Annotated in this window: 58 protein-coding genes, 1 tRNA gene, 1 pseudogene and 1 riboswitch (2 of these 61 only partly in view); of the genes and pseudogenes, 28 read left to right on the forward strand and 32 right to left on the reverse strand. The window is 58.3% G+C overall.

Annotated features, from left to right (window positions below):
• Window positions 1-145 carry the start of a bifunctional DNA-formamidopyrimidine glycosylase/DNA-(apurinic or apyrimidinic site) lyase gene (gene mutM / locus ABIE63_RS09255; RefSeq protein WP_354504155.1) on the reverse strand. It extends 710 nt beyond the left edge of the window, so 145 of the gene's 855 nt are visible here — the first part of the coding sequence; it begins with the start codon at window positions 143-145; its stop codon lies off the left edge, out of view.
• Window positions 146-228: 83 nt separating this feature from the next.
• Here mutM and ABIE63_RS09260 point away from each other — a divergent pair, with 83 nt between their 5' ends.
• The 7 genes from ABIE63_RS09260 (at window position 229) to ABIE63_RS09290 (ending at window position 6422) form a co-directional block, all read left to right on the forward strand.
• Window positions 229-996, forward strand: a complete 768-nt coding sequence (locus tag ABIE63_RS09260; protein WP_354504156.1) for a class I SAM-dependent methyltransferase — start codon at window positions 229-231, stop codon at window positions 994-996.
• 16 nt (window positions 997-1012) lie between these two features.
• Window positions 1013-2536, forward strand: a complete 1524-nt coding sequence (gene ubiB / locus ABIE63_RS09265; protein WP_354504157.1) for a 2-polyprenylphenol 6-hydroxylase — start codon at window positions 1013-1015, stop codon at window positions 2534-2536.
• A 139-nt stretch (window positions 2537-2675) separates the two neighbouring features.
• Window positions 2676-3890, forward strand: a complete 1215-nt coding sequence (gene coaBC, locus ABIE63_RS09270; RefSeq protein WP_354504158.1) for a bifunctional phosphopantothenoylcysteine decarboxylase/phosphopantothenate--cysteine ligase CoaBC — start codon at window positions 2676-2678, stop codon at window positions 3888-3890.
• Entirely contained in the window at window positions 3887-4345 is a 459-nt protein-coding gene (gene dut, locus ABIE63_RS09275) for a dUTP diphosphatase (RefSeq protein WP_354504159.1), read from the forward strand. The genes coaBC and dut overlap by 4 nt, the downstream gene beginning before the upstream one ends.
• A 19-nt stretch (window positions 4346-4364) precedes the next feature.
• On the forward strand, window positions 4365-4820 hold the full coding sequence (locus tag ABIE63_RS09280) for an Rrf2 family transcriptional regulator (RefSeq protein WP_354504160.1): 456 nt from the start codon (window positions 4365-4367) through the stop codon (window positions 4818-4820).
• 29 nt (window positions 4821-4849) lie between these two features.
• The gene (gene cysK / locus ABIE63_RS09285; RefSeq protein ID WP_354504161.1) at window positions 4850-5824 is read left to right on the forward strand and encodes a cysteine synthase A; all 975 of its coding nucleotides are present in this window, start codon (window positions 4850-4852) and stop codon (window positions 5822-5824) included.
• Window positions 5825-5828: 4 nt separating this feature from the next.
• On the forward strand, window positions 5829-6422 hold the full coding sequence (locus ABIE63_RS09290; protein WP_354504162.1) for a uracil-DNA glycosylase family protein: 594 nt from the start codon (window positions 5829-5831) through the stop codon (window positions 6420-6422).
• Between the two features lie 149 nt (window positions 6423-6571).
• Here ABIE63_RS09290 and ABIE63_RS09295 read toward each other — a convergent pair whose 3' ends face one another.
• The gene (locus tag ABIE63_RS09295) at window positions 6572-7381 is read right to left on the reverse strand and encodes a methyltransferase domain-containing protein (protein ID WP_354504163.1); all 810 of its coding nucleotides are present in this window, start codon (window positions 7379-7381) and stop codon (window positions 6572-6574) included.
• 124 nt (window positions 7382-7505) lie between these two features.
• Between ABIE63_RS09295 and ABIE63_RS09300 the strand changes: the two genes are divergently transcribed.
• A complete protein-coding gene (locus ABIE63_RS09300; RefSeq protein ID WP_354504164.1) occupies window positions 7506-8540 on the forward strand; it encodes a helix-turn-helix domain-containing protein in 1035 nt (344 codons plus the stop codon).
• 172 nt (window positions 8541-8712) lie between these two features.
• Here ABIE63_RS09300 and ABIE63_RS09305 read toward each other — a convergent pair whose 3' ends face one another.
• On the reverse strand, window positions 8713-9126 hold the full coding sequence (locus tag ABIE63_RS09305) for a metallopeptidase family protein (RefSeq protein WP_183416088.1): 414 nt from the start codon (window positions 9124-9126) through the stop codon (window positions 8713-8715).
• A gap of 77 nt (window positions 9127-9203) precedes the next feature.
• Between ABIE63_RS09305 and ABIE63_RS09310 the strand changes: the two are divergent.
• Window positions 9204-9509, forward strand: a pseudogene (locus ABIE63_RS09310) (4a-hydroxytetrahydrobiopterin dehydratase); the annotation flags it as partial.
• Window positions 9510-9540: 31 nt separating this feature from the next.
• Here ABIE63_RS09310 and ABIE63_RS09315 read toward each other — a convergent pair.
• Complete coding sequence (locus tag ABIE63_RS09315) at window positions 9541-10299, reverse strand: SDR family NAD(P)-dependent oxidoreductase (protein WP_354504165.1); 759 nt, start codon at window positions 10297-10299, stop codon at window positions 9541-9543.
• A gap of 116 nt (window positions 10300-10415) precedes the next feature.
• Between ABIE63_RS09315 and ABIE63_RS09320 the strand changes: the two genes are divergently transcribed.
• Together ABIE63_RS09320 and ABIE63_RS09325 are read left to right on the forward strand one after the other, a co-directional pair.
• A complete protein-coding gene (locus tag ABIE63_RS09320) occupies window positions 10416-10793 on the forward strand; it encodes a YkvA family protein (RefSeq protein ID WP_354504167.1) in 378 nt (125 codons plus the stop codon).
• A gap of 60 nt (window positions 10794-10853) precedes the next feature.
• The gene (locus ABIE63_RS09325; RefSeq protein ID WP_354504168.1) at window positions 10854-11309 is read left to right on the forward strand and encodes a DUF3429 domain-containing protein; all 456 of its coding nucleotides are present in this window, start codon (window positions 10854-10856) and stop codon (window positions 11307-11309) included.
• Here ABIE63_RS09325 and ABIE63_RS09330 read toward each other — a convergent pair.
• The gene (locus ABIE63_RS09330; protein ID WP_354504169.1) at window positions 11293-12228 is read right to left on the reverse strand and encodes a DMT family transporter; all 936 of its coding nucleotides are present in this window, start codon (window positions 12226-12228) and stop codon (window positions 11293-11295) included. The genes ABIE63_RS09325 and ABIE63_RS09330 overlap by 17 nt on opposite strands.
• A gap of 36 nt (window positions 12229-12264) precedes the next feature.
• Window positions 12265-13206, reverse strand: a complete 942-nt coding sequence (locus tag ABIE63_RS09335; RefSeq protein WP_354504170.1) for a DMT family transporter — start codon at window positions 13204-13206, stop codon at window positions 12265-12267.
• Window positions 13207-13378: 172 nt separating this feature from the next.
• Between ABIE63_RS09335 and ABIE63_RS09340 the strand changes: the two genes are divergently transcribed.
• Window positions 13379-15331, forward strand: coding sequence for an acetoacetate--CoA ligase (locus ABIE63_RS09340; protein WP_354504171.1), 1953 nt, complete (start codon window positions 13379-13381; stop codon window positions 15329-15331).
• A gap of 9 nt (window positions 15332-15340) precedes the next feature.
• Here the strand turns inward: ABIE63_RS09340 and ABIE63_RS09345 are convergent, their stop codons facing one another.
• The 3 genes from ABIE63_RS09345 to ABIE63_RS09355 form a co-directional block, all read right to left on the reverse strand.
• Window positions 15341-16252 carry a transglutaminase family protein gene (locus tag ABIE63_RS09345; RefSeq protein WP_183416096.1) on the reverse strand — a complete coding sequence of 304 codons (912 nt, stop codon included), beginning with the start codon at window positions 16250-16252 and terminating at the stop codon, window positions 15341-15343.
• 88 nt (window positions 16253-16340) lie between these two features.
• Window positions 16341-17291, reverse strand: a complete 951-nt coding sequence (locus tag ABIE63_RS09350) for an alpha-E domain-containing protein (RefSeq protein WP_354504172.1) — start codon at window positions 17289-17291, stop codon at window positions 16341-16343.
• Complete coding sequence (locus ABIE63_RS09355) at window positions 17284-18729, reverse strand: circularly permuted type 2 ATP-grasp protein (RefSeq protein ID WP_354504173.1); 1446 nt, start codon at window positions 18727-18729, stop codon at window positions 17284-17286. Before ABIE63_RS09355 ends, ABIE63_RS09350 begins: the two co-directional genes overlap by 8 nt.
• 283 nt (window positions 18730-19012) lie before the next feature.
• Between ABIE63_RS09355 and ABIE63_RS09360 the strand changes: the two genes are divergently transcribed.
• Entirely contained in the window at window positions 19013-19927 is a 915-nt protein-coding gene (locus ABIE63_RS09360; protein WP_354504174.1) for a CoA ester lyase, read from the forward strand.
• 5 nt (window positions 19928-19932) lie between these two features.
• Complete coding sequence (gene speB, locus ABIE63_RS09365; protein WP_354504175.1) at window positions 19933-20907, forward strand: agmatinase; 975 nt, start codon at window positions 19933-19935, stop codon at window positions 20905-20907.
• Here speB and ABIE63_RS09370 read toward each other — a convergent pair.
• From ABIE63_RS09370 to ABIE63_RS09395, 6 genes are all read right to left on the reverse strand, one after another.
• Complete coding sequence (locus ABIE63_RS09370) at window positions 20904-21317, reverse strand: thioesterase family protein (RefSeq protein ID WP_354504176.1); 414 nt, start codon at window positions 21315-21317, stop codon at window positions 20904-20906. The two genes, speB and ABIE63_RS09370, sit on opposite strands and share 4 nt — an antisense overlap.
• Before the next feature lie 41 nt (window positions 21318-21358).
• On the reverse strand, window positions 21359-21868 hold the full coding sequence (locus tag ABIE63_RS09375) for a GDYXXLXY domain-containing protein (RefSeq protein WP_183416102.1): 510 nt from the start codon (window positions 21866-21868) through the stop codon (window positions 21359-21361).
• Entirely contained in the window at window positions 21865-22932 is a 1068-nt protein-coding gene (locus ABIE63_RS09380) for a DUF4401 domain-containing protein (protein ID WP_354504177.1), read from the reverse strand. The genes ABIE63_RS09375 and ABIE63_RS09380 overlap by 4 nt, the downstream gene beginning before the upstream one ends.
• Window positions 22929-23951 carry a DUF2157 domain-containing protein gene (locus ABIE63_RS09385; RefSeq protein WP_354504178.1) on the reverse strand — a complete coding sequence of 341 codons (1023 nt, stop codon included), beginning with the start codon at window positions 23949-23951 and terminating at the stop codon, window positions 22929-22931. The genes ABIE63_RS09380 and ABIE63_RS09385 overlap by 4 nt, the downstream gene beginning before the upstream one ends.
• Before the next feature lie 279 nt (window positions 23952-24230).
• Entirely contained in the window at window positions 24231-25172 is a 942-nt protein-coding gene (locus tag ABIE63_RS09390; RefSeq protein ID WP_354504179.1) for an NAD(P)-dependent oxidoreductase, read from the reverse strand.
• A gap of 15 nt (window positions 25173-25187) precedes the next feature.
• Window positions 25188-26390 (reverse strand): mandelate racemase/muconate lactonizing enzyme family protein, encoded by a 1203-nt coding sequence (locus tag ABIE63_RS09395; RefSeq protein ID WP_183416106.1) that lies wholly within the window; start codon window positions 26388-26390, stop codon window positions 25188-25190.
• Window positions 26391-26566: 176 nt separating this feature from the next.
• On the opposite strand from ABIE63_RS09395, the gene ABIE63_RS09400 reads away from it, so the two are divergent.
• Window positions 26567-26935, forward strand: a complete 369-nt coding sequence (locus ABIE63_RS09400) for a VOC family protein (RefSeq protein WP_354504180.1) — start codon at window positions 26567-26569, stop codon at window positions 26933-26935.
• Window positions 26932-27564: a lipocalin family protein gene (locus tag ABIE63_RS09405; protein ID WP_354504182.1), complete on the forward strand. Its 633-nt coding sequence runs from the start codon at window positions 26932-26934 to the stop codon at window positions 27562-27564. Before ABIE63_RS09400 ends, ABIE63_RS09405 begins: the two co-directional genes overlap by 4 nt.
• A 7-nt stretch (window positions 27565-27571) precedes the next feature.
• On the opposite strand, the gene ABIE63_RS09410 is transcribed toward ABIE63_RS09405, so the two are convergent.
• Window positions 27572-28183, reverse strand: a complete 612-nt coding sequence (locus tag ABIE63_RS09410; protein ID WP_354504183.1) for a cell cycle transcriptional regulator TrcR — start codon at window positions 28181-28183, stop codon at window positions 27572-27574.
• Window positions 28184-28313: 130 nt separating this feature from the next.
• The gene (locus ABIE63_RS09415) at window positions 28314-29330 is read right to left on the reverse strand and encodes an NAD(P)H-quinone oxidoreductase (RefSeq protein ID WP_354504184.1); all 1017 of its coding nucleotides are present in this window, start codon (window positions 29328-29330) and stop codon (window positions 28314-28316) included.
• 118 nt (window positions 29331-29448) lie between these two features.
• Here ABIE63_RS09415 and ABIE63_RS09420 point away from each other — a divergent pair, with 118 nt between their 5' ends.
• Window positions 29449-29631, forward strand: a complete 183-nt coding sequence (locus ABIE63_RS09420) for a DUF1192 domain-containing protein (protein WP_183416109.1) — start codon at window positions 29449-29451, stop codon at window positions 29629-29631.
• Here ABIE63_RS09420 and ABIE63_RS09425 read toward each other — a convergent pair.
• Window positions 29628-29882, reverse strand: a complete 255-nt coding sequence (locus tag ABIE63_RS09425) for a hypothetical protein (RefSeq protein ID WP_354504185.1) — start codon at window positions 29880-29882, stop codon at window positions 29628-29630. The genes ABIE63_RS09420 and ABIE63_RS09425 overlap by 4 nt on opposite strands.
• Window positions 29883-30023: 141 nt before the next feature.
• On the opposite strand from ABIE63_RS09425, the gene ABIE63_RS09430 reads away from it, so the two are divergent.
• From ABIE63_RS09430 to ABIE63_RS09450, 5 genes are all read left to right on the forward strand, one after another.
• A complete protein-coding gene (locus tag ABIE63_RS09430) occupies window positions 30024-30806 on the forward strand; it encodes a 3-hydroxybutyrate dehydrogenase (RefSeq protein WP_354504187.1) in 783 nt (260 codons plus the stop codon).
• Window positions 30807-31267: 461 nt separating this feature from the next.
• Window positions 31268-32569 carry an O-acetylhomoserine aminocarboxypropyltransferase gene (locus ABIE63_RS09435; RefSeq protein WP_354504188.1) on the forward strand — a complete coding sequence of 434 codons (1302 nt, stop codon included), beginning with the start codon at window positions 31268-31270 and terminating at the stop codon, window positions 32567-32569.
• A gap of 35 nt (window positions 32570-32604) precedes the next feature.
• Window positions 32605-33417: an alpha/beta hydrolase gene (locus tag ABIE63_RS09440; protein ID WP_354504190.1), complete on the forward strand. Its 813-nt coding sequence runs from the start codon at window positions 32605-32607 to the stop codon at window positions 33415-33417.
• Between the two features lie 90 nt (window positions 33418-33507).
• Entirely contained in the window at window positions 33508-34398 is an 891-nt protein-coding gene (locus tag ABIE63_RS09445) for a LysR family transcriptional regulator (protein WP_183416113.1), read from the forward strand.
• A 377-nt stretch (window positions 34399-34775) separates the two neighbouring features.
• Complete coding sequence (locus ABIE63_RS09450; RefSeq protein ID WP_183416114.1) at window positions 34776-35096, forward strand: hypothetical protein; 321 nt, start codon at window positions 34776-34778, stop codon at window positions 35094-35096.
• A 57-nt stretch (window positions 35097-35153) separates the two neighbouring features.
• On the opposite strand, the gene ABIE63_RS09455 is transcribed toward ABIE63_RS09450, so the two are convergent.
• The 6 genes from ABIE63_RS09455 to ABIE63_RS09480 form a co-directional block, all read right to left on the reverse strand.
• On the reverse strand, window positions 35154-35444 hold the full coding sequence (locus ABIE63_RS09455; RefSeq protein ID WP_354504191.1) for a DUF1330 domain-containing protein: 291 nt from the start codon (window positions 35442-35444) through the stop codon (window positions 35154-35156).
• Window positions 35445-35499: 55 nt separating this feature from the next.
• Window positions 35500-36189 (reverse strand): pentapeptide repeat-containing protein, encoded by a 690-nt coding sequence (locus tag ABIE63_RS09460; RefSeq protein WP_354504192.1) that lies wholly within the window; start codon window positions 36187-36189, stop codon window positions 35500-35502.
• A gap of 58 nt (window positions 36190-36247) precedes the next feature.
• Window positions 36248-37240, reverse strand: a complete 993-nt coding sequence (gene msrP / locus ABIE63_RS09465) for a protein-methionine-sulfoxide reductase catalytic subunit MsrP (protein ID WP_354504193.1) — start codon at window positions 37238-37240, stop codon at window positions 36248-36250.
• A 154-nt stretch (window positions 37241-37394) separates the two neighbouring features.
• Entirely contained in the window at window positions 37395-38183 is a 789-nt protein-coding gene (locus ABIE63_RS09470) for a fumarylacetoacetate hydrolase family protein (RefSeq protein WP_354504194.1), read from the reverse strand.
• Window positions 38184-38278: 95 nt separating this feature from the next.
• On the reverse strand, window positions 38279-40321 hold the full coding sequence (locus ABIE63_RS09475) for an elongation factor G (RefSeq protein ID WP_354504195.1): 2043 nt from the start codon (window positions 40319-40321) through the stop codon (window positions 38279-38281).
• 225 nt (window positions 40322-40546) lie between these two features.
• A complete protein-coding gene (locus tag ABIE63_RS09480) occupies window positions 40547-42343 on the reverse strand; it encodes a M3 family oligoendopeptidase (protein ID WP_354504196.1) in 1797 nt (598 codons plus the stop codon).
• 151 nt (window positions 42344-42494) lie between these two features.
• Here ABIE63_RS09480 and ABIE63_RS09485 point away from each other — a divergent pair, with 151 nt between their 5' ends.
• Window positions 42495-44285 (forward strand): long-chain fatty acid--CoA ligase, encoded by a 1791-nt coding sequence (locus ABIE63_RS09485; protein ID WP_354504197.1) that lies wholly within the window; start codon window positions 42495-42497, stop codon window positions 44283-44285.
• Window positions 44286-44301: 16 nt separating this feature from the next.
• On the opposite strand, the gene ABIE63_RS09490 is transcribed toward ABIE63_RS09485, so the two are convergent.
• A complete protein-coding gene (locus ABIE63_RS09490; protein ID WP_354504198.1) occupies window positions 44302-45285 on the reverse strand; it encodes a DUF3137 domain-containing protein in 984 nt (327 codons plus the stop codon).
• Between the two features lie 4 nt (window positions 45286-45289).
• Window positions 45290-45874, reverse strand: a complete 585-nt coding sequence (locus ABIE63_RS09495; RefSeq protein ID WP_354504199.1) for a LemA family protein — start codon at window positions 45872-45874, stop codon at window positions 45290-45292.
• Between the two features lie 229 nt (window positions 45875-46103).
• Here ABIE63_RS09495 and ABIE63_RS09500 point away from each other — a divergent pair, with 229 nt between their 5' ends.
• Entirely contained in the window at window positions 46104-49613 is a 3510-nt protein-coding gene (locus ABIE63_RS09500) for an indolepyruvate ferredoxin oxidoreductase family protein (RefSeq protein ID WP_354504200.1), read from the forward strand.
• Between the two features lie 4 nt (window positions 49614-49617).
• Here ABIE63_RS09500 and ABIE63_RS09505 read toward each other — a convergent pair whose 3' ends face one another.
• Together ABIE63_RS09505 and ABIE63_RS09510 are read right to left on the reverse strand one after the other, a co-directional pair.
• Window positions 49618-50532 (reverse strand): dihydrodipicolinate synthase family protein, encoded by a 915-nt coding sequence (locus tag ABIE63_RS09505; RefSeq protein WP_354504201.1) that lies wholly within the window; start codon window positions 50530-50532, stop codon window positions 49618-49620.
• Window positions 50533-50738: 206 nt separating this feature from the next.
• On the reverse strand, window positions 50739-51212 hold the full coding sequence (locus tag ABIE63_RS09510; protein WP_354504203.1) for a MaoC family dehydratase: 474 nt from the start codon (window positions 51210-51212) through the stop codon (window positions 50739-50741).
• Window positions 51213-51493: 281 nt separating this feature from the next.
• Between ABIE63_RS09510 and ABIE63_RS09515 the strand changes: the two genes are divergently transcribed.
• On the forward strand, window positions 51494-52255 hold the full coding sequence (locus ABIE63_RS09515) for an aspartyl/asparaginyl beta-hydroxylase domain-containing protein (RefSeq protein ID WP_354504204.1): 762 nt from the start codon (window positions 51494-51496) through the stop codon (window positions 52253-52255).
• A 7-nt stretch (window positions 52256-52262) separates the two neighbouring features.
• Here ABIE63_RS09515 and ABIE63_RS09520 read toward each other — a convergent pair whose 3' ends face one another.
• From ABIE63_RS09520 to ABIE63_RS09535, 4 genes are all read right to left on the reverse strand, one after another.
• Complete coding sequence (locus tag ABIE63_RS09520) at window positions 52263-52889, reverse strand: trans-aconitate 2-methyltransferase (RefSeq protein WP_183416127.1); 627 nt, start codon at window positions 52887-52889, stop codon at window positions 52263-52265.
• Window position 52890: 1 nt separating this feature from the next.
• On the reverse strand, window positions 52891-53091 hold the full coding sequence (locus tag ABIE63_RS09525; RefSeq protein ID WP_354504205.1) for a hypothetical protein: 201 nt from the start codon (window positions 53089-53091) through the stop codon (window positions 52891-52893).
• Between the two features lie 64 nt (window positions 53092-53155).
• A tRNA-Leu gene (locus ABIE63_RS09530) sits at window positions 53156-53242 on the reverse strand.
• A gap of 131 nt (window positions 53243-53373) precedes the next feature.
• A riboswitch (SAM riboswitch) is annotated at window positions 53374-53452 on the forward strand.
• Window positions 53428-53607, reverse strand: coding sequence for a hypothetical protein (locus ABIE63_RS09535; protein WP_183416129.1), 180 nt, complete (start codon window positions 53605-53607; stop codon window positions 53428-53430). (Overlaps the previous riboswitch by 25 nt.)
• Between ABIE63_RS09535 and ABIE63_RS09540 the strand changes: the two genes are divergently transcribed.
• The 3 genes in view from ABIE63_RS09540 to ABIE63_RS09550 are tightly spaced (at most 13 nt apart) and all read left to right on the forward strand, a layout consistent with a single transcriptional unit that may run on beyond the window.
• Window positions 53597-54595: an aliphatic sulfonate ABC transporter substrate-binding protein gene (locus tag ABIE63_RS09540; RefSeq protein WP_354504206.1), complete on the forward strand. Its 999-nt coding sequence runs from the start codon at window positions 53597-53599 to the stop codon at window positions 54593-54595. The genes ABIE63_RS09535 and ABIE63_RS09540 overlap by 11 nt on opposite strands.
• 13 nt (window positions 54596-54608) lie before the next feature.
• Window positions 54609-55481, forward strand: coding sequence for an ABC transporter permease (locus ABIE63_RS09545; RefSeq protein WP_354504207.1), 873 nt, complete (start codon window positions 54609-54611; stop codon window positions 55479-55481).
• Window positions 55474-55540: the beginning of an ABC transporter ATP-binding protein gene (locus tag ABIE63_RS09550; RefSeq protein ID WP_354504208.1), read on the forward strand. 671 nt of this gene lie beyond the right edge of the window; 67 of the gene's 738 nt are visible here — the first part of the coding sequence; its start codon is at window positions 55474-55476; its stop codon lies off the right edge, out of view. The genes ABIE63_RS09545 and ABIE63_RS09550 overlap by 8 nt, the downstream gene beginning before the upstream one ends.

The following is a 55540-nucleotide window of genomic DNA, read 5'->3' on the forward strand; positions in this document are numbered from 1 at the left end:
GCCGGCCCTCTAGCCGCGCAACGAAATCGCTTGGCAGCGGGAACCGCAAATCAGGTCGGCGCTGCAGAACACGACGCAGGCGCTGGCCTTCCATCAAGGGCGCCAGACCGCGGCGTACGGTTTCGACCTCAGGGAGTTCCGGCATGACTAAAACACTACGACTCGTCTTCCAACCTCAGATGCGTTGGAGAGTAGCCTAAGCGCAGTCGGCGCGCTATCTTGCGCGCCATGAAAGAACAAGCTCCTTCCGGCGATACGGCATCCTTCGGGTTTCGCGAAGTCGCCCGTGCAGAGAAAGCACCCTTGGTCCAGGGCGTATTTCGTTCGGTTGCGGGTCGCTATGACTTGATGAACGACTTGATGTCGGGCGGCATTCACAGATTGTGGAAGCGTGAGATGGTTGCCTGGCTGGACCCGAAACCAGGCATGGCGCACCTCGACGTTGCCGGTGGCACGGGAGACATCGCATTTCGCATCCTCAAGCAGGTAGGGCTGGACAAGGCCGGTCCCATGACGATTTGCGACCTGACCCCGGAGATGCTGGAGGTGGGCCGCAACCGAGCCATCGACCATGGCATTACAGGGGGCATCCGTTGGGTATGCGGCGATGCCCAAAGACTGCCGTTTCCAGACCGCAGCATGGCCGCCTATACCATTGCCTTTGGTCTGCGCAACGTGACCGACATTGATCTTGCTCTGGCGGAAGCGCGGCGGGTACTCAAGCCCGGCGGCCGTTTCCTGTGCCTTGAGTTCAGTCACGTGGTCGTCCCGTTGCTTAGCCAGATATACGACCGCTTTTCCTTCTCGGTGCTGCCCTGGCTGGGCGAGAAAGTCGCCGATGACCGTGACTCCTATCAGTACCTTGTGGAATCGATCCGGCGTTTCCCGGACCAAGAGTCGCTTGTCGCCCGCATGGCTGCTGCCGGGCTCGGCGAATCCCGTTATCGCAATCTGACCGGTGGGATCGCAGCTTTGCATTCCGCCTGGCGTCTCTAAGTCGGGACGGGAAGCGATGCGGCGTAGCCTACGGTCCTTTTACCGGCTTTTCACCATCGCGCGCACCCTGGCGCGCCACGACGCGCTGGCTTTCGTTGAAGACCTGGGTATCGCGCCCGGCCTCTGCCGAACACTGCGGTTCTTTTCGCCGCGCCGCAAATCGGGACGTCCCGGGCAGAAACTGGCCTCGGCACTCACCGAACTAGGCCCCAGCTTCGTGAAGCTGGGTCAGTTTCTTTCCACGCGCGCCGATCTGTTGGGTGAGGAAGTCGCGCTCGACCTTGCCGAGCTACAGGACCATCTGCCGCCCTTCCCCAGCGACCAGGCCCGCCGCGTTATAGAACGGGAACTGGGGCAACCGGTTGCAACATTGTTCTCAGAGTTTTCCGAGGAGGCGGTATCCGCCGCCTCCATCGCCCAAGTGCATTTCGCCGTAACCAGCGAGGGCGAGGAAGTGGCGGTCAAAATTCTGCGCCCCCAAATTGAACGGGCTTTTCGCCGGGATCTCGACCTCTTCTACTGGTTGGCAAACTTGTCCCTGCGTGCGCAGCCGCGCCTGGCCCGCCTCAAGCCTGTGGATTTGGTAAGGCTTTTCGAGGAACAGGTGACCATGGAAATGGACCTGCGCCTGGAGGCTGCGGCAGCGTCGGAGCTAGCGGAGAACTTTGAGCATGACCCGACCTATGTTGTCCCGCATGTGGATTGGGAACGGACCGCGCGCCGGGTGTTGACCACCACCCGCCTGTCCGGCATTCCGCTCGATGACCGCGAGGCCTTGCTGGCGGCAGGGCATGATCTCGAAGAAGTCCTGACTCGTGCGGCGGCAACCTTCTTCAATCAGGTTTTCCGTGATGGCTTCTTTCATGGCGACCAGCACCCGGGGAATATGTTCGTCGATTCCGACGGCAATATCGGCGCTGTCGATTTTGGCATCATGGGGCGCTTGGACCACGAAACCCGCATGGTGCTGGCGGATATGCTGTTGGCGGTACTGGCGAAGGACTACCGCCGCCTAGCTCAAGTGCAGGTCGATGCCGGTTTCCTGCCCGCCGGACGGCCGCTGGACTCCTATGTCCAGGCCTTAAGAAGCGTTTGCGAGCCGATCTTCGGCAAGCCTTTGGCCGAGATTTCCTTCGCCAACCTTCTGACCCAGTTGTTTCAACTCACGGAATCGTTCGAGCTGGAGGTACAGCCGCAACTGACCTTGCTTCAGAAGAACATGATGATGGCCGAGGGCGTCAGCCGCGTTCTCGACCCCCGACTCAACATCTGGTCCCTGGCCGAGCCGCTGATCGCCGATTGGGTGGCCCGCAACCGCGGCGCGCCGGCACGAGCCCGCGAGGGCCTGCAAACACTGGAGGCGACCCTGCGACGCATCCCCCGTATTGTGGAAAATCTGGAGCGCGCGACCAAGGAGCTGGCGAACGACGGCCTCCGGCTCGCCCCTCAGGACAGCCATCGAATGCGCTGGAGCGAAAAGGTAGCGCTTGCCGCTGCTTTCACCGCCGCCATTCTCGCTCTCTTCGCGCTGTTGTATTAGACGGTAAATTACTATCCTTCACTGTAGAAAGCTTGCCGATACCGCATTATTAAGCGTATTTTCCTGTGAATTCTGAATTCGGCGGTTGGAATAGAACCATCGGACGATGATGTATACAGGGCAGACTCGAGGACTTTAGATGCTTCAGGGCAAGCGCATACTCTTGATCGTGGCAGGTGGCATCGCCGCCTATAAGAGCCTGGACCTGGTGCGCCGCCTGCGGGAGCGAGGCAGCTCCGTTCGCGCTGTTCTCACAAAAGCGGGTGCAGAGTTCGTCACTCCCTTGTCCCTATCGGCGCTGACGGAGGACAAAGTCTATGGTGACCTTTTCTCGCTGACCGACGAAAAAGAGATGGGCCATATTCAGCTCAGCCGCGACGCAGATCTTCTGGTGGTCGCTCCGGCAACAGCCGATCTTCTGGCCAAGCTAGCCTGCGGCCTAGCCGACGATCTCGCCTCCACAGCCTTATTGGCGACCGACAAACCCGTATTGGCCGCACCCGCCATGAACGTGCGCATGTGGGACCATCCCGCCACCCAGCATAACCTGCGAACCTTGAAAGAGCGTGGTGTGATCTTTGTGGGACCCAACGAAGGCGACATGGCCTGTGGTGAATTCGGACCGGGACGTATGGCCGAACCCCTGGAGATTGTGGCGGCCATCGACACAGCACTTGGTGGCGAAGGTCCTTTGAGTGGTCTGACGGCGATCGTGACCAGCGGCCCGACCCACGAGGCTATCGACCCGGTACGCTACATCGCCAACCGCTCCTCAGGCCGCCAAGGGCACGCCATAGCCGCAGCGCTGGCCGGTTTGGGCGCCAACACGCTGCTCGTCACCGGCCCCGTCTCCCAGCCAGACCCTGCTGGCGTTCGCGTCGCCAAGGTCGAAACGGCGGAAGAGATGCTACGGGCCTGCCAGGAAGGCCTGCCCGCCGATATTTTAGTCTGCGCGGCGGCAGTCGCGGACTGGCGCGTTGCCAAGACGGCGGGGCAGAAGATCAAGAAAGAGGACGGCGGCAAATTGCCGGTGCTGTCACTCACTACCAACCCGGATATTCTGGCCACCCTTTCCAAGCCGGGTCGCAAACGCCCCCGCCTCGTGATTGGTTTTGCCGCCGAGACCGAAAATCTGGAGGCCAACGCCCGCAGTAAACGCGAGCGCAAGGGCTGTGACTGGATACTCGCCAACGACGTTTCGGATACCAATGGCATATTCGGCGGCGCGGAGAACGAGATCCTCGTAATTGATACGGCCGGGCAGGAGTCCTGGCCTCGGATGGACAAACAGGCCGTGGCGCAACGCCTGGCGCAGCGCGTGGCCCAGCATTTTGCCAACAGGAAGAAGAAATGACCCAGAACACCAAGATCGCCGTTGCTGTCCAGCGCCTCCCCCACGGAGAGGACCTACCACTTCCAGCCTACGCGACGAGCGACAGCGCCGGATTGGACCTGATGGCCGCAACGGATGAACCTCTGACGCTGCAGCCGGGGGAGCGGCGGTTGATCCCCACGGGCCTCGCAATGGCGCTGCCGACCGGTTTCGAAGCACAAGTCCGTCCGCGATCGGGACTTGCGCTCAAGCAGGGCATCACCGTGCTCAACAGTCCCGGCACCATCGATGCGGATTATCGCGGCGAAGTCGGAGTCATTTTGATCAACCTGGGACAGGAAGCCTTCACTGTGGAGCGCGGACAACGCATAGCGCAAATGGTCGTTGCCCCCGTTACCCAGCTTGCCTGGCAAGAAGTAAGGAATCTCGAAGACAGCGCCCGCGGCAGCGGGGGTTTTGGCTCAACGGGGCACTGAAGGGCAAAGGTAGGAAAGAATGCTGAGACTCTCCAAGAAGTTGCTCTTTGCAATAGAGGCGGTCGTCGACATCGCCTACAACGCCGGAACGGAGCCGGTGCGCTCCAACGAGATTTCCGAGCGACAGGGTATCCCGAGGCGTTATCTCGAACAGGTGCTGCAACATCTCGTGCAGAATGGTGTCCTGACGGGTCAGCGTGGCCCGCGCGGCGGCTATCGCCTGGCTCGCGAAAGACGGCGCATCACGATTGGTGAAATCATCCGCACCGTTCGGGAATTGGAAGGCACGGGCGACCCGGCCAGCGAAACCGAGGGATCAGAAATCGGCGTCAAGGTCGTTCGCCCGATCTGGACGGAAATGCAGCAGGAAATGATGTCTCGGTTTGATTTGATGACCGTTGAAGATCTTTGCCGAAAAGCCCGAGAGTTACGCATCGAGCGGGATGCGCCGGACATTCCGGATTTCTGCATCTGAATCAAACCAACGACGGAGGACGCATCACGATGCCATCCAAAGGCACCGCCGTGCCCTGTTTCAGAGGGCGCATCTACAACAGCATTCTGGAGACAATAGGCGCAACGCCTCTGATACGCCTCCCGCGCATCGCCAGTACGTATTCCACCAAGGGCGAGATTCTGGCCAAGTGTGAATTCTTCAATCCACTTAGCTCCGTCAAGGATCGCATTGGCATGGCCATGATAGAGGCCATGGAGAAAGACGGGCAGATCACGCCCGGGAAGACCACGATCGTCGAGCCGACCTCCGGCAATACAGGTATTGCGCTGGCCTTTGCCTGCGCCGCCAAGGGGTATCGTCTAATTCTGACCATGCCGGAGACCATGTCTGTCGAGCGTCGCAAGATGCTCCGGTTACTGGGCGCCGAGCTGGAGTTGACCGAGGGCGCCAAAGGTATGCGAGGTGCTATTGCCCGCGCGCAGGAACTGCTCGACGAATTGCCCGACGCGGCGATGCCGCAGCAATTCTCGAACCCTGCCAACCCGGAAATCCATCGAACCACCACCGCCGAGGAAATCTGGGCCGACACCCAGGGCGCCCTCGACGTCTTCATGGGCGGTGTCGGCACCGGCGGCACAATAACCGGCTGCGGACAAGTGCTCAAAGCCCGGAACCCGAAGCTGCGTGTCGTTGCGATCGAACCCGAAGACAGTGCCATCCTTTCCGGCGGCGAACCGGGGCCCCACAAGATTCAGGGGATCGGCGCAGGCTTCGTGCCGGAGAACCTGGATACCAGCGTCATCGACGAGGTGATCTGCATTTCCAATGATCGTGCCTTTGCAATGGCGCGCCAAGCCGCCGTGCTGGAAGGGCTGCCGGTCGGCATTTCCTCCGGCGCCGCGCTGGCCGCGGCGATTGAGGTTGCCCAACGACGCGAAATGGCTGGCAAGCGCATCGTCGTAGTTCTGCCTTCGGGGGCCGAACGTTATCTGACCACTGACCTCTTTGAGGGCTTGGTATAGCACCTTGCCGGACGCATTCGACACTCTGCTGAAGTCGGTTCGAGACTGTCGCATTTGCGCGGCGCACTTACCCTTGGGGCCGCGTCCCGTCGTTCAGGCCAGCCAGACCGCCCGCCTGCTCATTATCGGACAAGCGCCTGGAACCCGCGTTCATGAAACCGGCATCCCTTGGAACGACGCCTCTGGCGAACGCCTTCGCGACTGGCTGCGTCTCGACAGAGACCGCTTCTATGACCCGTGTCAGATCGCTATCGTTCCCATGGGATTTTGCTATCCGGGCCGCGATCCGAAGGGCGGCGACAATCCGCCACGCCCGGAATGTGCGCCCACTTGGCACGCGCCTCTCCTTCGGCATCTGCCACAGGTGGAAGTCACGTTGCTGATCGGTATGCACGCCCAGGCTCGCTATCTGGCAAAAACCCGCAAGAAGACCATGACCGAAACGGTCGCTGCTTTTCGCGAGTACGGACCTGATTTTATTCCGTTGCCCCATCCGTCATGGCGCAACACCGCCTGGATCAAGAGGAATCCCTGGTTCGAGCGCGATACCTTGGTTTACTTGCGCGCACGCATGCAAAAACTTTTCCCAAGCAACTAGTGGTTTGAACCAGACAAAAGAGTCTGTTTCGGTGGCCCCATAGGCTGTGTGACGTACGAGTCTCCAGGCATGGGCCCAGGTATCGGATGCTGTGCCACGTCCGCCGCCGCCACAACTCGAATGGGACATCGGCAACTGGATTATCCGGTTCACCGTCCGCAAACTGCGGACACGGCAAGCGCCGGCATTGGTACTTTGTACTCTCCCTCCACAACGAAGCTTTCGAGTTCGGTTTCCCACGAAGAGTAGATTTCATTCAAGACGGCATCCGTCTGTTGGTCGAGGATGACAGCCGCTCTTGCGGCGAACTTTCTGAAGTGATCGGCGAATTTCCCGGCCGGAGACCTGAAGACAAGAGGAAGCCGACGCACGTCTACCTCTTCGAAACCTGCCTGCTCCAGGGCCTCTCGCATGGCTTCCTCTGATGAAAGGGTAAAAGGAGGCGGCGACGGCGGCACTGCGGACATGTCTGCCAGGCGCTGCATCGTGCCAAAAACGATCCGGAAAAAAGGAGACTCTGGCGGGCCGATCCAATGACTGAGTGCCACGCGCCCTCCGGGTTTCAATACCCGCGCCATCTCGCTGAACAAAGCCTCGGGGCTGCCTACATGCATGAGCCCAAACGAGCAGATAACGGCATCGTATCTGTCATCTTCACGTGGAATGGACTCGGCGTCGCCCACGTCAAAAGCCGCCTTCGGGAAATCTTTTCGGGCCGCATCCACCATCGCCGCGGATGCATCAATGCCTTCTGCAAAGGCACCTAAGGCAACCGCTGCGCCGGCGGCCCTTCCGGTTCCGCAACAAAGATCAAGAACCTGCTTCTTAGGGGTTGTTTCGGCCATCGCTAGGAGTGTTGGAATCGCTTGGGTTGTGACCTGCCCCGTGTAATCGTTGTAGGTCTGCGCACGCGCATTCCAACCCACCATTTCAGCCTCTTTGAATGCTTCATAGGTCATGATTTTCCTCTCCAAGTCCCTTACACTGATCCAGTGTGCTGACCGAAAGCGATTTCTGTTAGGGCTGGATTGGCCAATAGCGGGCCATTTCGGCCATTAATACGCGAGGGAAACCACGGAGATTATGAGTAGGGATTTCACAAGCGACCCACTTCGAATCGACGTCCTTGCTGCGGAAAGTTGTAGAGGCGCAATTCTCTACGGCCTGTATGACCTTTTGGCGTCGGTCGGCACCGCCTGGTCCTACCTGACAGAAGGAACTTTTCAGCCGCCCATGACACGCGTCAGGATCGTTGCGCGCGACAAGGAGCCGTTTCGCTGCATAGGCCGGGTACCGGTCATGCCGGATGCGACTCTTGAGGAAGCCGATGATGCAGAGATCATCTGTCTGCCCAATTTCAGGATTGGGGAGGTAGAAAGGCCAAAGGACGTGCTGGGACCGGAAATCGACTGGATTCTGCGCCGCCACGCATCCGGCGCCCGTCTCGCATGCGCCTGCTCTGGTGCCGCGCTCCTGGCCGATGCCGGCCTGTTGGATGGCGAAGAAGCCACGGCCCACTGGTCAATGAGAGAGATTTTTCGAAAGCGTTGGCCACGCGTAGCGTTTTGCCCGGATCGTACGCTAACCTTCGCAGGGCCAGGAGACTCAATTGTGATGTCCGGCGGGATGGCCTCCTGGGCGGATCTTGCACTCTACGTGATTGCGCGATTTCTTGGGCCCGAACATGCCGCCAAGTCCGCGCGGTTCTACTGCGTCGACCCCCGCCCCGATGGGCAGCGTCACTTTGCGGCACCCATGCGGCGGCTACAGACCGAGGACGCCGTCATCCGGGAATGCCAGGAATGGCTTGCCGACGGATACGGTGAACATGACGCTGTTGCCCGCATGATTGCCCAATCCGGCCTGCCACGACGTACATTCGACCGCCGCTTCCGCGCAGCTACCGGCTACAGTCCAACGGATTACGTGCAGTCCTTGAGAATCGAAGAAGCAAAACAGTTCCTCGAAATGGAAGGGCACAATGTAGAATCAATTGCTGAAGCCGTGGGTTACTCGGACACAAGAGCTTTCCGCCGCCTGTTCAAGAAGATGACCGGGCTAAGCCCTGCGGAGTATCGGCGGCGCTTTTCGAGCAGCGGCTTCCTTTCTCCACGATGAAGTGTCACTCATTCTTTGACGCTTTGCTCTCGTTAAGGCAATCGCCGCCGTCCTAAGTCTTGTCAATGACAGAGCGGGGCGTTTGAGAAGGGCTGCTTAACCAACGATGCGGCCCTGCGCATACCGTCAGCAACAAGCGCGCGTGAGAGTCTCAGGTGTCTGATTCAGACCGCTAGGACACCTGACCTTCGATCCGGTCCATATCGTCGTCTGAGAATCCGAAGTGGTGGCCAATCTCGTGGATCAGCACATGCCTCACGACGTGCATCAGGCTTTCCTCGGTTTCGCACCAATAATCCAGGATCGGCCGTCTATAGAGAAAAATCGTGTCGACGTCTTCAGGCTGATCGCCGACCGACCGCCGCGTCAAATCCACCCCCTGATACAACCCCAATAAATCGAAGGGGCTCTCACAGTCCATGGCCTCCATAGTCTCGTCGTCGGGAAAATCCTGCACCTGCACGACAACACCCTCGCAGTGACGCCGAAGGGAATCCGGCACGCCCGCGTAGCATTCCCGCGCCATCGCCTCTATGTCCGCCAGACTGGGTGGCGTCGTAAAGGGTCTGCTTGCTATGTAGGCCATAACCATTTCCTTTTTGTGACGTCCACCTTGACGATCACGCCGCCAACCGCCGACCCTATTGCCTCAAATCACCGGGCAGGGAGAGATCGATGGTCAAAAAACTTACCGGACCGGAACGCCAGAGCGCTCTCGATCAACTAACAGGCTGGCAGAATGTCGAGGATCGCGACGCCATCAGCAAGAGCTTCAAGTTTCGCTCTTTCATCGAAGCATTTGGCTTCATGTCGCGGGTCGCACTGCACGCCGAAAAACTCAACCACCATCCTGAGTGGAGTAATGTCTACAACCGCGTCGACATTCTACTGACAACGCATGACGTAGATGGGCTTAGTGAATTGGATATGCAACTCGCATCAAAAATCGACCGGGAAGCAAGCCGCTAACATCCAGCGACTGCCTCCGGCGATTGTGGTTTTACTGCATGCGCATTGCGCCATCCAGGCGGATGATATCGGCGTTCAGCATGGCATTCTCACAGATGTGCAGCACCAACCGGGCGAACTCCGACGGGTGTCCAAAACGTGATGGGAAAGGCACCTGTCCGGCAAGATTGTCTTGGACTTCCTGCGGCATGTTCAAAAGGAGCGGCGTTCCGATCAAACCCGGCGCTATGGTTAACACGCGCACACCTGAACGGGCGAACTCGCGCGCGGCGGGCAACATCATACCGTTGATCCCTGCCTTGGATGCCGCATAGGCGACTTGCCCGAGCTGACCTTCGACGCCGGCGATCGAAGACGTCGAGATGATGACGCCGCGTTCCCCATCATCGTTCAGAGGTTCGGCGCCCAGCATATCGGCCGCACAAAGCCGAAGCATGTTGAAGCTACCGATAAGATTAACGGCGATAACCTTTTCAAAGGCATCCAAAGGCATTGCACCGTCTCGGCCGACAATCCGCTTTGCGGGCGCAATTCCGGCGCAATTGACCAAAATCCGACAGGGCCCGTGAGCTTCGCGAGCCTTGGCAACGGCCTCTTCACCGGCGGCGGCGCTGGCAACGTCGCAAGCAAGACCGATACCGCCTATTTCCGCCGCGACCGCCTTTGCCGCTTCCTCATTAACATCCAGGACCGCAACTTTTGCGCCCGATTTGGCCAAATGCCGGGCCGTTTCCGCGCCTAAACCCGAACCCGCACCGGTAACAACCGCGCCTAAACCCTTCACATCCATCGTCACACTCTCCTGTCTAGAACCGCGTTCGGCGGCTTTCAGTCACACTTGGCGGTCTTACTAGCAGAGCGCGCCGCATATTGCGACCGCGAAGCTGCGCGACCATATTTGACACCATGAACGGTCATCAAGATCCAGACGACGACAAACGCTTCCAACGCGACAGCGCGCGTGTTGAAACAGGGTTTTGGCCCAAAGTGCGTCGTGTATTCGGCCGTGTGCCCTTCCTGGAAGACGCAATTGCAGCTTACTTCTGCGCCCGCGATCCGGCGACGCCATTTCAAGTAAAGGCGATCGCGATGGCAGCGCTTGCCTATTTCGTGCTGCCTACTGATGTGGTTCCAGACTTTGTCGCCGGGCTGGGTTACACAGACGATGCGGCGGTATTTTGGGCGGCTTGGCGCAGCGTGGCCAATCACGTCAAACCTGACCATCGTCGGCAGGCCCAGGAGACTCTCGTAAGATTGCAGTCGGGGAAAACCCCCGAAGACTGATAGTCTGCAGGGTAATAACGGTTTATGTCGGTGAACCTGCGCCGATTGTGGAGAGATTGCATGGCCTTGACTGAGGTTCCACGCCCCGCACTAACCTTGGGTGTCGTCGGTCTGTTTCCCTTTTTGATCGGCGCAGCCGGTAGCTGGCTTTTGCCTGACCCCTATAATTTCCTGGCCGCACAAGCGGGGTTGGTTTACGCGCCGGTGATCGTGACATTTCTCGGCGCGGTGCATTGGGGGTACGCAATGGCTGACGGCAAAAGCGCCATGTCTTTTGCCCGCCTTGGGTTTTCCATACTGCCGGCATTGGTGTCCTGGGTTGCGCTACTGTCACATCCGACGCCGGCGCTAATCCTGATGGCCGCTTGTTTCTCCGCGCTCTATCTCGCCGATGTACGCGCTATTCAAACCGGTCGGTTTCCCGCTTGGTATAGAGACTTACGGCGACCACTGACCATCGTGGTGTTGCTCTGCCTTTTGAGCCTGCTGATTTTCTCACTCAGGATGAACGCTTGACGGCTGCGGCTCGCGACTCGCTTCGCGCGATGTGATATGTGCTGCCGACGATCACCGCCGCCCCCAAACCGGTCCAAATCGTCGGTATCTCACCAAATATGTAGAAACCCAGGGCGGAAGCGATGATGATTTTCGAGTAATCAAAGGGTGAAACGAAGGTCGCCTCCCCAACCTTGTAGGCCCGGAGCAGGAAGGACTGGGCGCCAGCACCGATCACGCCGATCGCCGCGAGGACCAGCCACTGCAAGACGGTGGGATCACGCCAGGCAATCAAAGCTGGAATACTCGTGGTCACCAGCGACGCAATGCAAAAATAGGTCAAAAGAACCGTCGTACTTTCCTCGCGCGGCATCATCTTGACCAGCACCACCGAGAGGCCAATCCCAAAAGCCATAAGCAAGGCGACCAGCATCACTGGATCAAAGCTGTGATGCCCAGGCCGCACCATCAGCAGGACGCCGCAAAATCCTATAGCCGTGGCCAGCCAGCGCTGCCACGCGACCGGCTCCTTCAACAGAATCACGGCCAGCAGGATGGTAAAGAGTGGTTGGGTGAAGCCAAGCGCGGCGACATCGGCCAACGGCAAATGAGCCACCGCATAGAAACCGCACATCATGGCCACGCTTCCGATTACACCGCGCAGCAAATGAATACCGGGATGCCGGGTGCGAAAGGCTTTTGGGCCAGCCTTCCAGATGAAAGGCAGCAGAATGAAAAGCGCAAAGAATGCGCGCGCCATGGCAATCTGAAAGGGATCCAGGCCATCATAGGCCAGATACTTGATAAGAGCGCCGTTGATGGCAAATCCAAGCGCGCCTAGAACCATCCAACAGGCGCCTCTCGCATTGGGTGTCAGCCGCGCGAAGCGCAGTACAATGCTACTGGAAGTTGGCTTCTCGGTCATTGTGGTTTGTGTCATGCCCCCCGCCACGGTCCGTTCCACAGACCATCTGATTTACCGTCCACGCGGCGAAACCGTAGCAGCCCCCTTTGCACGCCCCTCCGCGCTGGCCCTGGCTTCCCGTCGCGCAATGTACAAGCTGGAAGCAGCAATTACCGCTGCGCCTACCCACGTCCACACGTCACTCGTTTGTCCAAAGAAAAAATACGCCAATACGGCGATAAAAGGGAGTCTTGAATAATCGAAAGGTAGAATTGCCGATGCATCGGCGGAGGCATAGGCACGAGTGATGAAAATATGAGCGACGACAGCGAAGAACCCTAGAGCCACCATCAACATCCAAACTTCGAACGATGGCCAGCGCCAGACAAAGAGTGCCGGCAACAGAGACAGGGGGGTCAGCAACAAGTTCATAAATAATACAACCGCCGCAGGTGTTTCCGTATCCGAGAGGCGCTTCACGCATATTACCGAAACAGCCATGAACGCGGCGGCAATCACCGGCAGTGACATCAGGGGAGTCAGTTCCATGAAGCCCGGGCGCAGGATTATCAACACGCCGATAAACCCAACAAGCGTTGCGCTCCACCGACGCAGCCGGACACGCTCGCGCAGGATTACCGCCGCACCGATCGTCGCAAAGAGCGGCACTGTGAAATTCAGCGCGACCGCCTCGGCCAGAGGCAACATGGCAACCGAGGTGAACCAGAAGAGCATCGCACAAAGGCCAAAACCGGCGCGTGTTGCATGCAAGCCGAGGCGTTTTGTTTTCAGCGCGGTGGACCAATGCGATGCCAACCAAGGCAACATGAAGATCAGAGCGAAGAGGTTGCGGAAGAATGCCACCTGTATCGGGTGCAACTCTGCGGCACCAAGCCGCACGAATATGTTCATGATCGAGAACCCCAAACAGGCAACGATCATGTAAAACGCACCTTGAACCGGACCGCTACAGGTACCGAAGCGGTCTTTCGCCGACCTAATCAATTTTGGCATGATGGCCGCAAGAGTAACGACGCTTGCACCCAGGCGCTATACTCGCAAACGCAAAGCACCGTTGCGTGACAGGACTAGCGCCGCCTTGGCAGGTGCGCGTACTTTGCATAGTGTTCCGCATATGCCGAATCACCGGTCGTCTTGGCCCGTCGAACCGCAGGAGTAGATACCTATGAATCAGCCGCTCTGGCAACCGACACCCGAACGCAAGGAAGGCGCAAACATCTCTGCCTTCATGGAGCAATTGAAGCGGGACTGGGGTGTCGAGTTGTCCGACTACGCTGAACTCTATGACTGGTCGGTCAAAGAAATCGAGAAGTTCTGGAGCAGTGTTTGGACCTTCGGCAAGGTGGTCGCCGAAACCCGGGGCGACAGGATACTGGTGGACGGAACCAAGATGCCGGGCGCGGCGTTCTTCCCGGATGCACGTTTGAATTTTGCGCAGAATCTTTTGCGCGGACGCGGCCCCGAGGACGCTATCGTGTTTTGGGGTGAGGACAAGGTTAAACGTCGACTCTCCCACGACGCCTTGAATGCGCTGGTCAGCCGATTGCAACAACGCCTGCAAGATCTGGGCGTCGGAGAAGGCGATCGTGTCGCCGGCTTCATGCCCAACATGCCTGAAACCGTTGCCGCCATGCTGGCGACCGCATCGCTTGGTGCGGTTTGGTCGTCGTGCTCCCCGGATTTCGGCGTACAAGGGGTTCTCGATCGGTTCGGCCAGATTGAACCGAAGGTGCTGTTCTGCCCGGACGGCTATTATTACAACGGCAAAGCCGTCGATTCCCTAGCCCGGGTCGCTGAGTTCTCGAAGGAGATACCCAGTCTCAACGGAATCATTGTCTGCCCGTACCTGAATGAAGAGCCGGATGTTTCCGCAATTGCCAAGGCCATGACATTGACGCAGGCCATCTCGGGTAAAACCGCAAACCCGATCCAATACCGGCACGTAGCCTTCAATGCACCGCTCTACATCATGTTTTCGAGCGGAACGACAGGAAAACCCAAGTGCATTGTCCACGGCGTCGGCGGAACGCTGCTTCAGCACATCAAGGAGCACAAACTGCAGTGCGACGTGAAACCGGGCGACCGCGTGTTCTACTTCACGACCTGCGGGTGGATGATGTGGAACTGGTTGGTTTCCGGATTGGCAGCGGAAGCCACCCTTTTGCTCTACGACGGGTCGCCTTTTCATCCGGCCCCGGAGATTCTTTTCGACTACATGGACGCCGAGCGAGGAACGCTCTTTGGCACCTCGGCCAAATTTATCGATTCCTTGAAGAATGCCGGAGCCGACCCGAAGTCGAGCCATGATCTCTCCAGCATTCGAATCATCGCCTCCACCGGATCCCCGTTGGTCGCCGAGGGATTCGACTACGTATACGCACACATCAAGGAAGATGTCTGCCTGGCCTCCATCGCCGGTGGCACGGACATAATCAGTTGCTTTGTGGCAGGCAATCCGATCGGCGCGGTCTGGCGCGGTGAGATTCAGGCCCGCTGCCTGGGCATGGCTGTCGAGGTCTTCGACGATGAAGGTCAGCCGACGAGAGGCAAGAAGGGGGAACTGGTCTGCACCCGCCCCTTCCCTTCAATGCCGATTTACTTTTGGAACGATCCCGACGGCGCGCGTTATCACAGCGCCTATTTCGAGCGTTATGACAATATCTGGTGCCAGGGTGATTTCGCCGAGATCACCGAACACGATGGGGTTATTATCTATGGCCGTTCGGATGCGACCCTGAATCCCGGCGGCGTTCGCATCGGCACGGCGGAGATTTATCGTCAGGTGGAGAAACTGCCGGAGATCGACGAATCCCTGGTCATTGGTCAGGACTGGCAAGGCGACGTTCGTGTCGTATTGTTCGTCCGATTGGCGGCCGGAGCCGTGTTGGACGAGGACCTGATAAAACGCATCAAGACACAGGTCCGCACCGGCGCGACACCGCGACACGTTCCGGCCAAGGTCGTCGCGGTAGCCGATATCCCACGTACGAAATCCGGAAAGATCGTCGAGCTTGCCGTGCGCGATGTCGTCCACGGCCGGGCGGTGAAGAACAAGGATGCTCTCGCCAACCCCGAAGCGCTCGACCTCTACGTGGGACTTGCCGAACTTCAGGAATAACCGGGGACGTCAGCGGTCGGATGCGCTGGCCATGGGGGCTGGCGCACCGCTTGTGGTGACGGTTACCTCGGCCTCCATTTCAATGAAATCGTCACGGTCGCCAAAATAGCTGCCGGAAAACGGTAAGGCCTGCGCCGGGTCGCGTGCCACACCAACACGGATCAGGTTACTACCACCGATGATTCCATTCGTCGGATCGCATTCCACCCAACCGGGGCCCGGCAGATAAACCTGCACCCAGGCATGAGTCGCACCGGCGCCGACCGTGCCGTTGTCGCCGCCTTCCAAGGCCGGATCGTAGAGGTAACCGGTTACGAAACGTGCGGCCATGCCCAACGAGCGCAACGCCTCCATCATGAAAAGCGCGTAGTCACGGCAGGTTCCAGTTTGCCTTGCCAGCGTTTCCAACGGCGCTTGCACGCCTTCGTCCTCACGCGGAATGTACTGAAACTCGTTGCGTATTTGTTTGGTAATCTGCTCCAGGAGGATCCAGATATCGGTCGGCCCGGTTTCATTGCGGAACTTTCTCGCCCAGGCATCTATTTTTTTCTCCGAATCATGGTACTGCCGCTCGATCGTGCGGGCCAGATCGGGGTACTCCTCGGACGAGTAGGAAATCGGCAGGGTCCGAGCCGCCGGGTCCAACGGAAACTCAAACTCGCTGCTGCCATAATGTTCGACCATGATCATGCTGTCGACGAACAGCTCCTCGGCCGGCTCCTCGAATGTGGCAATGGCAACGGAATTGCCAAAGACGTCATGGAACCAGCGCAGCTCCGGTTGCGGCTTTATGATCAAGCCCGATGAAATGACACGGATGTCATGACTGTCCCTGGGCCGGAACATCATACGATGCGGCCCAAAACGCACGGGCTTCTTGTAGCTGTAACGGGTGGTGTGGCGGATCGTCAGCAAGCGCATTTGCGCTACTCGCTTCGCTGCTTTTGTAGAGGGCCTCACTTCTAACCCCGACTCCCCTCCGACCGCAAGCCGTGATCGTCACGCGGCTTCAGTGGAAGAACTGCGCGTCAATAGCGTTTGAAAGCTCTACCAGCAGAAACTGAATGCGGTCCATCAAACGATTCACGTGATCGCCGCGGTCCTCATCGTCGGCTGGTTGGCAGGCAAGTCGGTTCAGTTCCTTCAGTTTTTCTTTGATATCGGTGGAAGCCGTCAGCCCGTACTCCCGCTGCAACTCGGCAACGAGTTCCTCCAGTTCGCGCACGCAAGTGGTGATCGATCGTGGAAAGGCCGGATCGCAGAGGAAGAACCTGAGTACATCGGCTGCTATCATGCCGCGCGGATGCACGCGTCTGAATGCGTGGTATCCGGCGCCCGAGCGCAACAGGGTGTTCCAAAGGCTGGCGTCCGACGCCGGATCCTCGGTCGACGGGGCGATATCCGACGACGGGCGTCGATACTTTATGTCGAGCAGGCGTGACGTTTGATCGGCGCGTTCCAGATAGCGGCCAAGGTTATAGAAATGCCAGCCCTCGTCCCGATAATAGGTGCCCTCGGTGATGCCTGCGTGAGCCTGGCAGCTTTCCTTGACCTCCGAGCAGACAAGCGAAAGTTTCTCCAGGGCCAGGTCCTTGCTACGCAAACCGGTCAGGCGCCCATGGAACACGTTCACCTGTGTCCACATCTCAGTCGAGATCAGGTGGCGAAGTGCGCGTGCGTTTTCGCGTGCCTGGTGGACCGACGCAATGATCGATGTCGGGTTTTTACGATCCAGTAAATAGAAATGCACAACGTTGTCCGCACTGGCCTCGTTATGAATTTTGAAGAAGCGCTCCTCGTCGTCATTGAGTTGTAGAATCGGCAACCAATCGCGTGCTCCCAAACGGTCCCGTGCAAAGGATTCGTTGACCTGGAGGATGCGCGCCAAGTTCTCGGCCCGCTCCATGTACCGCGCGAGCCAGAAGAGATTGGAGGCGAAACGTGAAAGAAGCCTACTCAAGGACCCAGGTATCCTTCGATCCACCGCCTTGCGACGAGTTAACCACCAGCGATCCCTTCTTCAACGCCACCCGCGTAAGCCCGCCCGGCAGCACCCAGGTATCCTTCCCGGTAACCGCGAAGGGTCTCAGATCGACGTGGCGCGGCACAACTTCGCCATTGAGCAGGGTTGGGCTGACTGAAAGGCTGATCACGGGCTGACTGATATAGTTGGCAGGGTCGGCCTTTACTTGCGCGCGCAAGGCGTCCAATTCCGCCGCGCTTGCCTGCGGGCCGACCACAACGCCGTAACCGCCTGCCTCGCCCACCGGTTTGACGACAAGTTCGCTCAAATGATCGAGCGTGTACTTCAGCGCTTCCGGCTCCGCGCAGATGTGTGTCTCGACATTATCCAGGATTGCCTCCTCATCCAGGTAGTAGCGGATGATGCGGGGCATATAGGCATAGACCGCTTTATCGTCGGCAACCCCGGTCCCAACCGCATTCGCGAGTGTTACCCGGCCCTTGGCATAGGCCCGCATCAATCCAGGGACACCAAGCGCGGAATCCTTGCGAAATGCCTTTGGGTCCAGAAAGTCATCGTTGATACGACGGTAAACCACATCGACCCGGATCGGGCCGGCGACCGTGCGCATATAGAGGCAATCATCGTCATCAACGAAAAGGTCTTGCCCCTCGACCAGCGGAACGCCCATTTCCCGAGCCAGGAAAACATGCTCGAAATAAGCCGAATTATAGAAGCCAGGCGAAAGCAGCACGACCTGTGGATTATCAATGTTCGCCGGCGCGACTTCGGCCAAAGCATTTTGCAGATGTAATCCATAATCGCTGACCCTGCGGATCCCGATGTTGTCCATCAGGTCTGGGAATGTTCGCAGCATCAGGTGGCGGTTCTCCACAACATAAGAAACGCCCGACGGACAGCGCGCATTGTCCTCCAGCACCTTGAAGGCACCTGCCTCATCACGCACCACGTCAATGCCGCAGATGTGCACATAGGTCCCCTGCGGCAGGTCCAGCCCTTGCATTACCTTCTGGTAATTGGCGTTCGTGAGGACCAGCTCCGCCGGGATGACACCGTCCTTTAGAATTTTCTGGTCGTGGTAGATGTCTGCCAGGAACAGATTCAGAGCTTTGACCCTCTGGCGTACGCCACGATCAATCACCGCCCAATCAGCGGCTGTGATGACACGAGGTATCACATCGAACGGCAGTATCCGGTCAATGGCTTCTGCGTCGCTGTAAACGGTGAAGGTGATTCCGAGATTGTAGAGCTCTCGCTCGGCATTGCGCGCCCTGCGTTCCAGGCTTTGCAGACCGATTTTGTCCAACAGTCTGCAAATCTCGACCGTTCCAGGCTGGTTTTCCCCTACCCGGCCCGTCAGTTCACAGAAAAAACTCTGATGATCGTAATTGGTAAGCACAGCACGACGGCTCATGACACCTCACTTTCCAGATTACGGAAGAAGGACCAAGTAACCGCTTTGCTATCCCCTGTTCTCATAGCGCACTTTTCATAATGCATTGTCTATAATGGTAGAATGCTGCGCTGCAAAATACAATGATCGCCTAATTTCCCCAGTGTCAGCCAGAAATCGGCTTCACCTCGACGCCCATGCTGCTTAGACTTCGCCGCGGTCTTGAGGCATTAATCAGAAGTTCAAAAGCAGGCGCACCGGAGTTTGAAGCGACTGCCGCCGCCGGAAGAGAAACATAACGACCATGTCCGACAAGCCACTATCCTCTCAGCTTTGCCGTTGCTGGCTGTTCCTGCCGGCCGGCGACCCGCTGAAAACTTTGCTGGCCGCCGCTGATAGCCCGGCCGATGCGCTGATTGCGGAATTCGAGGATTTCACCGCCCCCGAAAAGAGGCCCGCAGCTCGCGCGCAACTGTCCAAGGTGATTGAAGCCTGGCGGGCTGCTGGGAAACGCACCGCCGCCCGTATCAATCCCTTATCCGACGCCGACGGTTTGCGTGACCTAGAGGCGGTAATGGCGGCGGGCGTCGACGTTGTGGCCTTGCCAAAGGTGTCGATGCCGGGTCATGTCACCCAACTGGGAGAAGCGGTCGGCGCGCAGGAGCGAAAATTGGGCCGCCCCATCGGCAGCACCGAACTGCTGCCAAACATAGAAAGCGCAGCCGGACTGGTCCGCACCATAGATATCGTTACCGCGTCGCCCCGTGTGGAGGCGGCGCTCGTTGCGTCCGAGGACATGGCCAACGACCTGCAATGTGAACGCGGTCGCGACGGTTCCGAACTCCGCTACGTGCGGGAGCGTTTCCTGGTTGAATGCCGGGCGGCGGGGATACAGCCGATCGATTGTCCCTATACCTGGACGGACCTGGAAGGCGTGGCCGCCGATTCGGCCTATGCCAGACGCCTGGGCTACACGTCCAAGAGCGCCGTAAGCCTGGAACATGCCATGACGATTCAGACAGCGCTTACACCTGGAGCAGAGGCCATCGAGCAGGCGCGCCTTAAGGTTCGTGCCTTCGAAGCCGCGCGACAGCGTGGCGAAGGCCGTGTGGAAGTGGCGGGCTCGCTTGTCGAGATGCCGATCTACGCGGAAGCGCAACGCCTGTTAAAGCGCGCGGCGCTTTACGGTCTCCTTAACGATGATGACCAGGAGGAATAACCGCAATGAGCGACGATCAGGCGGGCGATCAGGCTTTCCGAAACGATAACCCTCACAACCGCTGGTCGGAGATGACATACGGCGGCGCGCTCAGCTTTCTAAGGCGTCGCTACAGCCGCGACCTGACGGGCGTCGATGTCGCTGTCACGGGCGTGCCCTACGACTGTGCGGTAACCTATCGGCCCGGTGCCCGCCTGGGACCGCGCGCGATCCGCGCCGCTTCGGTTCAACTCGCCGAGTTGAAAGCCTTTCCCTTCGGCTTCGACCCGTTCAAAACCTTGAACGTCGTAGACTATGGCGATTGCTTTCTAAACCCACACGACCCGTTGAGCATCATCGAGGCCATCACCGCACATATTTCGGAAATTCTGGCTCAAGGGGCCTTTCCCCTGACCTTTGGCGGTGATCACTTCATTACCTATCCGGTACTGCGCGCCATCGCCCGCGCACATGGGCCAGTCGCTCTGGTGCACTTCGACGCCCATTGCGACACCTGGCCAGACGACGGGCAGGAGATCAACCACGGGACCATGTTTCTGCGCGCCAAGAACGAAGGCCTGTTGGACGTTGAGGGGTCGGTTCAGGTTGGGCTTCGGACCTACAACGACGACAGCCATGGCTTTGAGATTCTGAGCGCCCCTTGGGTTCATCGCGAAGGTAGCGCGGCCACCATCGAAGCAATCAGGGAAAGAGTCGGCGCCCGCAAGGCGTACCTTACCTTCGACATCGATTGCCTGGACCCTGCCTTTGCGCCCGGCACCGGAACCCCGGTATCCGGTGGGCTCACGCCTGCCCAGGCCCTGGAGATCTTGCGCAGCCTGGGTAACATCGATTTCGTCGGCATGGACGTGGTTGAGGTAGCCCCGGCCTACGATCTATCCGAAGTGACGGCGATCAATGCGGCCACGCTCGCCCATGATTTCCTCTGCCTGCTGGCGGAAAAGAAAGGCGCGAAACGTTTGCCTATAGGCCGGCTTTAGGCTTTCAGCGCCTCAAGGGCAGACCGAATGTCCGCAGGGATTTCAACCGGCGTCATACCCTCGCGCTGCACGAATACATGCACGAAATGTCCGGTCGCAGCCGGCGTCTCAAGCCCCGCCTTGAAAAGGCCGATCTCGTACCGCACGGAACGCCGCCCCAAGTGTCCGACCCGTAGACCGGCCTCGACCGGCTCGGGAAAGGCAAAGGAAGCCTTGAAAGAGCAGAAAGACTCTGCACAGACGCCAATCACCCTGCCGTCATGGATGTCTAAACCACCCTCGGCAATCAAGTAGGCGTTAATCACGGTGTCAAAGTAAGAGTAGTATATGACGTTGTTGACGTGACCGTAGAGATCGTTGTCCATCCAGCGGGTCGGGATGGTCAGGAAGTGTTTGTATTCTTGACGCAAGGTTCGCTTGCCTTTCTCGTTTAAGATCGAATGATCGAGGTTTACTCAGGTACGATAAGCGCGCGGTTCTCGTCCGCCAGTCCGATCAGGACGCTGGTGCCATCGGAGGCGACGTGCAGAACGCCGAAACGGGCAACCTGATAGGCCTGCCGTTGCCCTTCTTGGAAAAAGAAGCTTTCCGCGCCATAACGCATGCGTCCGGCGTCGGTGACAAGCTTGTACCGAAGTCGGACCTCGCTCGGTGCCAGTGGGCTTTCGTCATCGAAACGCTGAAACCGTGCGACGCCATCGCTATCCAACAGCATGATTGCCGTGCCCTTGCGCGGCGAACCTTTGGGGATTTCGCCCCTGGCATGGAGGTCCGGGCTGTAGTCGAGGCGCATGTAATCGCCCTGGATTAAAGAGCGCGGATCGACGGGCTGCAAAGGCAAGAGCACCTTTTGGCCCGTCTCGACAATCGACTGCTTGGCGAGAATATTCCAGTTGGCAAGCCCCAATACAAGGACGAGGCCAGCCAGGACTCCTAAGATATCAAGCGCGCGGCGGTTCATTCCTCCAACCCCCGCACATCTTTCAAAAGATTAAAAAAGAGTGCCCAGGCAATCAGCAGAAAGGTGCCGGTTCCCATCATGATGAAAGACTTCTCAAGCAGCGTGAGATCAAGGGAATAGTAGTATCTGGCGATGAAATAGACTTCCAAAACAACGCCTGAGATTGCCAAGCCCCGCGATCCGGAAATGCCGGCTAGAACCAATGCCGGCAGCACCGCCGATCCGGCGGGCGGCAGAATGCCCGTCACCGCCCCTGCGGTCGCCACCATCCCGACAATCAGCAGCTTTTCCTGCACCTCATCGACCTGGCGCCAGGCGATAGCGAAGGGCACCGCGATCGCCAAGTAATGAAACAACCGCGTCGCGTCTTCAAAGCGTGCGTTTCCACCGTTGGGCGAATAGCCGAGATAGCCGTCGAAAAAGGCGGTCATCTCGAATAATCCAGCAAGTAGCAGACACACGGTGGCCCCGGCGCGAAAGTCGAACTTGGCCGTGCCGAATAGCAGCAGGCAAACCATAGCCAATATGACGACCGCCAATATCGGCGTAAGTTGCGCTTCGCTCGCATCATGGGCCCACAGAGCAAGCAAAAAGAGTGCCAGCGCCGCAGCAAGGCCTTGCAACAGTTGGCTGCTCCGCCAGCAAGCCGTTGCCGCCGCAAAAGCCGTCGCAATCACGGTTGGCGCCCAGTAAGTCTCCAACTCGATCGCTACCGCAAACACGATCAAACTGATTCCCGCAGCAGAGAGCGCGTCGGCAAAATGACCGGTAAAGCCAGCCGTAACCCGATTTCGCGCCAACGCGATCCCAGCACTCAAAAACAGTGATCCGAGCAACAATGCGGGCAAAGTCATGTCGTCGATGTCGTCATCGAAGAAGGCGATGACCAGCGCCAGCGAGAAACCGAGCAGCACCAGAGCCGTGAACCAAGCTGCAACGCCAAGTCCCAGCGACATGTACCAGGGCAGGTGATCGTCGCGCACGTTGCCCGTTTGATCGAGAAGCAGCGCAACCTGGGCGTCGGCCAATCCAAATCGCTGGCACAGAAGGCTTCGGTTGATCATGACGCTACGACCTTGCTGTGACGCTGGTAGTGGCGAAACAACAAACCGAGGACGGTAAGGCAGCAGAAACTCCAGAAAACCAGCAGACCCCAACTTGCCAAGCCCGCACCCAAGTCAAAGCTCCAGTCGCCGATGGCCGATTCGATTCCACGTGCGCCCAGCATCGCGAAAAAGGCGGCAACTCCTAAAAGGACGATGGTAAGCGCGGCGAGATCGAACAGGCGCGATCCGTAAATACGCCAGGAAAGCGCGCAAGCAAAACAAAAGGCGAGCGCACCGAGACCGCTTTGCATGAAAACAGACCCCGTAAATACGCTTTCAAACAGAAATTGCACCGCGGACACGAAGAGATGCCCGAGGAAGGCGAACAGCAGGAAGTGGCGCGGCCAGACCGCCCTCAACCATTCGAACCCCGCCGCGCGCCCGGCTTCGAAAGCAACTAAAAACAGGCCCGGTATCATCGACCAAAGGACCATCGCATGATCCCAGGTCACGGCTCTCAACGGCAGGAATACCTGATGCAGGAATGTCCAGCAGCCCAGATAGACAACCAAGCCCCAGAGCACCCAATGTGCGGCGCTGCGGGACAGCAGCACCCAGGGTAGTGTCAGGAATGCCCAGGCGGCGAAAAGCTCATAGGTATCGGCGCCGGTTTGATAGACTTGCCCGGTCACCGCTAAAAGCAGCCCCGTCATGACAGTCGCCCCGATCAGAGCAACCTGCCCGACCAAACGCTGCGACCCGGCGACCATCGCCAGGATGGCGAACGACAAGACGCCCACTTCCAAAACGGAGAACTTCTGCCAACGGGTCAGTTCATCCCAGTTAAAGGCGAAGAAAAAAATAACACCTGAAAGGAAATGACCAGCCCCCAGCGCCAGCAGCGCGTGGCCTGTCCAGCGCCTCCAGAAAACCCGGTCCCGGGCCAGATAGGCAGCCTCGGCAAAGGCCATACCACCCAGCAAACTGCCCCTACGCATGCGAACCAGGTCGCCAAGGTCGACGGCCTTTTGGGTCAAAGCGATCCACCTCCCCATAGTGCAACTTATGCTGGCTAGCCTAATGCCGGGAAAAAACCGTCGCAAGCAGATGCAACCGGCCATCCGGACAGATCGCAAGGTTAAAGATGCGAAACCAACCGCTGCTTGGGAGATTACTCTGTCGTGGGCTTTGGCATAGACGGCGGCAAATGAAATTTGCACGAGGTTGCCAGCAGAGATTCGAGCTTGTCCGAAAATCGCGGCGCTAAACAACCATAGTGTGGCAAATAGGCGATATTCGAGCCGGCGCTGATTTTTCTAATTTTGTCGCTTCTCCAGCGCGGGCTCCATTCCCGGTAGCACTTCGGGGAATCCCGCGGCGCGCAGTTCAACGCCCAGGCGGTCTTCCAGCAGGCGGACGGCTTCTGTGGACCAAGCCTTGTCGCCGTAGCGCTTGCGCGCTTCCTCGAACAAGGCTCCTGTCAATTCCGCCAACGGCAGAGGTGTCGCGGTATCGCGCGCCAGATCCAAAGTGAGGTTCATATCCTTGAGCGCCAAATCCATTGTGAAAGCGCAGTTATAAGAACCGTTCAGGACCAACTGACCCTCGGTTTCGTGGGCGAAGGAGTTGCCGGATGAAATGCGAATGCCGTGGTAAGCCTTGGCAAGGTCCACGCCGGCCCGTTTGGCCAACATCAAGGCTTCGCCGCTGGCCAGCAGATGGACAAAAGCCAGCATGTTGGTGATGACCTTGACGACCGAGGCCGCGCCGATCGGACCCATGTGCTCTATTTCACCGCCCATGATCTGGAGGAGAGGCATGGCGCGCGCGACATCGGCCTCCTCCCCGCCGACAAGGATGGAAATTTCACCGGTCCAGGCACGATTGGCGCCGCCCGTTATCGGCGCCTCAACAACAGCGAGTCCAAGGTCGACAGCGGCTTGGGCGTGCGCCTTCATCTCGGCGTCGTCCGTCGTCGACATCTCGATCCAGAGGGCACCGCGAGGGAGCGAGGCCAACAATCCGGTATCTCCGGGCACCACTGCCGACACGGCGCGCGGATTGGGCAAGGACGTCACCGCGGCTTGAGCATCGGCAGCGGCCTCCGCAATGCTGCCAGCCCAAACGGCACCCTCGGCAAGTAGGCCGGCTGCGCGCTCCCGGTCCAGGTCGTGAACCTTTAGCTCATGTCCCGCTTTCAGGAGATTACGGGCCAGCGGATACCCAACATTCCCCAGACCGATGAAGGCTACCTTCATAAGTTCTTCGCTCCTCTATCTGATGGGATCGCTAGCTGGAACGAGGTGCAGATCGCTGCCCTCGTAGGGGTGCGCTAGCGCAACTTCCTCATTTAACTCAACACCCAAACCAGGATCGTCGGGCGGAATCACGTAGCCTTCCTCCCAGCGAATCGGCTTTTTGAGAATGCTGCTGTGAAATCCACCCCAGGTTTCTATGGATTCCAAGATCAGGAAGTTTGGTGTGCAGGCACTAATCTGAATGTTCGCAGCACCTTCGATCGGCCCGCAGTAAAGGTGCGGAGCGATCTGCGCATAATAGGCCTCGGCCATGCCCGCGATCTTTTTGGCTTCGAGCAATCCGCCTACCCGCCCTAACGCCATTTGCAGGATCGAGGCTGCGCCACACTGCAGAACACGAGCGAATTCGTACTTGGTCGTCAAACGCTCACCCGTGGCAATTGGGATTCGGGTCTGACGCGCGACCTTGGCCATCTCTTCAGGCATCTCCGGTGGCGTCGGCTCTTCAAACCAAAGCGGGTCGTAAGGCTCAAGGCGTCGCGCCAGTCGAATGGCGCCAGACGTCGTGAACTGACCGTGTGTTCCAAACAACAGATCACAGCGCGTACCGACGGCCTCCCGGATGCGCTTGCAAAAAAGCGCGCTCCGCTCAAGGGATTCCAGGCTGGGCTGACGCGGATCAAAGGCAGAATAGGGGCCGGCCGGGTCGAACTTCAGCGCCGTAAACCCCTGGTTCATGTACTCCACTGCCCGTTCTGCGGCGGCATCGGGATCGCTATAAACCGGCGAGGGCGCATAGGCGCCCCCCTCCTCCGGGCGTGGATAAAGATAGGTATAGCTCCGCAAGCGCTCATGCACTTTGCCACCCAACAGCTCATACACGGGCTTGTTCAACGCTTTGCCCAGGATGTCCCAGCAGGCCATCTCCAAGCCGCTCAAGACACCCATCAGCGAGATATCCGGCCGTTGGGAATAGCCCTGGCTGTAAACATTGCGCCAAAGCCGCTCAATGCGGAAAGGATCGCTCCCTTCAACATGTCGGCTGAAGACATCCTCGATCATGGCGACGACAGCGGCCGGTCCGACTGTGGCATTATAGACCTCGCCGACGCCTTCGATCCCATCGTCGGTCACTAACTTCACGAAAATGAAGTAACGCCCCCCGGCAAGGGGTGGCGGATTGCCAACCACGAAAGTCTTGAGATCACGAATCCTCATACGGCAAATCCTTTGGCCTCGGCGCGCGGATGCTGCGAATCGCGTCGAGTATGAAGGAAGGCGTTATAATGCCAATGCCAAAGAACGACATCATGGTGACGCTTTTTCTTTGGCCTTTTGCCGTTTAAGGGCCAAAATTTGTGATCCGCACAGAACTTTGCCGACAGGAGCAAAAAATGCATGGTTCAAGATTGGGATCACTGGTCATTGATTGCCAAACCGATGATCTCGCGGCGGCCGCTGAGTTCTGGGCGCAGGCGCTGGGTTATGAGGTCGGCGATGCTACCGGACCCTACGTCGATCTCGTCGGGCCGGATGGCGAGGTCAAAGTGCTGGTCCAGAAGGTCGAGCATGAAGCGCGGGTCCACCTCGACATCGAAACCGACGACCAAGAGGCGGAAGCAAGTCGTCTGGAAGCGCTCGGCGCCAAGCGTATCGCCAAGATTAAGCGCTGGATTGTTCTGGAGGCGCCCAGCGGGCATCGCTTCTGTGTCGTCAACCCGCAACGCAAGGACTTTCCGGACAGTGCGAATCGTTGGCCATGACCGCCTTTGACTTTGAAGCAAATCGCGCCAAGCTTAATGGTATGAGGAAATGGCCACACCTGCTCGCCGTGCTTGGGGTTGCCCTGCTGTTTGAACCCACTCGGGCTCCTGCGCAAGACCAGACCGTAAATCCAATCCTTAATTTCGAGATCGGCCGCTATCTGGGTTTGTGGCACGAGATCGCCAGCATTCCCGCTTGGTTTCAGGAAGACTGCGTGGCCCGAGCAACCGCGACCTATGCGCTTGCTGAAGAGCCCGGACGGCTCACGGTTCTCAACGCCTGTCAGACGGCTGGCGGCGGAAGGACGGAAGCCGAAGGCAGGGCCCGGCTGACGGGCGCGCTCAACCGCGGTGCCTTGGAGGTAACCTTCGTCGAAATCTTCGGCTGGTGGCTCTGGCCCGCTGCGGGCGACTACACCATCATCGCCCTGGACGACGATTACCGATGGTCCGCCGTTGGGCATCCCTCGCGTGATTACGGCTGGATACTTTCACGCGAGGAGAGTTTGTCCGACGAAACCCTGAAGATGATCGCCGCACACTTCCGCGCCGCAGGATACGATACCTGCCGTATCCTGACGACGCCTCGCCAGGATGGCGAGGCTCGGGTGCCACTCTGCGAAGATTAAGTTCGCATCAATCGATCGGGTTTTGACTCGGCTCGCCCTGCTCGCCCTCAAAGGGAGTCTGCGCCTTCTCGTTTTGCTGCTGACGCTCGGTACCCTTCGCGCTCTTCCTGGCCTTTTCGACCGACGCATTCAATTCGCTCTGGCTGCACAAGCCGAGAAGCACCGGATCGCGCGGGCGAATGTTAGCACTGTTCCAATGTGACCGCTCTCGCACCGCATGAATGGTGTTTTTGGTGGTGCCGATCATTTTGCCGATCTGAGCATCCGAAAGCTCCGGGTGATGGCGCAGCAGCCAGGCAACGCCATCGGGCTTGTCCTGGCGCTTGGCGAGCGGCGTGTAGCGCGGACCCTTGGTGCGTTTTGCAGGCTGCGGCAGGTTCTGCTTCGCCAACTCCAGGCGCACGGAGGGGTCGGCCTCGCCGCGTTCCAGCTCTTCCTTAGTCAACTGACCGTTGGCAACAGGGTCCAGGCCGTGAATCCCGGTAGCCACTTCGCCGTCGGCTATGCCCTGAACCTCCAGCACATGCAAACCGCAGAAGTCAGCGATCTGGTCGAAGCTCAGTTTCGTGTTGTCAACCAGCCATACGGCCGTTGCCTTGGGCATGAGGGGGGTAGCCATAGAACCTCCTTTTAGCGGGGGGCGTCTCATACGTCCCACCGACTGCACCATCCAACGAATGGACAGTGACTTTTAAACAATCATGGAATTGGGGCGGAATATACGGACTCCCTCGCTGCGGATAAAGCCCTTATGCGACCTCCAACATGATCTTTCCGATATGGCTGGACGATTCCATCAACGCATGAGCAGCTGCGGCATGCTCCAGGGAAAAGGTTTTGTGGATGACGGGAGCGATCCGACCCGCCTCGATCAAAGGCCAGACCCGCTTGAGAAGCGCCTGGGCTATCGCTGATTTGAAAGCCACGTCGCGCGCCCGCAAAGTCGATCCCGTGACCGTCAAGCGCTTCAGCATGATCGATTGAAAGTTGATTTCGGCCACCGGCCCGCCCAGGAAGGCGATGAAAACCAACCGCCCGTCCGGCGCCAAGGCTTTGATATCGCGCGCGATATAATCGCCGCCGACCATGTCGAGGATAACGTTGACGCCCTTGCCATCCGTCGCCTCCTTGACGACCTCAACGAAATCGTCATCCCGATAGTTGATCGCGCGTTCTGCGCCGAGCCGCAGACAGGCCTCCAGTTTTTCTGGGGATCCCGCTGTTGCGAATACGCGCGATCCCAAAGCCGTGGCAAGTTGAATGGCCGTGGTTCCGATACCGCTGGATCCCCCGTGCACCAAAAGCGATTCGCCCGGCTGCAATCCAGCACGATCGAACACATTGCTCCAAACCGTGAAGAAGGTTTCCGGCAAGGCTGCCGCCGCAATGAAATCCAAGCCTGCTGGAATCGGCAGGCACTGCTCCACCGGCGCTGCGCAGTATTGGGCGTAGCCACCACCTGTTACTAAAGCAGTTACGGTATTCCCAAGAGAAAGCGACTGAACGCCTTCACCCAAGGCCACAATCTCTCCGGCAATCTCTAGGCCCGGTATGTCGGACGCGCCCGGCGGCGGCGGATAGTTGCCGGCACGCTGCAATACATCGGGGCGGTTGACACCTGCTGCACGAACGCGGAGCAACACCTCACCCGGCTTGGGAACCGGCAGCGGTCGTTGCGACGGGATAAGGACCTCGGGCCCACCCGGCTCCCTGATCTCAATGACGGTCATCTCATCTGGCAGGTTACCGGGTAAAGACGCACTCATAATCATCGCTCCCTTGGCTGCGGATGGCACCCAGGTCTAGTATGCCAACGGACAGCGGCGCAAGCCCCGGCGATAAGTTGGCAATAGCAGCGTTTTCATTGCAGGGAGGAACCAACGTATGGATAGCGACGACCTGGAACCCCGCGCAAAGAAAGCCATTCTTAAAGACTTGGAAATCATGGGTGTTGCCGAGCTTGAAGATTATATCGCAGGGCTGCGGAGCGAGATCGAACGCGCTCAGGCCGTTATTGATCGCAAGCAAAGCCACCGCGGTACCGCCGAAAGCCTTTTCAAGTCTTAAGCGGGCCCGCCACCGGATTCCTCCAATCCGCGCTTCGCAGTTGCGCGCATGAAGAGGAACCAACCGATAATCCCAAGTACCAGAACGATGACCAGCCACCCGATACGCGGCGCGAAGGGGCAACGGGCGTCAGGCCCCACACGCCAAGCGCCGCCGCGCGGTGACAAAACCACATGCAGCAACGGCAAGACGTAAAAGCCAAGGATGAAGGCCCAGGCCAGAAGCGTTTCGGAAAACGGCTGATCCATCATGGGGCAATAGTGCGTTCTCGAAACCCCGTCGCCAAGTCACAAGTAGGTTTGTCGTTCGTTTTCGCCCTTTAACCGAGCCCGCGACCTCGCTATCACTGCGGAATGCATACAGGAACGAAGCAAACGAAAGGAATGCACATCATGTTGCAGGGTAAGACCGCCATCGTCACGGGCTCCACCAGCGGCATCGGCCTCGGCATCGCCGAGGCGCTGGCAGCGCAGGGTTGCCGTATCGTGCTCAATGGGCTGGGCGACGCAACCGAAATAGAGGACACCCGCCGCGAGCTCGCCGAAAGTAAAGGTGTCGACGTGGCCTACGATGGCGCCGACATGACCCGGCCCGATGAGATCGCCGCCATGGTCAAAGGCGCCGCCGCACGCTTTGGAAGCGCCGATATCCTGGTCAATAATGCCGGGATTCAACATACAAGCACGATAGAGGCGTTCCCGCGCGACCGTTGGGACGCCGTCATCGCGATCAATCTGTCCGCCATCTTCCATGCGACGCAAGCCGCGCTTCCATTCATGCATAAGGCGGGTTGGGGCCGTATCATCAACGTGGCGTCGGCCCACGGTCTGGTGGCGTCGGCCAACAAATCAGCCTATGTCGCAGCCAAGCACGGCGCGGTAGGACTGACCAAGGTTACCGCCCTGGAAACCGCCGGCAGCGGTATCACTTGCAATGCCATTTGCCCGGGCTGGGTGCGCACCCCCCTCGTCGAGCGTCAAATCGAGGCCCTTGCCGCTAAGGAGAATTGCAGCATTGATGAAGCAGCCGTTGAATTGTTGAAAGCCAAACAACCGTCCAAGCAATTCGTGACACCGCAACAAATCGGCGCGTTGGCTGCTTTCCTCTGTTCGTCGGCGGCCGAACAAATCACCGGCTCCACACAGTCGATCGACGGCGGCTGGACCGCCCAGTAGGGGGATCTACCAAGTCAATGCGAAGGCGGCTCATCTAGGAGCCGCCCAAACCACCAATATTGGAAATTCGTCGAACAATCGACCCTGAATAAAGATCGCAATTATTTGCGTAAAATTTAATCAATTGTTAAGGACTTTAATATTATTGTAGAGCTGTACTCCGGTTGGACGGATGCCGGGGTCTTAACTCCCTCTTTTCGAAACCTCCCTGTCCTCTGGGCCGCCGATTAACAAAATCGACGGCCCTTTTCTTCGGTATTTCAATCTGTTAACTATTTTGACACAAATGCGACTTGACCAATCGCGTGTCTGCGCTTTAACGTTCCATCACCATCCCGGCAAGTGGACAGGTAGAGGCAACGAACGATGGAGGGCCACGATCCCAAAATGAGGATCGTCAGGCCCTCCACGCATTTCTGCCTTATGATTTTCTTCAGACCCGAGGCGGATTGGAGTCCTCCATGACGAACCCGAAATTCCTGAAGCCCGATACGCTGGCCCTACATGCCGGACATCAACCGGATCCCGTCACTGGCTCACGCGCGGTCCCTATCTACCAGACCACGTCCTACGTTTTCCGGAGCGGCGACCACGCCGCAGCGCTCTTCAATCTGGAACAGGCGGGCCATCTATACAGCCGTATATCGAATCCGACCGTTTCGGTTTTGGAAGAGCGCATCGCAGCCCTTGACCTGGGCGTCGGCGCCGTCGGCGCAGCCTCCGGCCACGCGGCGCTGTTTCTTGCGGTTGCGACGTTGATGGGCCAAGGCGGTCATATCGTCTCATCGCGCTCGCTCTACGGTGGATCAGTCAATCTCTTCACGCACACCCTGCCGCGCTTTGGAATCACCACAACCTTCGTCGACCCTCGCAAGCCAGAGGCGTTCCGTGCCGCCATCCGCCCGGAAACGCGCATGATCTTCGCGGAGGTTGTGGGCAATCCTGGCTTGGAGATTCTTGATCTGCCGGCCGTTGCCGACATCGCCCACAAAGCCAAAGTACCCCTGGTGATCGATAACACCTTTCTCACGCCGGCCCTGTTGCGCCCGGTTGAGATGGGGGCTCACCTGGTGGTTCATTCGGCCACCAAGTGGTTGGGCGGCCACGGATTGGCGATCGCCGGGCTGTTGGTTGACTCGGGGCGTTTCGATTGGGAGGGGTCGGGCAAGTTCCCTACCATTACAGAACCCTACGAAGGCTACCATGGCATTGATTTTTCAGACGAATTCGGACCCCAGGCGTTTCTGATGCGGGCGCGCTCGGAAGGCCTGCGCGATTTTGGGGCCAGCATGTCCCCGCAAACAGCTTTCTACATCCTGCAAGGTATCGAAACTCTCTCGATCCGTATGGAGCGGCACTTGGCGAACACCGAAAAGGTGCTGGCGTTCCTGGAGGGAAATGAGGCGGTTTCCTGGGTGTTGCACCCCAGTTTGAAGAGCCACCCCGACCACGCGCTGGCGCAACGCCTGCTGCCGAAGGGCGCGGGCTCGATCATTTCCTTTGGCGTAAAGGGGGGCCGAGATGCCGGCGCCCGTTTCATCGAGGGATGCCAGCTTTCCTCGCACCTGGCCAACGTGGGTGATGCCAAGACCCTGGTTATTCATCCAGCAAGCACAACGCATTCTCAGCTTTCCACCGAAAACCTGCGCGAGGCCGGAGTCGGTGAAGATATGGTTCGGCTATCTGTCGGACTGGAAGATGCCGATGACATCATTGACGATCTGCGCAACGCCCTTCGCCATTCCCAGCGCGACGATCGTTGATACAAAAACACTCTTAGTAACCTGGAAGTAAGCTCATGGAACTGACCGTAGACGGCCACCGTGTTCATGCCGCCACCGGCGGGCGCCAGTTCGATCCCAACCTGCCGGCGATGATTTTCCTGCACGGCGCAGGCATGGATCGAACAGTTTGGTCGCTGCAAAGCCGCTATTTCGCCCATCGCGGCCACGCGGTCTTGGTTCCCGATCTGGCCGGTCACGGTCAGTCGGATGGCGAGGCCAAGACAAGTATCGGTGACTGGGCGGACTGGGTATCGCAGCTTGTTACCGCGGCCGGAGTCGCCGGCGCCGTCCTGGTTGGCCATTCCATGGGATCGCTCATCGCCCTGGAGACCGCACGTCTGCATCCACAACAAGTCACCGGCCTCATCTTGTTGGGCGTAGCGCCGCGCATGCCGGTTCACCCAGACTTGCTGGCCGCCGCTCAGGCCAACGACCGTAAGGCGGCATCACTGATTTCCGATTGGGGTTATGGACCAACCGGCCATATAGGCGGCGCCAAAATTCCCGGCCTCTACCTGGTTTGGGGCGGCGAGCGTTTGTTGGAGCAAGCGCACCCCAATAGCCTGTTCCGAGATCTAAGCGCATGCAATTCGCACAAGGTCGAATCCGATGGCATCACTTGCCCAACACTATTGGTTCTGGGTGACAAAGACCGCATGACCCCAGCAAAAGCCGGGCTCAAGCTGAGCCAAATGATGGAACGGACGGAAGCGATCGTCATTCCCGAAAGCGGGCACATGATAATGCTGGAAAAACCAGATGAAACACTGGCGGCCATGAAGCAATTCACGTCGCGCTTGAGCAAAGAAGGAAGACAGGCAGTTTGAGGTTGCCTATACTTCAAACTCTTTTGCGAGTCGCCATGCATTTTCGGAATGCAGGGTCTGATTCGATCACGCTAGCGGCTGGGGGACCGCATGGATTGGGATAAGCTGCGAATATTTCACGCCGTTGCCGAGGCGGGCAGCTTCACCCATGCCGGTGATCAGCTTAACCTCAGTCAATCGGCGGTCAGCCGCCAGATCAGCGCGCTTGAGGACAGCCTCAATGTGACGCTGTTCCACAGGCATGCGCGCGGCTTGATCCTGACTGAACAGGGCGAACTGCTTTACCGTACGGCCCATGAAATTTTCGGTAAGCTTTCGATGGTCGAGGCCCAGCTTGCTGAAAGTAAAGATCGGCCGCGCGGTGCGCTCAAGATCACAACGACGGTTGCCTTTGGATCGACGTGGCTCGCGCCACGCATGCGCGAATTCATTGAGTTGTATCCGGATATCGAAACACACCTGATATTGGCGGATCGGGAGCTTGACCTTTCGATGCGTGAAGCGGACGTCGCGATCCGGCTTTCCCCTCCCAGACAGGCAGACCTCGTGCAGCGGCACTTGCTGACCGTCCACATCAATATCTACGCGTCGCCGCATTATCTGAAGAAAAGTTCGTCACCGGCATCCGCCAAGGATCTCGATAAACATCGACTGGTCGTTTATGGCGAGGATGCCCGTCCCCCCGTCCCGGATGTCAACTGGCTGCTGCGCATTGGCAACGACTCGGGGCAGCTTCGCAAACCAGCGCTGACCGTGAACAACGTCTACGGCGTGATGCGCGCAGTGCAGGCCGGGGCCGGTCTTGGGGCCCTGCCGGAGTTCATGGCGCAGGGTTCGTCTGACCTCGTCCAGGTTCTTCCCGAGTTGACGGGACCCACCATTGACGCCTATTTCGTTTACCCTGAAGAGCTCCGCAGCTCCAAAAGAATCCAGGTTTTCAGGGACTTCCTATTACGCCACGTAACGGCGCAGCGGTTCTAGAAACGGCATTTCAGGCGGGTCTGTTTAGTAGTTATATGGCATTTTCACCAAGCCATGCGCCACGTGCATGTCAATGCTGCTAAATTTGGTGTGGTATAGCCGGCATCCATCATTATCTTGGGCTTATCGATGTTGCGTCGCAACATCAACCGGCTTGCCGACGTCCCCTCGTCGGCAAAGAGTTCCGGGCCCTTGGCCCGGAAGGGGTTCCTTTTTGGAATCCTACGTCTCCCAGACGTGAAGCCTCCCTGTTCAACTTGCCGGGAAATCGAAAGGTTTCCCGGCATTTTTTTCGGTGAGTTAGGCTGAGACTGCAAAAGTGGCGGGACGCCAGCACAAGAATATGGCATAGATGTGCGACGAGAATGGAGTGACAGATGAGCCGATTTGATCCAGACGGTCTTAAAGACGCCGCAACGCTTACCCCCGAGAAGCGCCTTTGGTGCGCAGTGCTGTTCCGTATTTTCCAGGACGCCTGCCGCAAATTGCCGGAGAGTGCCGACAATGCGGTGAAGATCGAATGTGATCAGGCGCGTTCATGGTTGCTGAGCGGTCAGGACATGCGGATCGTTTGCGAACTCGCTGGTTTCGACCCCGATGCCGTTCGTGAATCGGCGAGGCGGATGGAACAGGCCGGATGGCCCGTCATTAAGCTCGACGTCAGCGAAAAGACCGAGGCAGCACCACTGGCCGCCTGATGTGCGGCGATGTCATGTAAGAACGGAGCCGCGCCATCACGGCTCCTTCCGTTCCCGCTATAGGCCGTCAACCAATGCCAAGGAGCAAACCGATGCTCCCTGGCGTAATGCCTTCACCGGCGCATAGTCCGGCGAATGATAGAAAGTTCGCGCCTGCTCCATTGAGGGAAATTCGATAACTACCAGCCGTGTCGGCTTCCAAAGGTCTCCTTCGAACACCTCCAGTTCACCGCCCCGTACTTTATAAATTCCGCCGTACTTCTCGACTAACGGCTTTGCCTGCGCCTTGTAATTTTCATAGGCTTCCGGGTCGGTAATCTTGGTATCGACAATCAGATAGGCTGGCATATCCAGTCTGCTCCCATTTCCTTGCTGTCTGGAGAGTTCATTCCGCTGCCGTAGTTTATTCCTCGGGTTGGCAGGGCCAGGTCGTCGGGCGAGCCATGCCCGCTGGCAGGACCGTTTGGTCGTCCCCGCAAGAGCGCCCGAGATTCTCCTGCGTCAAGCCTTGGGTCTTGGAAAGGTCAACGCCCTCAAGATGCACGAGCATCATGATCGCTTGCGAGAAATCGGCACCCGATAAGGACGCTCCACGGAGATCCGTGCGCACCAGCAATGCGCTGCGGAACTTTGCATCGTCGAGAGTCGCCTGCGTCAACAGGGTCCGGCTCATCTCAGCTTTGGTGAGGTCGGCACCACGCAAATCGGCGCCTGTAAAATCGGCCCGCGCCAAATCGGCTTTATGGAGGTTTGCTCCCGGCAGATGTGCCTCCTTGAAATTCGCGCGTCCGGCATAGGCTCGCTCTAGATTGGCGCCTGTCAGCTCCGCCTCGGCCAGCCGAGTCCGCGACAAATCTGCCGAAATGAAGATTGCGCCTTTTAACTGCGCACTCTTGAGGTCGCTGCTGCTCAAATCCGCGCGCTCGAAGTTTCCGTTGTCGAGTTCACTACCCACCAAACGCAAGCGGGTTTTCGAGCAGGCGGTCCAATCGACGCCAGGCCTTGGGGAGTCGCTACAGCCGGCGAAGGGTTTGACTTGCATGACAAAAGGCGCGCCGGCAACCAACAAGGCGCCCAACAGGACCCTGGTCACCAATCTTCCGTTCGTCTGTCGCTTTTGCCTAATTCCTAGCGGACCCATTCACTTCCCTTCACATAAAGAGTTTCTCACCTTCAAGGCCATCATAGAGTTCAGCAACATACTCGCCATAGCCATTGTAAAGCTGTGTCGGCACGCGTTCATCGAAACCTAACACGCGCTCGGTGGCTTGGCTCCAACGCGGGTGTGGAACTTCCGGATTGACGTTGGCCCAAAAGCCATACTCGCTGGCCTGGATATTCTCCCAGAAACTAAAGGGTCGTTTGTCGGTGAACTCAAACTGCACGATTCCTTTGGTCGATTTGAAGCCGTACTTCCAGGGCACCGCCAAGCGCAGGGGGGCTCCATTCTGCTTAGGCATGGGCTTCCCATAAATTCCGGTTGCAATGAAGGCCAGATCGTTCGTCGCTTCGGCGATCGTGAGCCCTTCTACATAGGGCCAGGGATACCACGCCGCCTTCTGACCAACAGCAACCTCGGGATTCGAAAAGGACACCATTTTCACATATTTGGCGCTAGACAGAGGCCGCGCGAGGTCAACCAAGGCTCGTAGCGGGAAGCCGCTCCAGGGCACAACCATCGACCAAGCTTCGACACAACGATGGCGATAAACCCGCTCTTCAAGCGGCATCTTGGCCAGCAGGTCATCTATATCAATTTCGAAGGGCTGCTCAACCATCCCATCGATCCGGACCGTCCAGGGTCTGATTGGCAGATCCTGAGCGCGCTGCCAGATATTCTTTGAAGATCCGAACTCGTAGTAGTTGTTGTAGGTCGTGGCTAGCCGCTCATCGGTCAAGGGTCGCTCTGCCTTGTAGGTCGTGTTCCGCTCAACCGGATACAGCTTGGCGCTTGGATCGTCCGTTGTCTCGGCACTGGCTGTCTTGATGTCCTGCTCCTCGCAACCCGCCAGCAAAGCACCGGCCGACATCAGAATCGGGCCAGCCGCCAACCCCGCGACGAACCTGCGTCGCTGATGAAAGAGGCGTTCCGGCGTCACAGCGGACTCGGGCAGGGCCCAACCGCGTCGTTTGATAATCGGCATTTAACCGTTCCTCCTGGTGATTCCTAACCATGAATCATTGTCTGCCAGGACAAGAATACAACTACTACATAGATTACATTTGGTCACAAGAACGCGACCATACAATGATCAGCGCGAGACGCTGAACGTTCAGGCGAACCGCTTTCCCGCTGAATCACTCAAAAGCGAGGGTTACCTCACCCAAGGGACCAAAGTCCGCCCGGCAACCTTGCCCAGCTTCGAGCAAGGCAAACTTTGCGGTAACCAGACCCGTGGTTACCGTCTCCCCTGCCTGTAATCCACGCCCACGTCGTGTTAGATCGTTAGCCAACCATGTGAGCGCCCTGAGCGGATGGCCGAGGACAGCCTCCCCGCGACCGCTGCTGAAGGCCTCTCCATCGACGGTTAATCGCACCTCTAGATTTGCTAGGTCGAGATGGCGCCAATCCTCCGTTCCCAGCCCCAAGACGAATGCACCATGTACGGCGTTGTCCGCCGCCAGCGAAGGTGCGCCACGTTTCGTCCAGTCCCTACCGAAGCTGCTGCTGACGATCTCGAAGGCCGGATGCAAGCTTGCGACGGCTTGGCTAACCTCGTCGCTGCTGTAGTCGGCGCCTCGGGGCGGCAGGTCCTCCGCGAGAATGAACGCAAACTCCGGCTCTATAAGGCGGAACAAAAACCTGTCCGCCGGTAGATGAGCCGGACTGTCATGATAGGCTTCTTCCAACAGGCGACCGAAGAATGGGCCATCCACCCCAAGCAGCGTCTGCGCGACGGCCGAAGTCGCTGCGATCTTGTAACCGCAGGCCTTTGCGTTTTGCACGGCCAACAGCACATCCTGCACCACATAGCCCTCGGCCAGGTCAGCGGGTCGGATATCCGCCGGGAGCTCCGCCAAGGGCTGAAGGTCGCGCCGTGCGCCCGTCAACATTTCAACACAGCGCTGGATCGCCGCCTGCTGCATGCCGCCAGTCCTCTTTATCTAGCCAGCACCGATCAGGTGCTTGATGTTCCTGCGCCAGTTAACCCGCTTTAAGGCGTCTTGCCTACCGATCTTGCCTATTGTGCCGCCTGGCGAGCCTGAACCACCTGATCTGCCAATCTGCCTTGAAGTTCCTGCAGGTGATCAAAGACAGCGGTAAAATAGGCGGTACCCTGGGTCAAGCTCCGCAACTCTATGATGAGATCCTGAAGTTCGGATTCCGGCATGTAGGCCTGATGATCATCCCAACCCGTCCAACCCGCCTTACCGTCAAACCCCAGAATCTGGCCTCGACGGCTGCTTATCAGCCCATGAATACGGTTGGTGAAGCTTTGCGGAACAGAGATGGTTACGAGGTGTATTGGCTCCAGGAGCACGGGATCACACTCGACGAGCGCGTCGGTTATTGCCTGACGCCCGCAAATCTTGAAAGCCTGATCGGAGCTATCTACAGAATGGTGTTGGCCGTCGTAGAGTTCAACTTCCAGATCGACCACCTGAAAGCCCAGGGGACCGCGGACCAGGGATTCCCGAACGCCTGATTCAACCGCCGGGATGTAGTTGCGCGGCACCGATCCACCGACAACGCTATCGCTGAACTGGAAACCGCTACCCCGTTCGCGTGGCTTGATCCGAATCTTTATGTCGGCAAACTGCCCGTGGCCGCCACTCTGGCGCTTATAGCGCGAATGATGATCCGCCGATCTGCGAATGGTCTCCTTGTAGCCGGTTTGCGGTCTGTCGGTACGAACGGCGACATTGAACTTATTCTTGAGACGCTCAACGGCTAGCTTCAGATGCACCTCGCCCTGGCCGCGCAACAGCAACTGCCCCGTATCCTCACGCATAATGCTGCTGATCGAGGGGTCCTCCTCAGCCAACTTCGCCAAGCCGGCAGTCAACTTCACCTCATCCTGGCGGTTTTCCGGCTCAACGGCCACGGCGTAGACCGGCTCGGGAGATTCCGGCTTTAACACATCCGGATAGGTGATGTTGGCTTCGTCGAATAACGCCCCGGTCGCAAGGTTGTCTCGGCGACCCAACGCAACCAAGTCGCCACTTTCGGCCCGCGCCAGCTTTTCGGTCTCTCCCCCCATGACCCGGTAAAGTCCGGACAGACGCTCACCAACGACATTCGCGCCTTCTGCCAGCGGGCCGCGCCAGACCCTGGCCATGCTGAGTTTCCCTGTATGCGGATGGTGCTGCGTCGCCAAGACACTGGCAAGATAAGAGCCCTTGCCTTCCAACGACAGGCGTTTGGCCGTGGTTGACGCCTCCGGCGCTTCATGCCGCAAGGCTTTCCAAAGCCGGGTTACACCGTTCTCACGCTCTGCCGACCCCAGGAAAACCGGAACAATCAGATCCTGGCGCAGATCAGCGGCTAATTGTTGATAAACCTCCTGGGTCGCCGGAACCTTGTCTTCAAGCAACTGTTCAAGCAGGTCATCGTCAAAATCGGCCAGTGATTCCAATAGCTCTTGACGGGCTTCGCCCTCGCGGTCACGCATCTCATCGGGCATCTCGATCAGATCCGAAGGCTGGCCTTCGCGATAAGCGTAAGCGCGTTCACTGACAAGATCGACAAAGCCGGTCACGGCCTCGCCGTCACGAATTGGAACTTGGCGCAATACGAGCGGTTTTTCGGAAACCTCCTGCAATCCAGCCATTAGATCGCGCGCGCGCAAATCGGACTTATCCATCTTGTTGACATAAACAACATGCGGAATGTTGTGGCTGTCCATGAACTTGAAGAGCGGTGCGAGGATAGCCAGGCGATCAAGATTGGGTTCCGTCACGACAACCACGACATCTGCAACCAGCAGAGCTTGATACGATAGCTCCAGCAACTCTACCGAGCCGGGCGCATCGATCAGGTGCCACGTCTCTCCCAAGAAACTGCAATGCGCGAAATTGAGCTCTGTGGACATGCCGTGCGATCGCGCTTCTGCGGACGCATCGCCGACCGTGGCGCCATCTTTAACCGAACCCCGGCGCGGTATGGCGCCAGCGGCATGAAGCAGAGATTCGAGCAGCGTGGTCTTACCGCTGCCATAAGATCCGACAATGGCCGCGCAACGCGGCCCCGATTGGGCTTTTCCAGGCGACTCGCTATTCGGCATGACATCCTCCCTGTGCTGCGCTCGCTCTAACGAGTGCGCACCCGCCCTACGCGAAGGATATCGCGGAGGCGGACTGCCCCCGTACGCGGCGTCTTGTATCGTTTTACAGGATTCAGTCTGAGCAATTTGCCCAGCACACGCAAGCATCCCGCACCCGACGCTGGTTAGGGCACCGGTCGAATTGATTCTACTGCGCTTCCGTGAAACCCTTGTTCCCTGCGCGGGTCACATTGACGTGTCCAGCCGCTCCAGTTCATCAATCATCGATTCGATGACGGACAACCCCTTACCCCAAAACGCCGGATCCGAGGCATCCAGATTGAAGGGCGCCAATAGCTCCTTATGACGCTTACTGCCACCGGCGGCCAGCATTTCGAGGTACTTTTCGGCGAAGCCCGCCTCGGCTTCCTGATAAACGGCGTATAGCGAGTTCACCAGGCAATCGCCGAACGCATAGGCGTACACGTAGAAGGGCACATGCACAAAATGCGGGATATACGACCAGAAGGTTCTGTAGTCGTCGTCGAACGACAGCGACGGCCCCAAACTGGCCTGCTGGGTTTCCATCCAAATGTCGCAGAGCTCATCGGGAAGCAACTCGCCCTCGCGTCTCTTGTCATGAACGATCGTTTCGAACTCATGAAAGGAAATCTGACGCACGACTGTGTTCAACATATCCTCCACTTTCCCGGCGAGCATGATCTTGCGCCGGGTGGGATCGCTCTCGCTGCGCAGCAGCGATTGGAAGGTCAACATCTCGCCGAAAACTGACGCGGTTTCCGCCAAGGTCAGCGGCGTGTTCGCCATCAAATATCCCTGATCGGCCGCCAACACCTGATGCACCCCATGACCCAACTCATGGGCCAGGGTCATAACGTCGCGCACGCGCCCCTGGTAGTTCATCAGGATATAGGGATGTGCTCCCGGAACGGTGGGATGCGAGAACGCGCCCGATGCCTTTCCGGGGCGTGGGTCGGCATCGATCCAGCCTTGCGAAAAGAAACGCTCGCCGACTTCGGCTAGGCGTGGCGAGAATTCCCCATAAGCCGTGAGCACATGCTTCTCGGCTTCGCCCCAGGCGATTCGGCGGTCATTAGCTTGCGGTAAAGGTGCGTTGCGGTTCCAGTACTCCAACTTCTCGCGTCCGAACCACTTAGCCTTCAGGGCATAATAGCGATGCGACAAGCGCGGATAGGCCGAACGAACTGCCTCCACGAGCGATTCGACAACCTCGTCCTCGACAACGTTCGCCAGATTGCGCGACGACACCGGCTTTTGAAACTTGCGCCAGGAATCCTCGATCGCTTTGTCCTTGGCCAGGGTATTTGTGATCTGCGTGAAAAGTCTGAGGTTCTGCTTCAGCACCGATGCCAACGACTTCGCCGCAGCCTTGCGCGTATTCTCATCGCGATCGGTCAGTTTGTTGAGAATCTGCGCCTCGGTCAGTTCTTCGCCGTTCAACGGGAACTTAAGGGCTGCCATGGTCTCATCGAACAAGCGATTCCAGGCAGCGCGGCCCGTGACATGCTTTTCATGCAAAATGCGCTCTAGGTCCTCGCTTAACTGGTACGGCCGGAAAGCACGCTGCTCCTCCAACCAAGGGCGATACCGCGCCAGAGCACTGTCCTTCAGCTTCTCGGCCAAGTCCCGGTCATCTAGCCGGTTCAACTCCAGCGTGAAGAAAATCAACTGCGCAGAGATTCCAGTGACCGTCTCCTGAATGCTTTGGTGGAAACGCCCAACCTTTGCATCAGTCATATCTGTGCTATGGAGCAACTGTGCGTAGCTCATCAAACGGCCGAGTGTCTCCTCAATCGCTTCATAGTCCGAGATGGCTGCTGCAAGTTCCGAGCCGCTCAATCCCGCTAATTTACCTTCGTAGTCCTGGCGAAAAGCCTTGGCCTTCGCCGCAGCATCCGAACAATCCTGTTTGACTGCTTGCGAGTCGGGGCCAGGATAGAGATGATCGAGATTCCAGGTGGGAAGCTGGTCGGCGGAGCGTTCGGCGTTGTCTTGGGACAAAGGTCATACCTCGGCGAGATGTTGGCTAACGTTGGACGATATAGGTGGCATTTGTCCTTTCGCCAAGCGTATCGGACAAACCAGAACAAAAAGACTATGAAATTTCGGCTACTATGGAGCCGGCATTGGGGAAAGAAACGGGGGACTGCCCATGGATTACAAAGCTTGGCCTAGCCTATCGGCATTGTTCTATCATCAGGTAGAGTCCGAAGGGGACAATCCTTTTCTCTGGCAGAAAGTTGATGGAACGTACCAAGCGTTGAGTTGGCGGGAGGTCGCCGAGCGGGTCAAGGCGTTGTCGCGCGGCCTGCGGGACCTTGGCGTCAAACCCGGCGACCGCGTGACGCTGGTGGCGGAGAATTCGCCAAACTGGTTCATTGCCGATCTGGCCATTGTATCGGCGGGCGCGATCACCGTGCCGGCCTATACCACCAACACCGAAACCGACAACCAGCATATCCTGAATCACAGCCAGTCCATTGGTGCCATCGTTTCGGATAATGCCTTGGCCAGTCGGCTGCTACCGGCTGCGATCAAAGCACCGGAATGCCGTTTCGTCGTCGCGATCGAAGATCCCGGCATCGACCAATCTTCGACTCTCGACATCCACCAGTGGGACGATGTCATGCGCCGAGGGAAGGAATTGCCGGACGATGTGATGGATATTGTCCGCCGCGCCAAGCGCGAGGACGTCTGCTGTTTCATTTACACATCCGGAACCGGCGGCACGCCCAAGGGCGTGATGCTCAGCCACGGCAACATCCTCTGCAATTGCATGGGCGCCTATCATTTGTTGGAGGAATTCGGCTTGGGCCGGGAAGTCTTTTTGTCCTTCCTGCCCCTCTCCCATTCCTATGAGCACACCGCCGGTCAGTACTTTCCCATGTCTATAGGCGCGGAGATCTATTACGCCGAAAGCGTTGAACAGCTGCTGACCAATCTGGCCGAAGTACGCCCGACGATCATGACCGCCGTTCCCCGCCTTTATGAGTCGATGCATCAACGCATCCAGCGTGGGATCAACAAGCAGGGTGGGTTGAAGAAGAAGCTCTTCGACATGGCTGTGGAAATCGGTATCAAGCGTTACCGCGACCCTATCAGTCTAACGTTGCTCGACCGTATCAAGGATGTGATCGCCGATCGGCTGGTCCGTCGGAAGGTGGCCCTCCGGTTCGGCGGCCGGTTGAAGGCATTCGTCTCGGGTGGCGCGGCGCTCAACCCGGACATCGGCACCTTCTTCATTGCGCTCGGTCTACGATTGCTTCAAGGCTACGGGCAGACCGAAGCCTCGCCCGTCATATGCGCCAACCCGCCGAGCTGCATCAAGATACACACGGTAGGCCCGGCTTTGACCGACGTTGATGTGAAAATAGCTGCCGACGGTGAAATCCTGGTCCGCGGCGAACTGGTCATGCGCGGATACTGGCGCGACGAAGAAGCCACGGCGCGTGTTATCCAGGACGGTTGGCTGCATACCGGTGATATCGGCCGCTTGGACGAAGACGGCTATTTGGAAATTACCGACCGCAAAAAAGATATCATCGTACTTTCCGGCGGCGACAATGTATCGCCCGCACGTGTCGAGGGTTTCTTGACGCTGCAGCCCGAAATTAGTCAGGCCATGGCTTTTGGCGACAAGAAACCGCATCTCGTCGCCCTGTTGGTGCCCGATCCCGATTGGTTGCGCGAATGGACCCGTGAAAACGGCAAATCCAGCGATCTGTCGATACTGCGCGACGACCAGGATTTCCGCAAAGCGATGAATGCTGCCATCGAAAGGGTCAACAAATCCCTCTCATTGCTGGAAAAGGTCCGGCGATTCCAAATCGCGGACGAAGCCTTCAGCGTCGACAATCAAATGATGACCCCGACGTTGAAGATCCGACGTCACGTCATCAAGCAACACTACGGCGCCTTGATGGATAGCCTATACAAGGCCTGATACAAGGTCCGACGAATCAGGCACGCGGGCCGCTTGAAATCGACCCGCGTGCGTTGATTTCCTCGATTAGGAGGAAAAGTTCCGCCAGCGCCTTCAAGAACGCGGCGACGCTCGCACGGCTGTAGCCGCGCCAGAGGCTCCCTAGTCGAAAAGAATCTCCAGCTTGCCGCAGGGCGATCCAAACTTCCTGGCCTTCGAAGGCCAAGGCCATTTGCCCACCGCCGAAGCGCCGATCCAGTGCCAGGAGCCGCTCCATGAAAAGCGGCGTCAGGAGGTAACGCGCCTCGACCTGGTCTTTCGAGTACACCTCGAAAACCTCTTCGAAACGCGGGTCCTCCAACCGTACTTTATCGCCACCGCCGAACAGCCCACTCAGCGCACCGGCCAACCAGCCCGCATCGCGCTTGACCAGCACACGCGTCGAGAAAGGCTTCAAGAACCCACAGCGGATCAACAGTCCGTCAAAGACCGTAACATAGGTTGTCTTGGTGCCATTCTTGGTGTTCTGGGTGCGCTTTTCCTCCAGATACGCCTCAGCGATATCAAACGCGACGCCTGCGTGCTGACCCCGCACCCGGTCCTCAAGTTTAGACCGGTCATAAGATGGCAGGATCCCCAACTCCCTGAAGCGGTCCAGGGGAAATACGCCAGCCACACGGCTGTAGTCGAGATCCAGGTACCCAAAGATCGCCGTCAGCAAACTACCTTCGCTATCGGCCAAGCGTCTGGCAGCCCAACCGCAGCCGATACCACCGACCAGGATCGCCGGAACAATCAGCATTGGGTTGATCACCTGCATCTCATCGGTCGAGAAAAAGCTGGCAACGCCAAGCGCGCCACCGATCAGCAGTGAAACGCCGATTATTGCGAGACTTTGCCGACGCTTTCGATTCTGTGCATCCAGGTTTGGCTCAATTTCACGCCGCCAGAAGTCCTCGAACCCCGCGAACCGCGGCCCCAACACGTCGAATGACCGGCTTTCGGCGTCATCCTGTGGCACACCTTCACCTCTTCAAGTAGTCGTCCGCGTCAATGGGCTGGCGAACGGCTTCTTCTTCGACTTCGTAGTAAGGCATCTCGCTAACCTTTACCCAGCCCGCGATCATTGATGTTGGGAAAATCTGTACGAGGTTGTTGAGATCCGTTACCGCCGAATTATAGAACCGACGTGCCGCCGATATATGCCCCTCGACCTCTGAAAACTGCACCATGGCTTCCTGGATTGGCTTTTCCGCCTTTAGGTCCGGGTAGGCCTCCACTTGTATCATTAGGCGCCCGACCTGCTTTTCCAGTGCTTGAACAACGCCCAGGTGCTCCGCAGCGGCTTCGCCGCTTTTCGGGCGCTCGGTTTCCTGGAACCGACTCCGCAACCGCGTGACCTCATTCAACAAATCGCGCTCGTGTTCCATGTACCGCGCCGCCAGCTTCAAAACGTTGGGCAGCAAATCGTAACGTTTACGCAATTGCACATCGATGGATGCCAATGCTTCTAGAGCCCTGTTCCGAGTCGAAATGACCTTCACGTAGAGGCCGTAAAGAATCAGCGCCGCGACAGCTAGAACGATCAAGAAAATGACGGTCGAATCCATGCGGTCTTTCCCCCCTCAATCAATCGGCCCGCCAAGGGTAACAACCCGTAAAGGCTGCGAATAGCCCCGTCTGCCTGTCACTCAGACCACAGCAAGAATAATCTTGCCAAAAAGGTCAGTATTGCTTACCTATAATCTTATCTTGCATGAGAGGTTGCCTTTACCGACATCTTGCAAGAGGCTCGAATCTTCCCAGAGCGGCGGAGAAGAATCGCTCGAGAAGACGGCGATGAAGTTTTTGCTGAACTGGAGGACGGACGGGATGGCGTTGCAAGCGGTCTCACTCAATGACAAGTTCGAGCTGGAAACCGGCCGGGTTTACCTGAACGGGACACAGGCGTTGGTGCGTTTGCCGATGATGCAGCGCCAGCGCGATCTGGCAGCGGGCTTGAACACGGCTTGCTTCATCTCTGGCTATCGCGGGTCGCCGCTGGGGGCGGTCGATCAGCAGTTGCACCGAGCCAAACCTTTCGTCGAGAAAAACCACATCTACTTCCAGCCGGGCGTCAACGAGGATTTGGCCGCCACCGCCATCTGGGGCAGCCAGCAAGGCGATATCTTCAACGACTTCAACTACGACGGCGTCTTTGCCATGTGGTATGGCAAGGGACCGGGTGTCGACCGTTCGGGGGATGTCTTCAAACACGGCAACCACGCCGGAACGGCGAAGCACGGAGGCGTCCTGCTGCTTGCCGGTGACGATCACACCGCCAAATCATCGACAGTCGCGCATCAGAGTGAATACGCCTTCGTTGACGCCATGATCCCGGTCCTGAACCCGGCGGGCGTGCAGGAATTCCTGGACCTGGGCATTTATGGCTGGGCGATGAGCCGCTTTTCCGGTTGCTGGATCGGCTTCAAGACCATCGCCGAAACCGTTGATTCCTCGGCCAGCGTTTACGTAGACCCGCAGCGCGTGAAGATCGTGCTGCCTCAGGACGTGGAAATGCCGCCGGAAGGCCTGAACATCCGTTGGCCCGACGAGCGACTGGAGCAGGAAGAGCGGCTGATGCGTTACAAGCTTTACGCAGCGCTCGCCTTTGCACGCGCTAACAAGCTTGATCGCCGCGTGATCGACAGCCCCAAACGCCGCTTCGGCATCGTCACGACCGGCAAGTCGTATCTGGACGTACAGCAGGCGCTGGACGATTTGGGGATCGATGACGATTTGGCCGCCGAACTTGGCCTCTCGCTCTATAAGGTCGCCCTTGTTTGGCCACTTGAACGCGAGGGACTGCGCAGCTTTGCGGAAGGTTTGGACGAGATTCTGGTGGTCGAGGAAAAACGCGCGCTGCTGGAAAACCAAGTCAAGGAGCAACTCTACAACTGGCGCGAGGACGTGCGCCCCCGGGTGATCGGAAAGTTCGACGAGACCGGGAAGCCACAGCTTCCTTCCCATGGTGAACTGACCCCGGCGCTGATCGCCCGCGTGATCGCGCGGCGCATCGAACGCTTTTACAAGAGCGAACGCATCGACAGGCGCCTCAAGTTCCTCGAGGAAAAGGAAGCCGCGCTGGAGGCCCACAAGGCGCCCATGGAGCGCACGCCTTACTTCTGTTCGGGCTGCCCGCACAACACCTCGACCAACGTGCCGGAAGGAAGCCGCGCACTGGCGGGCATCGGCTGTCATTTCATGTCGATCTGGATGAACCGGGACAACGAAACCTTCACCCAGATGGGCGGTGAAGGGGCTTCCTGGATCGGTCAGGCGCCTTTCTCCAAGACCAAGCATGTCTTCGTGAATCTGGGCGACGGAACCTATTTCCACTCGGGTCTTCTAGCCATCCGAGCGGCTGTCTCGGCCAAGGTCAACATGACCTACAAGATCCTTTTCAATGATGCCGTGGCAATGACCGGCGGGCAACAGCATGATGGCCCCCTGGACCCAGCGATCATCTCCCGACAGATCGCCGCCGAAGGCGTGCGTAAGGTCGTCGTGGTCAGCGATGAACCGGAGAAGTATCCGGTCGGCGTCGCCTGGGGCGCCAACACGACGCTGCGCCATCGCGATGACCTGGATGCCATTCAGCGCGAACTGCGTGAGATGACCGGCGTGACGGCGATTATCTACGACCAGACCTGCGCTGCCGAGAAGCGTCGGCGCCGCAAGCGCGGCACCTTCCCCGATCCCAAGAAGCGCGTCTTCATCAACGAGTTGGTTTGCGAGGGCTGCGGCGATTGCGGCGTGAAATCGAACTGCGTATCCGTCACACCACTGGAAACCGAGTTTGGACGTAAACGGCGCATCGATCAATCGAGCTGCAACAAGGACTACTCCTGCGTCAAGGGCTTCTGCCCCTCGTTCGTGACGGTGCATGACGCCGAGCCGCGCAAGCGCAAAGCCGCAACCACCGCCGAGGACGTCTGGGAGGTTCTCCCCGAACCGACGCTGCCGATTATTGGCGAACCCTACGGCATCCTTGTAACCGGCATCGGTGGGACGGGGGTCGTGACCATCGGCGCCCTACTCGGCATGGCAGCGCACATCGAGGGCAAAGGCTGCTCGATCCTCGATCAAACCGGACTCGCACAGAAGGGCGGCGCGGTAACGACACACGTGCGCATCGCCAACAAGCCGGAGGACATCCAGGCGGTGCGCATCGCCGCCGGCGGCGCCAATCTGATCGTCGGCTGCGACCTGGTCACGACCGCTTCTTCGGATGTGCGTGCCAAGATGCGAAGCGACTTCACGCAAGCCGTCGTCAATACCGAGGAAACCATCACCGGAGCCTTCACCCACGACGTGGACTTCCGCGTCCCCGGCAAGGAACTGCACGAATTGATTGCCGAGGCGACCGGCGAGACGGCTTCGGACTTCGTGCCCGCGACGCAGGTTGCCACGGCGCTCTTGGGTGATTCGATCGCGGCCAATCTCTTCATGCTGGGTTATGCTTGGCAGAAGGGGCTGGTTCCTGTCAGCGTCGAGGCCATCGATCAAGCCATCGAGCTGAATGGCGTCGCTATCGCCTTCAACCGCAAGGCCTTCCTCTGGGGCCGCCGCATGGCGCACGATCGGGACTCGGTGATGCGTTTGGCCAAGCCCGAACGTGAAATCCCCGATCGCAAGCTCAGCGAGACCCTGGATGAGGTGATCGAGCGGCGCACCGCCTTCTTGACGGCTTACCAGAATAAGGCTTACGCGGCGCGTTATCGTACCTTGGTGGAGAAGGTTCGGGCAGCCGAACGTGATGCCGTGCCGGGTAGCGAAGCCCTAAGTGACGCCGTCGCGCGCTATGCCTTCAAGGTCATGGCCATCAAGGACGAGTATGAAGTCGCCCGCCTCTATACGGACGGCAGTTTCGAAGCGGCGCTTAAGGAGCAGTTCGAAGACGGCGGCACGCTGACCCTGCATCTGGCGCCACCGCTGTTCGCCAAACGCGACCCCCAGACCGGGCATCTCATCAAGCAGGAATTTGGCCCTTGGATTCTCAAAGCCTTCAAAATTATGGCCAAATTCAAAGGATTGCGCGGCGGGCCGCTCGATATTTTCGGGCGCAGCGAAGAACGCCGTCAGGAGCGCAAGCTTCGCGACGATTATCTGAGCCAGGTCGAAAAGACACTCCTTAAGAATCTCCGTCCGGAGACCCTCGGACTCCTGGTCGAGATTGCTCAAATTCCCGACCAGATTCGGGGCTTCGGGCATATCAAGGAAGCAAATCTCCAGAAGGCCAAGGCGCGCGAGACCGAACTGCTCAAGGCGCTGGAGAACCCGCAAGCAACCGCCAGCGCCGCCGAGTAACCGCCTACTCGGCCGCGGCGGCTAATCCCAAAGGTTTGAGCGCCTCAGCAAGCTGACGACCTTCCTCTGCGTTCAGGGCTTGGAGCGGCGGCCGCACGGCGCGCCAGCTTTCCTGGCCTTCGGCGTGAGCCAGCAGGGCTTTCATTGCTGGGATCGCCGGTTTTTGCTGAAGTACCTTTCGGAAAGCCGTGATTCCCGCCTGCAACGCGTCTGCGTTGGAATCCTGCCAGTGATCGTAGAGATGGCGTATCGCCCGGGCGTTGATATTGGCCGTCGCCGTGATCGAACCGGCGCCACCGTTTCTCAAGGTATCCAGCAGGAAAATCTCCGACCCGCAGAAGACGCCAAATCCGGGGAAGGCATCCAGCACCGCCTTCGTGTTGTTCCAATCGCCTGAGGAATCCTTAAGGCCCACGATCGTCTCGGGATAGGCTTTCTTCAAACGCTCGATCAGCGGCAGGCTCCAACCAACAACGGCGACCGGCGGAATATGATAGAGGTAGATCTTCAGGCGACTATCTCCGACCCGCTGAATGACCTCGCTGGTGTAGGCGAACAGCCCCTCGTCATTGATGGCTTTGTAATAAAAAGGCGGTAACAGCAACACACCTCCACAGCCCGCGTGAACGGCCGCTTTGGTCAAGCGCACCGTTTCCGTAAGGGCCGACAACCCAGTACCGGGCATCAAAGCCGCCGGGTCGACGCCGCCTGCCACCAGAGCCTCAAGCAACGCTTGCTTCTCATCCACCCCCAACGAGTTCGACTCGCTGGTCGTTCCAAACACAGCCAGGCCATTGCAGCCCTCTGCCAACAGATGTTTGCAAAAGTCGACAAAGCGAGCCGTGTCTGGGTTCAGATTCCGATCGAAGGGGGTAAGTACCGGCGAAAGAACGCCGGAAAAGGGCGCATGCTGGGCCATTCGGCTAATCTCCTAGAGGATGGTTATCGCGTACAAATACAGCCTACAAAATGGACAGTTGCAAGATACACCCGCCGCCGGAGGATCGTCACGGAAAACCCACGGGCCTGCTAACAATCTTCAGGAGCCCATGCAGGCTCCAGAACGAAAAAGAGCGCCGTTCCAGGCGCTCTAAATCTGCAAATGCTTGCCGCTTTGGCCGCTGATTACTCGGCGGCGACCACTGCCGCTGCTTCATTGCCGGGCGCCAACTTGGCCCGGCTGGCTACCATCAGCTTGGCTTCGCCGTCTAAAACCTGTGTATCGCCGACCGTGCAAACGGTGTCGACGACCAGGCGTTTCTTTTCCCGGTTGACCTCGCGAACCGTCACACGCGCCACCACAGTGTCACCAATACGCACCGGCGCTTTGAAGTTCAGTGTCTGGCTCAGATATATGCAGCCTGGGCCCGGAAGCCGCGTACCAAGCACGGTGGAAATGAAGCTGGCGGAGAGCATGCCGTGGGCGATCCGCTCCTTGAACATCGTGCCCTCGGCAAAGGTTTGGTTCAGGTGCACGGGGTTCGTATCGCCCGAGAGACCGGCGAACATCACGATATCCGCTTCCGTCACGGTCTTCGCGTAGATCGCGCTCATGCCGGGCTCCAGGTCCTCAATGTAGTATCCGTGCAGTTCCTGCATTCTCTATCCCTCAATCACTATCATTGCGTCGCAGCAAATTTTGTTGCAGTGCAACTTTAATGATAGAATTACATCGATAGCAAGGGAACTTTTGCGGCGATGCAGTGCAATAGCAATTTCGACTTCAGCCCAGTGTCGGCGCCGCACGCTTTTCTCTTCACCGTTATGACCCAGATCAAAGTCCTGTCATCCGGCGCCGCTATAATTGCACTCAAATGCCTGAGGTGGGACAATGCCTGGTCCTTCATGGAAAGCAAAATCGACTGCGAAAGGAAATGTCCATGGCGGCGCAGAAGATATCAGCCGATCCGACGTCTACGAAGAAGGAAAAACAATCTGCGATCGTGCGCGTGGGTAAGAAATTGCGCCCTGCCTTCAATCGCTGGATCGCGCGAGATTCCGTGGTGGGTGATCGCCCGGTCTTTGAACCCGGGGTGTTTAGCTTCACAAAGGATCTTGAAGCCAACTGGAAACTCATTCGGCAAGAAGTAGCCGACATCGTGGAGAAGCGGACGCCGCTGCCTAGCCTGCAGGAAATTTCCCCAGACCATTATCGTATAGCTACCGACAACAAGTGGCGGACGTTCTTCCTCCGGGGATATGGCTACAAGATGCATCAGAACTGCGCGCGCTGTCCGGAGACAACGCGAATCGTCGAGCAGATTCCCGGCCTCAATTCGGCTTTCTTTTCTGTTCTGGCACCCGGGGCCGTCATCCCTCGCCACAAAGGCGTCACCAAGGCAATCCTAACCTGTCACCTAGGGTTGATGGTTCCAAGGGACCGGCAGAATTGTACCATTCAGGTTGATGATCAAACACTTGCCTGGGAGGCTGGCAAGGCCATCGTTTTCGATGATACCTTTTACCATGAGGTCCACAACCGAACCGACGAGGAGCGGATCGTACTGCTGCTGCATTTCAAAAGGCCGGTTTCCTACCCTGGGAAGCTGGCGGCCGATCTGTTCCTGGGCGGTGTCAGGATGAGCCCCTTCGTCCAATCCGCTCGCCGAAATGTCGAAGAGTTCGAAGCGCTGCACCGATAGCGGGCGATCATGGCTTGGTGGCACGGAACCACCTTAGCGCCCCGTGGGTTCCCCCCTCGTCCTGGTGAACCTCGGCATGCATTCCGGCTGTCTCCAGCGCCGCCAGAATTTCAGCGGTGCTTCGGAAATTGTAAGCCGGCGTCATGAATCTTGCCGGTATTTCGGCATCCGTCACCACTGCGGCAATCACCAGAACGCCACCGGATTTGAGTGCGCCCGAAAGGCGCTCACAGGTCTGCTGCAAATCATCAAGAAAATAGAGACAATGCACGAGCAGCGCATGCGTGCAGACCTCTCCTAACTCCGCAACGACACCGGAAGCGCCCTTGCGCAGGCTCAAGCGGCCGTCTGAGATGGCATCCTCGTTTCGCGCCGTGGCAAGCTTCAGCATGAGGTCCGATGATTCGATGCCGATAACCCTCAACCCTGGATACCTTGCAAGAACCCGGCGGATCGTCTCGCCCGGTCCGAAGCCGATCTCCAAAAGACAATCGCCTGACTCCAGATCCAAGAGAGCGATAGCCTTGTCATTGATTGCTCGGGATTCCCAAGCCCATAGCCATCCGAGAAAACGCCCCATCAAACCGCGCGGCCGTCGCGCGTTGGCGTTAATGAACCGATAGATCCGCTGCATGTCAGGCAACCGAAGCTTTTCGTGTTTGCCACAAAAGCAACAGAAAGGGCGGCAATGCGCCCAGAACCGCGCCCACGAAGCCGATGGTCATTTCATTGAACCCGTCGATACAAGACCCGGGAATGACGATGAAAAATCCTATTGCAAGCGTTGGCAAGGCATAGGTAAGCGCGTAAAGGCCAATGGCCCGCCAATAAGACATGGTTCCCCCCAAATGGCGCTGTCGCCACATATTTTTTCTCACTTCACATTAGGTCATGAAGTTTTGGTGCCCGGGGCGAGACTCGAACTCGCACAGTATCACTACCGCCGGATTTTGAGTCCGGTGCGTCTACCAATTCCGCCACCCGGGCAGGGTGCGTGGGGGTCGCGGCGCATATTAGCTTCATCCCCGTCTCGCGCAAGACCGAAAGATGCTAATTTATTTACAATATTTTTTTGTGTTATTTTTATGGTTGACAGTGGACAGGCGTATAATCTTAACTCTCTTCACAGCGCCGATTTGAGGTTCAGCTTGCGGGGCGCTTAAAAAATACTGCTAAAGCGAGCGGGCCAGGACCCGCCGCCGTTGCAAGCGCCGGGTCTTTTTTGTTTTTACCGGCACGATATCGCAAACGATCGGTACTCCTGACTTGGCAAGCGGAACCTCGGTGAAACCGAAACGGCGTCCGCTTAGGTCGCCAGTCAAGTCAAAGGAGTAGATGATCATGACGACCACGAAACGAACCTTCCTTAAGACACTTACCGGCGCGGCAGTCGCTTTGGGTATTGCTGCCGTTGCTCCCTTCAACGTCTCCGCCGCGGAAAAACCGGATACGGTCACGGTAGATTATGCCTACTACAACCCGGTGGCCCTTCTCTTGAAGAAAAAGGGTTGGCTGGAAGAAGAGTTTGCGAAGGACGATATCGATGTCCGCTGGCTGCTCAGCCTAGGCTCTAACAAGGCGCTCGAGTTCCTCAACGGCGGCAGTGCCGATTTCGCCTCCACGGCTGGCTCCGCGGCCGTGGTCGGCCGTGCCAACGGCATTCCCATCAAGGCGGTCTATGTCTATTCAAAGCCGGAGTGGACGGCATTGGTGACCAAGCCGGACTCCGGCATCGAGACGGTCGCCGATTTGAAAGGCAAGAGCGTCGCTGTGACCCGTGGCACCGACCCGCACATCTTCTTGCTGCGCGCACTGGCGGCTGAGGGATTAAGCGAGAGCGACATCAAAACCGTCCTGCTGCAGCACCCCGATGGCTATCTTGCCCTGGAAAAGGGTCAGGTTGATGCTTGGGCCGGTCTCGACCCACACATGGCCAAAGCCGAGCTGGAATCAGGCGCCAAACTTTTCTTCCGCGCACCGGACCTGAACACCTACGGCATCCTGAACGTCCGTGAGGCCTTCGCCGACGAGCATCCCGATCTCGTGACACGTGTCCTGCGTATCTACGAGAGGACCCGTCGCTATGCCTTGGAGCATCCCGAGGAACTGCGTGAAGTTCTGGTCGAGGCAGCCCGTTTGACGGACGAAGTCGCCGATAAGCAGCTGAGCGAGCGTACCGATATCACCAACCCGGTTATCGGCGCCGAGCATCGCACGACCTTCCTTGAGACAGCCAAAGTTCTTCAGGGCATCGGCGTGCTGAAGCCGGAAGTGAACGTGGAGCAGGTGGTCGACGATCTGATCGACTCCTCCTTCATCGTCAACCTTGCGGCCAAATAAGGGAGATAAAGGCATGGCGCTGGTCGACCTCATTCGACGGCGCCCGGTTGAGGCAGCGACGCTGGAAGGCGTCGCTGCCAGCCTCCCCAAGGGGGCAACAGCCGGGCTGCTGAAACGCGGCAAGGGGCTGGTCGTTCCCCTGCTTTTGCTGTTGGCCTGGGAGGTTCTGAGCCGACTGGGCGTTTTTGCCGCGCACCTCGTCCCCTCGCCGACCGCGGTCGTGGAGGAGTTGCATTATCTCTGGCAGCGCGGCGAGTTGCTCAATCATCTCTGGGTTACCAGCCTGCGTGTCGCCTGGGGCTTCGGTGTCGGCGTGCTCGCGGCAACGATCCTGGGTGCGTTGGCTGGTGCGTCCAGTTTGGCGCGCGAGCTCCTTGATCCGACGATCCAGGGATTGAAAGCCGTTCCGTCCTTGGCTTGGGTCCCCCTGTTTATTCTCTGGTTTGGCATATTCGAGACCCCCAAGGTCACACTCATTGCCGTTGGTGTATTTTTCCCGGTTTATCTCAACCTGATGAGCGCCATTCAGGATAGCGACCGAAAGTTGGTCGAAGTCGGACGTATCTACCGCCTCTCCCGGTTCCAGCAGCTTCGCTACATTCTGGTCCCCTCGACCTTGCCGTCCTATGTCGTCGGCCTGCGCTCCGGGCTAGCCTTGGGATGGATGTTCGTCATTGCGGCGGAGTTGATGGGAACATCCGAGGGCCTCGGATTCTTGATGATCGACGGGCAGATGACGGGGCATCCCTCCATCATCGTCGGAAGCTTGTTGCTCTTCGCCTTCGCGGGCAAGGCAACCGATGGCCTGCTGGCCATGCTTACCCGCCCCCTGCTTGCTTGGCAGGATTCCTTTTCCGGTATGAACAAGGGCCAGGGAAATGCTTGAAATCAACGCCGTCAGCAAAACCTTCCCGGCCCCCGAAGGGCCACCGCGCCTAGCGCTCG

The organism is Limibacillus sp. MBR-115, assembly GCF_040549425.1.
In the GTDB taxonomy this organism is placed as follows: domain Bacteria; phylum Pseudomonadota; class Alphaproteobacteria; order Kiloniellales; family CECT-8803; genus Limibacillus; species Limibacillus halophilus.

Bases quoted from the DNA above. Each gene is read 5' to 3' on its own strand.
- ABIE63_RS09260 (WP_354504156.1), top strand. From the start codon at position 229: ATGAAAGAACAAGCTCCTTCCGGCGATACGGCATCCTTCGGGTTTCGC.
- ubiB (WP_354504157.1), top strand. From the start codon at position 1,013: ATGCGGCGTAGCCTACGGTCCTTTTACCGGCTTTTCACCATCGCGCGC.
- coaBC (WP_354504158.1), top strand. From the start codon at position 2,676: ATGCTTCAGGGCAAGCGCATACTCTTGATCGTGGCAGGTGGCATCGCC.
- dut (WP_354504159.1), top strand. From the start codon at position 3,887: ATGACCCAGAACACCAAGATCGCCGTTGCTGTCCAGCGCCTCCCCCAC.
- ABIE63_RS09280 (WP_354504160.1), top strand. From the start codon at position 4,365: ATGCTGAGACTCTCCAAGAAGTTGCTCTTTGCAATAGAGGCGGTCGTC.
- cysK (WP_354504161.1), top strand. From the start codon at position 4,850: ATGCCATCCAAAGGCACCGCCGTGCCCTGTTTCAGAGGGCGCATCTAC.
- ABIE63_RS09295 (WP_354504163.1), bottom strand. From the start codon at position 7,381: ATGACCTATGAAGCATTCAAAGAGGCTGAAATGGTGGGTTGGAATGCG.
- ABIE63_RS09300 (WP_354504164.1), top strand. From the start codon at position 7,506: ATGAGTAGGGATTTCACAAGCGACCCACTTCGAATCGACGTCCTTGCT.
- ABIE63_RS09305 (WP_183416088.1), bottom strand. From the start codon at position 9,126: ATGGCCTACATAGCAAGCAGACCCTTTACGACGCCACCCAGTCTGGCG.
- ABIE63_RS09315 (WP_354504165.1), bottom strand. From the start codon at position 10,299: ATGGATGTGAAGGGTTTAGGCGCGGTTGTTACCGGTGCGGGTTCGGGT.
- ABIE63_RS09320 (WP_354504167.1), top strand. From the start codon at position 10,416: ATGAACGGTCATCAAGATCCAGACGACGACAAACGCTTCCAACGCGAC.
- ABIE63_RS09325 (WP_354504168.1), top strand. From the start codon at position 10,854: ATGGCCTTGACTGAGGTTCCACGCCCCGCACTAACCTTGGGTGTCGTC.
- ABIE63_RS09330 (WP_354504169.1), bottom strand. From the start codon at position 12,228: ATGACACAAACCACAATGACCGAGAAGCCAACTTCCAGTAGCATTGTA.
- ABIE63_RS09335 (WP_354504170.1), bottom strand. From the start codon at position 13,206: ATGCCAAAATTGATTAGGTCGGCGAAAGACCGCTTCGGTACCTGTAGC.
- ABIE63_RS09340 (WP_354504171.1), top strand. From the start codon at position 13,379: ATGAATCAGCCGCTCTGGCAACCGACACCCGAACGCAAGGAAGGCGCA.
- ABIE63_RS09345 (WP_183416096.1), bottom strand. From the start codon at position 16,252: ATGCGCTTGCTGACGATCCGCCACACCACCCGTTACAGCTACAAGAAG.
- ABIE63_RS09355 (WP_354504173.1), bottom strand. From the start codon at position 18,729: ATGAGCCGTCGTGCTGTGCTTACCAATTACGATCATCAGAGTTTTTTC.
- ABIE63_RS09360 (WP_354504174.1), top strand. From the start codon at position 19,013: ATGTCCGACAAGCCACTATCCTCTCAGCTTTGCCGTTGCTGGCTGTTC.
- speB (WP_354504175.1), top strand. From the start codon at position 19,933: ATGAGCGACGATCAGGCGGGCGATCAGGCTTTCCGAAACGATAACCCT.
- ABIE63_RS09375 (WP_183416102.1), bottom strand. From the start codon at position 21,868: ATGAACCGCCGCGCGCTTGATATCTTAGGAGTCCTGGCTGGCCTCGTC.
- ABIE63_RS09380 (WP_354504177.1), bottom strand. From the start codon at position 22,932: ATGATCAACCGAAGCCTTCTGTGCCAGCGATTTGGATTGGCCGACGCC.
- ABIE63_RS09390 (WP_354504179.1), bottom strand. From the start codon at position 25,172: ATGAAGGTAGCCTTCATCGGTCTGGGGAATGTTGGGTATCCGCTGGCC.
- ABIE63_RS09395 (WP_183416106.1), bottom strand. From the start codon at position 26,390: ATGAGGATTCGTGATCTCAAGACTTTCGTGGTTGGCAATCCGCCACCC.
- ABIE63_RS09400 (WP_354504180.1), top strand. From the start codon at position 26,567: ATGCATGGTTCAAGATTGGGATCACTGGTCATTGATTGCCAAACCGAT.
- ABIE63_RS09405 (WP_354504182.1), top strand. From the start codon at position 26,932: ATGACCGCCTTTGACTTTGAAGCAAATCGCGCCAAGCTTAATGGTATG.
- ABIE63_RS09410 (WP_354504183.1), bottom strand. From the start codon at position 28,183: ATGGCTACCCCCCTCATGCCCAAGGCAACGGCCGTATGGCTGGTTGAC.
- ABIE63_RS09415 (WP_354504184.1), bottom strand. From the start codon at position 29,330: ATGAGTGCGTCTTTACCCGGTAACCTGCCAGATGAGATGACCGTCATT.
- ABIE63_RS09420 (WP_183416109.1), top strand. From the start codon at position 29,449: ATGGATAGCGACGACCTGGAACCCCGCGCAAAGAAAGCCATTCTTAAA.
- ABIE63_RS09425 (WP_354504185.1), bottom strand. From the start codon at position 29,882: ATGATGGATCAGCCGTTTTCCGAAACGCTTCTGGCCTGGGCCTTCATC.
- ABIE63_RS09430 (WP_354504187.1), top strand. From the start codon at position 30,024: ATGTTGCAGGGTAAGACCGCCATCGTCACGGGCTCCACCAGCGGCATC.
- ABIE63_RS09435 (WP_354504188.1), top strand. From the start codon at position 31,268: ATGACGAACCCGAAATTCCTGAAGCCCGATACGCTGGCCCTACATGCC.
- ABIE63_RS09440 (WP_354504190.1), top strand. From the start codon at position 32,605: ATGGAACTGACCGTAGACGGCCACCGTGTTCATGCCGCCACCGGCGGG.
- ABIE63_RS09445 (WP_183416113.1), top strand. From the start codon at position 33,508: ATGGATTGGGATAAGCTGCGAATATTTCACGCCGTTGCCGAGGCGGGC.
- ABIE63_RS09450 (WP_183416114.1), top strand. From the start codon at position 34,776: ATGAGCCGATTTGATCCAGACGGTCTTAAAGACGCCGCAACGCTTACC.
- ABIE63_RS09455 (WP_354504191.1), bottom strand. From the start codon at position 35,444: ATGCCAGCCTATCTGATTGTCGATACCAAGATTACCGACCCGGAAGCC.
- msrP (WP_354504193.1), bottom strand. From the start codon at position 37,240: ATGCCGATTATCAAACGACGCGGTTGGGCCCTGCCCGAGTCCGCTGTG.
- ABIE63_RS09470 (WP_354504194.1), bottom strand. From the start codon at position 38,183: ATGCAGCAGGCGGCGATCCAGCGCTGTGTTGAAATGTTGACGGGCGCA.
- ABIE63_RS09475 (WP_354504195.1), bottom strand. From the start codon at position 40,321: ATGCCGAATAGCGAGTCGCCTGGAAAAGCCCAATCGGGGCCGCGTTGC.
- ABIE63_RS09485 (WP_354504197.1), top strand. From the start codon at position 42,495: ATGGATTACAAAGCTTGGCCTAGCCTATCGGCATTGTTCTATCATCAG.
- ABIE63_RS09495 (WP_354504199.1), bottom strand. From the start codon at position 45,874: ATGGATTCGACCGTCATTTTCTTGATCGTTCTAGCTGTCGCGGCGCTG.
- ABIE63_RS09500 (WP_354504200.1), top strand. From the start codon at position 46,104: ATGAAGTTTTTGCTGAACTGGAGGACGGACGGGATGGCGTTGCAAGCG.
- ABIE63_RS09505 (WP_354504201.1), bottom strand. From the start codon at position 50,532: ATGGCCCAGCATGCGCCCTTTTCCGGCGTTCTTTCGCCGGTACTTACC.
- ABIE63_RS09510 (WP_354504203.1), bottom strand. From the start codon at position 51,212: ATGCAGGAACTGCACGGATACTACATTGAGGACCTGGAGCCCGGCATG.
- ABIE63_RS09515 (WP_354504204.1), top strand. From the start codon at position 51,494: ATGGCGGCGCAGAAGATATCAGCCGATCCGACGTCTACGAAGAAGGAA.
- ABIE63_RS09520 (WP_183416127.1), bottom strand. From the start codon at position 52,889: ATGCAGCGGATCTATCGGTTCATTAACGCCAACGCGCGACGGCCGCGC.
- ABIE63_RS09525 (WP_354504205.1), bottom strand. From the start codon at position 53,091: ATGTCTTATTGGCGGGCCATTGGCCTTTACGCGCTTACCTATGCCTTG.
- ABIE63_RS09540 (WP_354504206.1), top strand. From the start codon at position 53,597: ATGACGACCACGAAACGAACCTTCCTTAAGACACTTACCGGCGCGGCA.
- ABIE63_RS09545 (WP_354504207.1), top strand. From the start codon at position 54,609: ATGGCGCTGGTCGACCTCATTCGACGGCGCCCGGTTGAGGCAGCGACG.